This is a genomic window from Wenzhouxiangella sp. 15190 (genome assembly GCF_003417465.1).
Taxonomy (GTDB): domain Bacteria; phylum Pseudomonadota; class Gammaproteobacteria; order Xanthomonadales; family Wenzhouxiangellaceae; genus Wenzhouxiangella.
In genome coordinates this window covers 1-48097 of record NZ_QVMV01000024.1, presented here as the reverse complement: position 1 = coordinate 48097, position 48097 = coordinate 1, and the positions used below count along the sequence as shown (strand labels likewise).

At 56.2% G+C, this 48097-nt stretch carries 50 protein-coding genes, 1 tRNA gene and 2 pseudogenes; 50 read left to right on the top strand and 3 right to left on the bottom strand.

Going from position 1 to position 48097, the window contains the following annotated elements:
* Positions 1-183 (bottom strand): hypothetical protein (locus tag DZK26_RS14420; RefSeq protein ID WP_220337089.1); only part of this gene is annotated, 183 nt, incomplete at its 3' end.
* Positions 184-218: 35 nt separating this feature from the next.
* Here DZK26_RS14420 and DZK26_RS05905 point away from each other — a divergent pair.
* From DZK26_RS05905 to cysD (DZK26_RS05715), 44 genes and pseudogenes are all read left to right on the top strand, one after another.
* Entirely contained in the window at positions 219-2468 is a 2250-nt protein-coding gene (locus DZK26_RS05905) for a M3 family metallopeptidase (RefSeq protein ID WP_220337091.1), read from the top strand.
* Between the two features lie 447 nt (positions 2469-2915).
* Entirely contained in the window at positions 2916-3167 is a 252-nt protein-coding gene (locus DZK26_RS05900) for a type II toxin-antitoxin system Phd/YefM family antitoxin (RefSeq protein ID WP_116897762.1), read from the top strand.
* A complete protein-coding gene (locus DZK26_RS05895) occupies positions 3157-3579 on the top strand; it encodes a putative toxin-antitoxin system toxin component, PIN family (protein ID WP_116897763.1) in 423 nt (140 codons plus the stop codon). Before DZK26_RS05900 ends, DZK26_RS05895 begins: the two co-directional genes overlap by 11 nt.
* 298 nt (positions 3580-3877) lie before the next feature.
* Positions 3878-3962: transfer RNA gene (locus tag DZK26_RS05890), tRNA-Leu, on the top strand.
* Between the two features lie 112 nt (positions 3963-4074).
* Complete coding sequence (locus tag DZK26_RS05885; RefSeq protein ID WP_116897764.1) at positions 4075-5604, top strand: hypothetical protein; 1530 nt, start codon at positions 4075-4077, stop codon at positions 5602-5604.
* Positions 5605-5659: 55 nt separating this feature from the next.
* Positions 5660-7261: a hypothetical protein gene (locus DZK26_RS05880; RefSeq protein ID WP_116897765.1), complete on the top strand. Its 1602-nt coding sequence runs from the start codon at positions 5660-5662 to the stop codon at positions 7259-7261.
* Between the two features lie 25 nt (positions 7262-7286).
* Positions 7287-8060 carry a YdcF family protein gene (locus DZK26_RS05875; protein WP_116897766.1) on the top strand — a complete coding sequence of 258 codons (774 nt, stop codon included), beginning with the start codon at positions 7287-7289 and terminating at the stop codon, positions 8058-8060.
* Positions 8061-8266: 206 nt separating this feature from the next.
* Positions 8267-8620 carry a MarR family EPS-associated transcriptional regulator gene (locus DZK26_RS05870; protein ID WP_181918331.1) on the top strand — a complete coding sequence of 118 codons (354 nt, stop codon included), beginning with the start codon at positions 8267-8269 and terminating at the stop codon, positions 8618-8620.
* Positions 8621-8653: 33 nt separating this feature from the next.
* Positions 8654-9055 (top strand): four helix bundle protein, encoded by a 402-nt coding sequence (locus DZK26_RS14720; protein WP_116897767.1) that lies wholly within the window; start codon positions 8654-8656, stop codon positions 9053-9055.
* A 77-nt stretch (positions 9056-9132) separates the two neighbouring features.
* Positions 9133-9546: a nucleotidyltransferase substrate binding protein gene (locus DZK26_RS05860; RefSeq protein WP_116897768.1), complete on the top strand. Its 414-nt coding sequence runs from the start codon at positions 9133-9135 to the stop codon at positions 9544-9546.
* Positions 9539-9862, top strand: a complete 324-nt coding sequence (locus DZK26_RS05855; protein WP_116897769.1) for a nucleotidyltransferase domain-containing protein — start codon at positions 9539-9541, stop codon at positions 9860-9862. The genes DZK26_RS05860 and DZK26_RS05855 overlap by 8 nt, the downstream gene beginning before the upstream one ends.
* A gap of 110 nt (positions 9863-9972) precedes the next feature.
* Positions 9973-11322 carry a UDP-glucose/GDP-mannose dehydrogenase family protein gene (locus tag DZK26_RS05850; RefSeq protein ID WP_116897803.1) on the top strand — a complete coding sequence of 450 codons (1350 nt, stop codon included), beginning with the start codon at positions 9973-9975 and terminating at the stop codon, positions 11320-11322.
* A 46-nt stretch (positions 11323-11368) separates the two neighbouring features.
* A complete protein-coding gene (locus DZK26_RS05845; protein ID WP_147306622.1) occupies positions 11369-12469 on the top strand; it encodes a bifunctional phosphoglucose/phosphomannose isomerase in 1101 nt (366 codons plus the stop codon).
* Between the two features lie 163 nt (positions 12470-12632).
* Positions 12633-13697 (top strand): annotated as a pseudogene (gene gmd, locus DZK26_RS05840) (GDP-mannose 4,6-dehydratase); the annotation flags it as partial.
* A 240-nt stretch (positions 13698-13937) separates the two neighbouring features.
* A complete protein-coding gene (locus DZK26_RS05835) occupies positions 13938-14906 on the top strand; it encodes an NAD-dependent epimerase/dehydratase family protein (protein ID WP_116897772.1) in 969 nt (322 codons plus the stop codon).
* Positions 14903-16180 carry a glycosyltransferase family 4 protein gene (locus DZK26_RS05830; protein WP_147306623.1) on the top strand — a complete coding sequence of 426 codons (1278 nt, stop codon included), beginning with the start codon at positions 14903-14905 and terminating at the stop codon, positions 16178-16180. The genes DZK26_RS05835 and DZK26_RS05830 overlap by 4 nt, the downstream gene beginning before the upstream one ends.
* Positions 16181-16262: 82 nt before the next feature.
* A complete protein-coding gene (locus DZK26_RS05825) occupies positions 16263-16433 on the top strand; it encodes a GDP-mannose 4,6-dehydratase (RefSeq protein WP_116897774.1) in 171 nt (56 codons plus the stop codon).
* A gap of 2 nt (positions 16434-16435) precedes the next feature.
* Complete coding sequence (locus tag DZK26_RS05820) at positions 16436-17377, top strand: GDP-L-fucose synthase (protein WP_116897804.1); 942 nt, start codon at positions 16436-16438, stop codon at positions 17375-17377.
* A 154-nt stretch (positions 17378-17531) separates the two neighbouring features.
* Complete coding sequence (locus tag DZK26_RS05815; RefSeq protein WP_116897775.1) at positions 17532-18539, top strand: NAD-dependent epimerase/dehydratase family protein; 1008 nt, start codon at positions 17532-17534, stop codon at positions 18537-18539.
* A gap of 53 nt (positions 18540-18592) precedes the next feature.
* The gene (locus tag DZK26_RS05810) at positions 18593-19744 is read left to right on the top strand and encodes an NAD-dependent epimerase/dehydratase family protein (RefSeq protein ID WP_116897776.1); all 1152 of its coding nucleotides are present in this window, start codon (positions 18593-18595) and stop codon (positions 19742-19744) included.
* Entirely contained in the window at positions 19741-20757 is a 1017-nt protein-coding gene (locus tag DZK26_RS05805) for an SDR family NAD(P)-dependent oxidoreductase (protein WP_116897805.1), read from the top strand. Before DZK26_RS05810 ends, DZK26_RS05805 begins: the two co-directional genes overlap by 4 nt.
* Positions 20754-21557, top strand: a complete 804-nt coding sequence (locus DZK26_RS05800; protein WP_116897777.1) for a sulfotransferase domain-containing protein — start codon at positions 20754-20756, stop codon at positions 21555-21557. Before DZK26_RS05805 ends, DZK26_RS05800 begins: the two co-directional genes overlap by 4 nt.
* 33 nt (positions 21558-21590) lie before the next feature.
* A complete protein-coding gene (locus DZK26_RS05795) occupies positions 21591-21920 on the top strand; it encodes a hypothetical protein (protein ID WP_116897778.1) in 330 nt (109 codons plus the stop codon).
* A gap of 442 nt (positions 21921-22362) precedes the next feature.
* Entirely contained in the window at positions 22363-22512 is a 150-nt protein-coding gene (locus DZK26_RS14300) for a hypothetical protein (protein WP_181918332.1), read from the top strand.
* Positions 22513-22654: 142 nt separating this feature from the next.
* Positions 22655-24028 carry a flippase gene (locus DZK26_RS05790; protein WP_116897779.1) on the top strand — a complete coding sequence of 458 codons (1374 nt, stop codon included), beginning with the start codon at positions 22655-22657 and terminating at the stop codon, positions 24026-24028.
* Positions 24029-24104: 76 nt separating this feature from the next.
* Positions 24105-24794, top strand: coding sequence for a class I SAM-dependent methyltransferase (locus tag DZK26_RS14160; RefSeq protein WP_147306624.1), 690 nt, complete (start codon positions 24105-24107; stop codon positions 24792-24794).
* A 25-nt stretch (positions 24795-24819) separates the two neighbouring features.
* Positions 24820-25896 carry a phosphotransferase family protein gene (locus tag DZK26_RS05785; RefSeq protein ID WP_116897780.1) on the top strand — a complete coding sequence of 359 codons (1077 nt, stop codon included), beginning with the start codon at positions 24820-24822 and terminating at the stop codon, positions 25894-25896.
* Positions 25897-26433: 537 nt separating this feature from the next.
* Positions 26434-27521, top strand: a pseudogene (locus DZK26_RS05780) (IS3 family transposase).
* A 157-nt stretch (positions 27522-27678) separates the two neighbouring features.
* Positions 27679-29013 carry an O-antigen ligase gene (locus DZK26_RS14155; protein ID WP_147306625.1) on the top strand — a complete coding sequence of 445 codons (1335 nt, stop codon included), beginning with the start codon at positions 27679-27681 and terminating at the stop codon, positions 29011-29013.
* Positions 29014-29165: 152 nt separating this feature from the next.
* Positions 29166-29594, top strand: a complete 429-nt coding sequence (gene tnpA / locus DZK26_RS05770) for an IS200/IS605 family transposase (RefSeq protein ID WP_116897782.1) — start codon at positions 29166-29168, stop codon at positions 29592-29594.
* Between the two features lie 634 nt (positions 29595-30228).
* Positions 30229-31401: a glycosyltransferase gene (locus DZK26_RS14715; protein WP_116897783.1), complete on the top strand. Its 1173-nt coding sequence runs from the start codon at positions 30229-30231 to the stop codon at positions 31399-31401.
* A 2-nt stretch (positions 31402-31403) separates the two neighbouring features.
* On the top strand, positions 31404-32591 hold the full coding sequence (locus DZK26_RS05760; RefSeq protein ID WP_116897784.1) for a glycosyltransferase family 4 protein: 1188 nt from the start codon (positions 31404-31406) through the stop codon (positions 32589-32591).
* Positions 32584-33288, top strand: coding sequence for a phosphoadenylyl-sulfate reductase (locus DZK26_RS05755; RefSeq protein ID WP_116897785.1), 705 nt, complete (start codon positions 32584-32586; stop codon positions 33286-33288). Before DZK26_RS05760 ends, DZK26_RS05755 begins: the two co-directional genes overlap by 8 nt.
* 4 nt (positions 33289-33292) lie before the next feature.
* Positions 33293-34210: an NAD(P)-dependent oxidoreductase gene (locus DZK26_RS05750; protein WP_181918334.1), complete on the top strand. Its 918-nt coding sequence runs from the start codon at positions 33293-33295 to the stop codon at positions 34208-34210.
* 814 nt (positions 34211-35024) lie between these two features.
* Positions 35025-35783, top strand: a complete 759-nt coding sequence (locus DZK26_RS05745) for a glycosyltransferase family 2 protein (RefSeq protein ID WP_116897787.1) — start codon at positions 35025-35027, stop codon at positions 35781-35783.
* A 547-nt stretch (positions 35784-36330) separates the two neighbouring features.
* Positions 36331-37794 carry a hypothetical protein gene (locus DZK26_RS14150; protein ID WP_147306626.1) on the top strand — a complete coding sequence of 488 codons (1464 nt, stop codon included), beginning with the start codon at positions 36331-36333 and terminating at the stop codon, positions 37792-37794.
* A gap of 392 nt (positions 37795-38186) precedes the next feature.
* Positions 38187-39818: a hypothetical protein gene (locus tag DZK26_RS05740; protein ID WP_147306627.1), complete on the top strand. Its 1632-nt coding sequence runs from the start codon at positions 38187-38189 to the stop codon at positions 39816-39818.
* A 145-nt stretch (positions 39819-39963) separates the two neighbouring features.
* Complete coding sequence (locus DZK26_RS14535) at positions 39964-40137, top strand: phosphoadenosine phosphosulfate reductase family protein (protein WP_258870841.1); 174 nt, start codon at positions 39964-39966, stop codon at positions 40135-40137.
* Entirely contained in the window at positions 40118-40663 is a 546-nt protein-coding gene (gene cysD, locus DZK26_RS05735; RefSeq protein WP_258870843.1) for a sulfate adenylyltransferase subunit CysD, read from the top strand. The genes DZK26_RS14535 and cysD (DZK26_RS05735) overlap by 20 nt, the downstream gene beginning before the upstream one ends.
* Before the next feature lie 3 nt (positions 40664-40666).
* Positions 40667-40990 (top strand): DUF4160 domain-containing protein, encoded by a 324-nt coding sequence (locus tag DZK26_RS05730; protein WP_116897790.1) that lies wholly within the window; start codon positions 40667-40669, stop codon positions 40988-40990.
* Positions 40991-41090: 100 nt separating this feature from the next.
* Entirely contained in the window at positions 41091-41291 is a 201-nt protein-coding gene (locus tag DZK26_RS05725) for a hypothetical protein (RefSeq protein ID WP_147306628.1), read from the top strand.
* Between the two features lie 111 nt (positions 41292-41402).
* Entirely contained in the window at positions 41403-41555 is a 153-nt protein-coding gene (locus DZK26_RS14290; protein ID WP_181918335.1) for a hypothetical protein, read from the top strand.
* Between the two features lie 33 nt (positions 41556-41588).
* Positions 41589-42656 (top strand): MraY family glycosyltransferase, encoded by a 1068-nt coding sequence (locus tag DZK26_RS05720; RefSeq protein ID WP_116897792.1) that lies wholly within the window; start codon positions 41589-41591, stop codon positions 42654-42656.
* Between the two features lie 72 nt (positions 42657-42728).
* Positions 42729-43652: a sulfate adenylyltransferase subunit CysD gene (gene cysD / locus DZK26_RS05715; protein ID WP_116897793.1), complete on the top strand. Its 924-nt coding sequence runs from the start codon at positions 42729-42731 to the stop codon at positions 43650-43652.
* 98 nt (positions 43653-43750) lie between these two features.
* On the opposite strand, the gene DZK26_RS05710 is transcribed toward cysD (DZK26_RS05715), so the two are convergent.
* Together DZK26_RS05710 and DZK26_RS05705 are read right to left on the bottom strand one after the other, a co-directional pair.
* Positions 43751-44191, bottom strand: coding sequence for a PIN domain-containing protein (locus DZK26_RS05710; RefSeq protein WP_116897794.1), 441 nt, complete (start codon positions 44189-44191; stop codon positions 43751-43753).
* Entirely contained in the window at positions 44169-44411 is a 243-nt protein-coding gene (locus DZK26_RS05705; protein ID WP_116897806.1) for a hypothetical protein, read from the bottom strand. The genes DZK26_RS05710 and DZK26_RS05705 overlap by 23 nt, the downstream gene beginning before the upstream one ends.
* A 129-nt stretch (positions 44412-44540) precedes the next feature.
* On the opposite strand from DZK26_RS05705, the gene DZK26_RS05700 reads away from it, so the two are divergent.
* The 6 genes from DZK26_RS05700 to cysN all read left to right on the top strand — a co-directional run bounded on the left by DZK26_RS05700 (position 44541) and on the right by cysN (position 48009).
* A complete protein-coding gene (locus DZK26_RS05700) occupies positions 44541-44774 on the top strand; it encodes a CopG family transcriptional regulator (protein WP_116897795.1) in 234 nt (77 codons plus the stop codon).
* Positions 44761-45021 (top strand): type II toxin-antitoxin system RelE/ParE family toxin, encoded by a 261-nt coding sequence (locus tag DZK26_RS05695; protein WP_116897796.1) that lies wholly within the window; start codon positions 44761-44763, stop codon positions 45019-45021. Before DZK26_RS05700 ends, DZK26_RS05695 begins: the two co-directional genes overlap by 14 nt.
* 93 nt (positions 45022-45114) lie before the next feature.
* Positions 45115-45378 (top strand): BrnT family toxin, encoded by a 264-nt coding sequence (locus DZK26_RS05690; protein WP_116897797.1) that lies wholly within the window; start codon positions 45115-45117, stop codon positions 45376-45378.
* Entirely contained in the window at positions 45368-45631 is a 264-nt protein-coding gene (brnA, locus tag DZK26_RS05685; RefSeq protein WP_116897798.1) for a type II toxin-antitoxin system BrnA family antitoxin, read from the top strand. Before DZK26_RS05690 ends, brnA begins: the two co-directional genes overlap by 11 nt.
* Before the next feature lie 72 nt (positions 45632-45703).
* The gene (locus DZK26_RS14710) at positions 45704-46138 is read left to right on the top strand and encodes a four helix bundle protein (RefSeq protein WP_116897799.1); all 435 of its coding nucleotides are present in this window, start codon (positions 45704-45706) and stop codon (positions 46136-46138) included.
* On the top strand, positions 46138-48009 hold the full coding sequence (gene cysN, locus DZK26_RS05675) for a sulfate adenylyltransferase subunit CysN (RefSeq protein ID WP_116897800.1): 1872 nt from the start codon (positions 46138-46140) through the stop codon (positions 48007-48009). Before DZK26_RS14710 ends, cysN begins: the two co-directional genes overlap by 1 nt.
* The last annotated feature ends 88 nt before the right edge of the window (positions 48010-48097 follow it).

Sequence of the window (48097 nt, the reverse complement as noted above, 5' to 3'; positions counted from 1 at the left end):
CCCGGCAGCCTTCGGAGCCACCCCGTAACGAAAAGTGTCTACGAAAGCGGGGTCAGTCCAGGGACGACACAATAAGCGCCAACCAGCCAACGATAAAACGATAAAACGACAAAACGACAAAACGACGAAACGACAAAACGACAAAACGAGCGGAGGCATCGCCGAGACGATCAGTGCTACCATTTCGGGCTCTGTTGAACTCAAGTACGAGGAAAGACGTGAACAAACCCCTGAATCTTTTGACGCTGGCGGTTGCCGCCAGTCTGCTGATGGCCTGCTCGGAGCAGGCGCCGCCGCCCCCGGAGGCGCCCGAGGCGCCTGAATCCGCCGAGGCCGAAGCCCCGGAAGGCACCGAATCCGACGCTTCGTCCGACGAGGCTTCCTCCGAATCGGAAAGCACCGGCGACAACCCGCTGCTGACCGAAAACGACCTGCCTTACGGCATGCCGCCGTTCGACAAGATCGAGTCCGATCACTTCCTGCCGGCCTTCGAGGCGGCGATGGAAGAGCACATGGCCGAGGTCGAGGAAATCGCCAGCAGCGACGAGGAACCGACCTTCGAGAACACCATCCTGGCGATGGAACGCGCCGGCCGGAAGCTGCAGTACATCGGCCGGGTGTTTTCCAACATGACCAGCACCGTCACCGACGACACGCTGCAGGAAACCCAGCGCAAGATGGCGCCGAAGTTCTCGGCCCACAGCGACGCAATCAACCTCAACCCCGACCTGTTCGCGCGCATCGAAGCGGTCTACGACCAGCGCGACGAGCTGGATCTGAGCCCTGAAGGCCTGCGCCTGGTCGAGGAATACCACAAGGACTTCGTCCGCGCCGGCGCGCAGCTGAGCGACGAAGAAAAGGAAGAGCTCAAGAAGATGAACTCCGAGCTCGCCGAGCTGACCACGCAGTTCAGCCAGAACGTGCTCAAGGAAGTCAACGACTCGGCCGTGGTCTTCGACAGCCGCGAAGCCCTGGAAGGCCTGAGCGACGCGCGCATCGAGGCGGCTGCCGACGAAGCCGCCGATCGCGACCTGGAAGAGGGCAAGTACGTCATCACCCTGGTCAATACCTCGATCCAGCCGCCCATCGCCGAGATGGAAAACCGCGAGTCCCGCGAGAAGGTCAAGAAGGCCTCGCTGGCGCGCGGCTCCAGAGGCAACGAGTACGACAACACCGGTGTCGTGGCCGACATCGTGCGCCTGCGCGCCGAACGGGCAAAGCTGCTGGGCTACGACACCCACGCCGACTACATCCTCGAGGACCGCACCGCGCAAACCGTCGAAGCCGTCAACGGCATGCTCGGCGAACTGGCCCCGATCGCCGTGGCCAACGCCCGCATGGAAGGCGAAGACATCCAGGAAGTGATCAACGAGACCGAGGACGAGCCGTTCGAGCTGAAGTCCTGGGACTGGTTCCACTACGCCGAACAGGTCCGCCAGGAGCGCTACGCCTTCGACGAGGACCAGATCAAGCCCTACTTCGAGATGAACACCGTGCTTGAAGACGGCGTGTTCTTCTCGGCCGAGAAGCTGTTCGGCATCACCTTCGAAAAGCGTCCGGACCTGCCGACCCAGCATGAAGACGCCACCGCCTGGGAAGCCTTCGAGGAAGACGGCACGTCGATGGGCATCGTCATCATGGACTTCTACGCCCGCGGCACCAAGCGCGGCGGGGCCTGGATGAACTCCTACCGCCTCAATTCCGAGCTGCTGGGCGGCCACCCGGTACTGGGCATGCACCTGAACGTGCCCAAGCCGCCCGAGGGCGAGCCGACTCTGCTGACCTGGGACGAGACCACCACCATGTTCCACGAGTTCGGTCACGTGGTGCACGGCCTGTTCTCGGACGTCGAGTACCCGACCTTCGCCGGCACCAGCGTGCCGCGCGACTTCGTCGAGTACCCCTCGCAGGTCTACGAGATCTGGGCCGCCTGGCCGGAAGTGCTGGCCAACTACGCCAAGCACCACGAGACCGGCGAACAGATCCCGCAGGAACTGCTCGACAAGGTGATCGAGGCGCAGAAGTTCAACGAAGGCTTCGCCACCACCGAGTACCTGGCCGCGGCCATCATCGACCAGGCCTTCCATCAGCTCGGCCCGGATGAAACCCCGGCTGCCGAAGAGGTGATGGACTTTGAAGCCAGCGTGCTCGAAGAGCACGACCTGGACTACGAACCGGTACCGCCGCGCTACCGCACGCCGTACTTCTCGCATTCCATGGGCGGCTACGACGCCGGCTATTACTCCTACATCTGGAGTGAGGTGCTGGATGCCGACAGCGCGCTGTGGATCAAGGAAAACGGCGGCCTCGACCGCGAAACCGGCCAGCACTACCGCGACACCATCCTCTCGAAGGGCGGCAGCAAGGCAGCCATGGACCTGTACCTGGACTTCGCCGGCCGCGAACCGAGCATCGAACCGCTGCTAGAACGCCGCGGGCTGGTCATCGACGGCGAGGACGAGGAGTAAAAAACGTGTCGTCCCGGCCCCCGAGCCGGGACCTCACACCTTTAAGCCGGCACGGCCCGACTCACTGCCACCGGCGATCTGCGAGATCCCGGATAGCCGCTCCGCGGCTTCCGGGATGACATAGCGATCTCAGAAGCGGCCTCCAGGCCGCGACCGATCTGCAAAGAGCCCCGGCCACCGCGCCGGGGCTTTTTCGTTACACCCTGCAAATCAAACCTTGTCGTCTTGAACCCCGATCCGGCACCGTATACCCACCTGGAAATGTCGTCCCGGCCGGAGCGCAAGCGAAGAGCCGGGACCTCGCACTCATCAGCTGGCACGGCCCACTGACTGCCCACCGCACCATGCGAGACCCCGGATCACTGCCCCGTTCCAGAAGTGAACCCTCCAATTGATCATTTTGTCCAATTTGTCCATAATCGAGATTATCAAGTCGGGAGCCCTCGTATGAAGCATGTCACATCGACCGAAGCCAAGCAGCGGTTCGCCGCCATACTGGATGCCGCCCAACACGAACCGGTGACCATCAAGCGGCAGAATCGGGAAGTTGCCGTGGTCCTGTCCACACGCGAATACGAGCGTCTGCACGGGCTCAATGTGCAGGAATTCGAGAACTTCTGCGACGCCATGGCCGAAAGCGCCCGAAAGCGTGGCCTGACCGACGCCGACCTGGAAGCATTGCTTGCCGATGATGCGTAGGGAATCCCTGCGGGTCGTCGTCGATACCAACGTCATTATCAGCCGGCTCCTCGCTCCGGGCTCCCTGCCCGGGCGCACCGTTTCCCATGTCGTTCGGCGCGGCCGCCTGCTTGCTTCCAGCGAAACGCTCGAGGAACTCGCCCGGGTACTCGGGCGCGCAAAGTTCGATCGCTACCTCAGCCTGAGCGAGCGCCAGCAGTTCATGCGCCTGTTGGGCCGAATCGTCGAAATCCCACCGATTACTCACCGATTCACGCAATGTCGCGATGCGTCCGACAACAAGTTCCTCGACCTGGCCGTCAGCGGCAATGCCACCGCCATCGTCACCGGCGATCAGGATCTGCTGGAACTTCACCCCTTCCACGACATCCCCATCATCACGCCAGCAACCTATCTTCAATCCCGTTCCTGAACCTTAGAATCCGACGCGATGTGTAGTCCCTGCCGCCGGGCCGGGCTCCAAACGTGTCGTCCCGGCCCCCGGATCTAGTCCGGGGCAGGCTCCGCGAACCGTAGAGCTGGAACCTCCCACCCACTTAGTAATGTCGTCCCGGCCGGAGCGAAGCGTAGAGCCGGGACCTCCCACCCATCTTCCGGCACGGCCTGCCTCACTGCCCGCCGACCCGTGCGAGATCCCGGATAGCCGCTCCGCGGCTTCCGGCACGACCCAACGACAAAACGACAATCAGACCGTTACAATACCCGCCGATGCCGAGGTGGCGGAATTGGTAGACGCGCCAGGTTTAGGTCCTGGTGGGGCAACCCGTGGAGGTTCGAGTCCTCTCCTCGGCACCAGGCTGGCTTGGCTAATGGGCTTCGATTGATCCACGTCGCTTCGAGGGATAGTATGTGGCGCGCGGGTCGATTGATGGAATTTTGCCTGTAGGGGGCATGGATGGGGAGAAATATGGCTGAACAAGAAACGGGGTCCGATACGAGGGAGCGATCGACAAGGGTCATCGACCTGTGGCGTCTGGTCTGGGCGGTTCGTGTTCCGGTCCTGATCGTCCTGCTGGCCTTCACGGTCGTTTTCTGGGCCGTCGCCTTCTTCTACAAGACGCCCGAGCAACCGGTCTATACCTGGCAAAGCCAGATCCAGTTCACCTTCTCGGGTATTGACGACGGCCAGTATCCGGACGGCACACCGTTCACCAGTGCCGACCTGGTTTCGCCGGTGGTGCTCGAGCAGGTACACGCCGAACTCGATCTGGCTGAGCAGGGCATCGAGTTGGACGAGTTTTCCGACATGCTCACGGTGGCTGCTCACGCCCCGCGGCGCGACGAGTTGATGGCCGATTTCCGCCGGCGCCTTGGCAACGACCTCAGCACCGCCGAAACCGCGGAACTGGAAGAGGACTTTCTGGCGCGCCTGGAGCGCATCACGCGCGGCCAGGTCAAGCTCACGCTGACCACCCGCCACGAGGACCTGCCTGCCGGCGACATCCTGGCCGCCATCCCGCGAACCTGGTCCAACTACGTGCGCGATGAATTCGGTGCCTTCGCCGCCGACCTGCCGCTCTATACCGTCGACGTTATCGACGACTCGCGCGCGCTGGAGATGGATTTCCTGCTGACCTACGACGCCCTCAAGGAGACCTTCAGGCGCCTCAACGATAACCTCGAAATGCTCGAAGAGCAGCCCAACAGCGGTCAGGTCGAGGATCCCGAAACCGGCATGGGGCTGGCCGATGTGCGCGCGCTTTCCGGCGAACTCGAGGAATTCGTGCTCGAGAACGCCATATCGCCGAGCCTGGCTTTCGGTCTGTCCAGCCGGCCGGAACTGACCGTGTGGTTCTTTGAAAACCGCATCGAAGCCCTCGAAAGGCAGCGGCAACTCATGACCGCGCGGGGCGAGCGTGTCGGTGAGGTGCTCGACGATTATCTCGAACAGCAATATGCCATGGGTAGCAGCGAAGCCGGCTCGTCGGCGACCATGCAGGCGGCGGGCATCGGCAGCGGCTTCCTGCAGCGCCTGGTCCAGCTCGGCGCCAACCGCGGCGACACCGGTTTCAGGCAGGAGCTCAGCCGCGAACGGCTCGACTACACCATGCAGGCGGCCGAACTGGAAGCCGAAATCCGGCGGGTCCGGGAATTGATCGCGCTGATTGAAAGCCAGGAAGACTCAGATTTTGACTCGCCCGAAAGGGAGGGCGACTCCTTGCAGGAACAGATCGAGGAGATGATCGCCTCGGTGCGCGAACTCTACGAAGTCACCGGCCGCATCGCCCATCGCATGAACACCATGCGATTCGGCGGGGAGCAGGCCATCTACAATGTGGTCGAGACGAGCGATTCGCCGGGCTCGACCAACCTCGTCTTCCACTCGGCCAACCTGGCGCGCTACCTGCTGGGCCTGGTGATCGTGCTGCTGGCCGCAACTCTGGGCCTGGCGGTTCTGCTGGCTGTTCGCCGGCAGGCACGATCCAGCAATTACTGAATGTTCCGAGTGGTAAAATCCGCCTCTTCGCCAACCCTTGCGACCCACTGAATTCATGACTCAGTCACAGGAATACACCCCTGAACACCACTACGCGGACGACGAGATCGACCTGCGCGATCTGGTCCGCGCCATCTGGGACACCCGCGTACCGGTCGTCGCTGCCGTATTGCTGTTCGCAGCCGTATTCTGGATCGGGGTGGGCCTGTTCGGTGCCAAACAGGGCGTGACCTACCACTGGGATGCGCTGGTGCAGTTTTCCTTCACCGGCGTGCAGGATGGCGAATATCCCGACGAGAGCCCGTTTTCCAGCTCGGATCTGCTCTCGCCCGTGGTGCTTCGCCGGGTCTACGAGGCCAACAACGTCGAAGACTATGGGCTTTCCCGGGCGGATTTTTCCGAAGCGCTCAGTATCTCGGCCCATGCACCCAATCGAGAGTTCGTCGTCCAGCGTTTCCGCAACCGGCTCGCTCGTGAGCAACTCAGCTCGGCCGAGATCCAGGAACTGGAAGAACAGTTTCGCGACGCCCTGGACAAGGCCAGCCGCGGCCAGGCCAGACTGTCGCTGACCCTGCGCGCCGGTCCGCTGCCGCGCGGCGGCATGCTGCCCGAAGCAATCGCGCGCAAGGTACTGCTCGATATCCCGCGCGAGTGGGCCCGCTACATGACGGAGGAAGTCGGCGTATTCGCCACCGACATCAGCCTCTACAGCGTCGACGTGCTGGAAAGCTCGGTGCTCAAGAACATGGACTTCCTGGTCGCCTACGACGTGCTCAAGGACAAGTTCTCGCTGCTGTCGCACAACATCGAACAACTCGAGGAACTACCCAACAGCGCCAATGTGAACGACCCGGAAACCGGCTACCGCCTGAGCGATATCCGTGCCCTGGCTTCGGAACTGGAAGAGTTCGTGCTACAGGATACGCTCTCACCCACTTTGGCCACCGGCGTGTCGCGCAATCCGCAGCTGACCATCCGCTTTTTCCGCAATCGCATCGACGAGCTGCGCCGCCAGCGTGATTTGATGCAAACCCGCGCCGAACGGGTTGAACAGACCCTGAGCGACTACAACCGCTCGCCTCAGGTCGTCGGCGGTTCGGCGCAGGGCGGGCTGACCCTGCCGGAAGGGATGCAGGGTGGGGGTGGAACGACCATTCCGCAGTTCGGCAGCGACTTCCTCGACCGCCTGGTCGAGCTGGGCAGTGACTCCGGCGATATCGAGTTTCGCCAGGAACTCAGCCGCGAACGGCTCGACTACACCCTGCAGGCCGCGGAGCTGGAATCCGAAATCGATCGCCTCGCAAGGCTGATCGAGATGATCGAACAGCAGGCCGCCGGCGAAGACGCCGTAGATGATGGGCTTGATCCGGACGAGATGGCCTCGGAACTGTCGACGCGCATGGACGACATCATGGGCTCGCTGCGCGAACTGTTCGCCGCCAGCGGCCGCATCGCAGAGCGTATGAACGAACTGCGCTACGGTAGCCAGGAAGCCATTTACAACATCAGCAAGGCGCCGCAGGAGGCCAGCATGTCGGCCATGATCCTCACCCGCAACAACCTGATGTGGTTCGTGCTGGGCAGCTTCCTGGTGGCCATGGTCACCGTCTTCGGCGTGTTCCTGGTCAATATGGTCAAACAGCGCCGCGAAAGCTGATCCCCAGGCGGTCGGGGAGGGCGCCGTGCTTTATCTGGACAAGGTGCTTGCCCAGCTCGCCTATCCCCTGGGCCTGGCAATCGCGCTGGTGTTGGCCGGGCTAGCCCTGGTCGGATTCAGGCGGGCACGCATGGGCCTTGCGCTGGCCCTGGCCGGCCTGGGCTGGCTGACGCTGTGGTCCCTGCCAGCAGTCTCCGATCACATCCGTGCATCGCTGGAACAGCGCTACGAAAACCTGCCGGCCGAAGCCGCGCCCGAAGTCGACGCCATCGTTCTGCTCGGCGGCGGCGAACGCGGCACGCCAAAAGACTGGCCGTATCCGGATCTGGCACGGGGCGCCGATCGCATCTGGCACGCCGCCCGGCTGTACCACGCCGGCAAGGCTCCGAAAATCATCGTCTCCGGCGGCCGCGTGGGCTGGACCGGCGACCGGCAAACCGGCGCCGAGGCGATGCGCGAACTACTGACGAATCTGGGCGTACCCGGATCGGCCATCCTGATGGAGACCGAAAGCCGCAACACCCGCGAGAATGCCGTCAACACAGCAGCCATCGCGAAACAGAATGATATCGAGCAGGTGCTGCTGGTCACTTCAGCCCTGCACATGCGCCGCAGCCTGGCCACGTTCAATGCAGCGGGCCTCGAAGCCGTCCCTGCCGCGGCCGACTTCGAAGTTATGCCCGAGCCGTCACATGTATTGCGCTGGCTGCCGGATGCCGAAGCGCTGCACGACAGCACCCGGGCCATCAAGGAATACCTGGGTTACTGGGTCTATCGCTGGCGCGGCTGGGCGGAATAGGCGAAAAGAAATCGAAAATACCTGTTGATGCCCCGCTAAACGGGCTATAAACTGGCATCGTTCAATTTTGAACGTGGGGCGACATGGGTCACGGCAACGCCCCAATACTGTAGGTCGGGGCAACGTCCCCAACGAAACTGGGAAACCGCTCCCAAACCAAAATTCAATCAACGAGGCCTTTGGGAGCAACACCCAAGGGCGGTAGCGTGCCCGAAACCTCCCTCGATATCGATACCCGCTTCCAGCTGCTCCGCGCACTGGAAAACGACCCCAACATCTCCCAGCGCGCCCTGTCGCAGGAGTTGGGCCTGAGCCTGGGCAAGACCAACTATTGCATCCGCGCCCTGATCGACAAGGGCTGGGTCAAGGCCGGCAACTTCCGCCGCAGCGAAAAAAAGCACCGCTACCTCTACCAATTAACCCCCGCCGGCATCACCGAAAAAGCAAGAATCACCAACCGCTTCCTCAAGCGCAAGATCGAGGAACACCAGGCGCTGGCGGAGGAAATCGAGCGGCTACGCGAGGAGCTGACTTCGGGGGAAGGGGAGAAGGTGCTGTAGTCAGTGGTCCGTAGTCTGTAGTCTGTGATTGGGATGGATGAATCGGTTGCTGTTGAGGAGGGTTTCGCTAGGTCGGCGAAGGAGCTCAATGTTTACCAGCTGGCCTACGAGCTCTCTATGGAAATCTACAAACTGAGCAAGTGCTTTCCCGCCGAGGAGCGGTACGCACTGACGAGTCAGATTCGGCGATCTTCTCGGTCAATATGCATGAACTTGCGAGAAGCATGGGCCAAGCGACGATATGAAGCGCACTTCATTGCCAAGCTGACAGACTGCGACGGAGAAGCCAGCGAAACGGATACCTCACTGGACTACGCACTGGACTGCGGATACATCACGCAGGAACAGCATCAGGCTCTAACCGGAAAGTGCCGCCACATAGGCGCCATGCTAGGCAAGATGATCAACAACCCAAAGAAATTCCTAACGACCTAACAGACAACGGACAACGGACAACCGTCCACAGACCACAGACCACAGACCACAGACCACAGACCACAGACCACAGACGCATGACCCCACGCTGGATCCAACGCCTCGACAACTACAAGCGAGCCCACGCACAGCTCAAAGGTGCTGTAGATCTCATGCGCCGTCGCGAGCTTTCCGATCTGGAAAAGCAGGGCGTCATCCAGGCTTTTGAATTCACCTGGGAGCTCGCCTGGAATTTGCTCAAGGATTATCTCAACTGGCAAGGCGAAACGGAAATCACCGGTGCGCGTGACGCGATTCGCGAAGCGTTCAGCCGCGAATTGATCGAGAAAGGCCAGGTCTGGATGGCCATGCTGCAGGACCGAAATCGCACCGCTCACACCTACAATGAAAGCACCATGCGGGAAATCCTGACCAGCATCGACGAGCAATACATTGAACAATTGGACGGGCTGAAACGACAGTTTCAGGAGCTGGCTGAAAAGCATGGATGAGCCTGACTGGGGGTTGCGGACGAACGAAGTGAAGCGCATTCGCGGTGTTCTGAGCGCCCACCCCGAGGTCAGTCAGGCCATCGTCTACGGGTCCCGCGCGATGGGCACGCACCGACCGGGATCCGACATCGACCTCACCCTGCGCGGCCCCGTGCAATGGGCCGACCTGCAACGAATCGAAACCGAGCTCGATAGCCTGGATATGCCCTACAAGATCGACCTGTCAATCGAAAGCCAAATAGAAAATCCCGAGTTGCTCAGCCACATAAAACGCCACGGCCAGACCTTCTACGAGCAAAGTGCCGACGCTTCCTGAACACCGAATGCGGCAACTATCCAACAGACCACAGACCACAGACCACAGATAGCGGACCACAGATAACGGACCACAGGTCAGTCCACAGACAACAGACCACAGACAACATGATTAAGGTAACCATCTTCGGCACCGGCTACGTCGGCCTCGTCACCGGCACCTGCCTCGCCGATGTCGGCCACCACGTCACCTGCGTGGACATCGACCAGGACAAGATCAACATGCTCAATGGGGGCAAGATTCCCATCTACGAGCCGGGCCTAGAGGAAATGGTCGAGGAAAACCACGACGCCGGTCGCCTGCAGTTCACCACTGAGGCGGCGGAGGCGGTGGTGGAAGCTGAGGTCCTCTTCATCGCTGTCGGCACGCCGCCGGACGAGGACGGCAGCGCGGACCTGAAATACGTCCTGCAGGTCGCGACCACCATCGGCGATCATCTGAAGCAACCGGCGATCATCGCAACCAAATCCACCGTGCCGGTGGGCACGGCCGATCGGGTGCGCGAGACGGTCCAGTCCCGCTTGGACGAGCGTGGCGAAGCGATCGACTTTGACGTCGTCTCCAACCCGGAATTCCTGAAGGAAGGTGCCGCCGTCGAAGACTGCATGCGCCCCGACCGCATCATCATCGGTACCGCCTCGCAGCAGGCCGCTGAAACGCTGCGCAAGCTCTACGCGCCGTTCAACCGTAACCACGATCGCCTGATCATCATGGACGTGCGCTCGGCCGAACTGACCAAGTACGCTGCCAACGCCATGCTGGCGACAAAGATCAGTTTCATGAATGAAATTGCCAACGTGGCCGAACGCGTGGGGGCGGATGTGGAGATGATCCGCCGCGGTATCGGCTCGGACCCGCGCATCGGCTGGCATTTCATCTATCCGGGCGCCGGATTCGGCGGTTCGTGCTTCCCCAAGGACGTGCGCGCTCTGGCCAGTATCGCCGGCGAGAACGCTGTCGAACCCGAATTGATCCGCGCCGTCGAATCGGTCAACGACCGCCAGAAGCGCCACCTGTTCGAACTGATCTGCCAACACTATGGTGGTCAGGACCAGCTTCGGGAAAAGCAATTCGCCCTGTGGGGCCTGGCCTTCAAGCCCAACACCGACGACATGCGCGAGGCCTCCAGTCAGACCCTGCTGGCCCTGCTGTGGGAGGCCGGCGCCAACGTTAGCGCGTTCGACCCCGAAGCCATGGACGAAGCACACCGGGTCTTCGGCGACCGCGACGACCTGGAATACTGTGAAAGCGCCGAAACCGCCCTGACTGGTGCCGACGCGTTGATCATCATCACTGAGTGGAAGCAATTCCGCAGCCCTGACTTCGAGCTGCTGAACAAACGACTGGTCGACCGCACCATCTTCGACGGCCGAAATCTCTATGAACCCGAAGAAGTCGAGGCGCAAGGCCTGGCCTACTACGCCATAGGCCGCGGCCGCAGCGTGCTCAGAAAGAAGTAGGAGCGGCCTGCAGTCCGCGAGACCAGTACTCCATCGAGGTGATTGAGTGCTGAAGATCGTTCCTATTCACGTTGTGCTATCCAACCGAGAAACAATAAAACGACAAAACCAAAAATTGATGCTAAATCAAATTAACGATTTCCCAAACCAGATCCGCAACGCCTGGCGACTCATCACCAACCAGATTTTCGAGCCAATCGACATCGATCGTATCGAAAATATCATCGTTGCCGGAATGGGCGGCAGTGCAATTGGCGGAGATCTGGTCGCCGGGCTATTGCAGGACGAACTACCCGTATCAATCTTCGTGCACCGCAACGGTGGCCTGCCAGCTTGGGCCGACGAACGCACCCTGGTGATCGCTTCGAGCTACAGCGGCAACACCTGGGAAACACTCAGCGCATGGGAGGCAGCACAGGCCGTCGGTGCTCTGCGGCTGGCCATTACAACCGGCGGAGAACTAGCCGACAGCGCCCGCACTGACAAAGGCGCGGCGTTGCTGGCATTTGAGTATGAAGCCCAACCTCGTGCCGCTCTGGGCTACAGCCTGACCTTGATGCTAGGCACACTGCATGGCCTTGGTCTAATCAACGATCCCACTAGCGAACTCCAGGCCGCCGTTGATGAACTCGAACCGTTTGGTGCTCTTTGGGCCGACACGAATGCGACCGACAATCGCGCCAGAGACTTGGCGGGCTTCTGCGCCGAAGGCATACCATTTATTCTTGGCGCTGAACACCTGTCAACGGTGGCGCGTCGCTGGACCACCCAGATCAACGAAAATGCCAAGAGCTGGGCGTTCTGGAATGAATACCCCGAACTCAACCACAACATCATCGTCGGATTTCAAAAGCCCGAATCAACTGCCAGCGACCATCTCATCCGGCCCATTCTGCTGACATCTGAACATGTCGATAGTACGGTCGCTGTTCAACAGCGTGTTACCGGCCAATTGTTTGACAGACAGGGCATCGAATGGCGGAGTTTGCCCAGTCCGATGGTAGAAACCCGCTTGGCAGAGCTGCTTTGGTTCGCGTGGCTTGGCGATTATGTCAGCTATCACCTGGCCGACTGCTATCAAGTCGATCCAACGCCGGTGGAAGCGATCGACTACCTTAAGTCCCAAATGTCACTAGGGGCTCAATAGCTCCTGTAGAAGGGTTATTTGGGCGGGGAGAACGCTGGCAGCGTTGTGCTCTCGACGCTGATTAGACGCCTACATGAAGCCAAGATTCAGAAGAAGGCATTTAGCGCACTTATGTCAATTTCCTGAACGCAGCAAAAAGAAAAACTGATCAAGGAACAAGAATTTGAGCACCACCCGATCACCTGAAGGTAATGGCAAAGTCGCCCTTATCACTGGCGTCACCGGTCAGGACGGCGCTTATCTTGCTGAACTCCTGCTGAGCAAGGGCTATGTGGTCCACGGCATCAAGCGGCGAGCCTCGCAATTCAACACCCACCGCATCGACCACCTCTACCAGGACCCGCACGAGCGCGATCCGCGCCTGGTGCTGCACTACGGCGACCTGACCGACTCCACCAACCTGATCCGCGTCGTCCAGGAAGTCCAGCCCGACGAAATCTACAACCTGGGTGCCCAGAGCCACGTGGCGGTGTCGTTCGAAAGTCCCGAATACACCGCCAACAGCGACGCCATGGGCACGCTGCGGCTGCTCGAGGCCATCCGCATCCTGGGGCTGGAAGACAAGGTGCGCTTCTACCAGGCCTCCACCTCGGAGATGTTCGGCAAGGTGCAGGAAACGCCCCAGCGCGAGACCACGCCCTTCTACCCGCGCTCGCCCTACGGCGCGGCCAAGCTCTACGGGCACTGGATCACCGTCAACTACCGCGAGTCTTACGGCCTGTACGCCTGCAGCGGCATCCTGTTCAACCACGAATCCCCGCGGCGCGGCGAGACCTTCGCCACCCGCAAGATCACCCGCGCCCTGGCGCGCATCTACTTAGGCCTGGACGACTGCCTGTACCTGGGCAACCTCGACGCCCTGCGCGACTGGGGCCACGCCCGCAACTACGTGGAAGCGCAGTGGCTGATGCTGCAGCAGGACGAGCCCGGGGACTACGTCATCGCCACCGGTGCGCAGCATTCGGTGCGCGATTTCGTCAACGCCGCCGCCGCCCGCCTGGACATGCAGATCGATTGGCACGGCAGCGGCCCGGAAGAACACGGCGTGCTCGCCAGCGCGCCCGAGGACTGCGCCCCCGAACCGGGCACGCGCATCGTCGCGGTGGACCCGCGCTACTTCCGCCCCGCCGAGGTCGACACCCTGCTCGGCGACCCGGGCAAGGCAAGGGAAAAGCTGGGCTGGCAACCGAAGACCACTTTCGACGAACTGATCTGCAATTCAACACGGTGTTGACCATGCCGAGCTCCGCGAGACACTGTCGTCGTCCGGTTTTAGAAGATTCCTGTATCAACCGTTCAAACGTCAATTCCTCGATACAGGCGATGAAATTGTCAGCGAGGGAAACGCGATCTATTTCCACAACCTGAAAGTCATCGCCCCCCGGAATCGCGGCATCTATGGATCGCCGCATCCTAAATCGAGCGAGAAAATAAACTTCACTAAATGTAACTACTGGAGGGTCGGTCAATGACGAAGAAGGTACTAGTATGTGGCGCCGGCGGGTTTATCGGATGCCACCTCGTCAACAGGCTGGTAGCAGAAGGCTGCTGGGTGAGGGGCGTGGATCTTAAGTTTCCGGAATTTTCGGAAACCACGGCGCACGACTTCGTGATCGGCGATCTTCGCAACCAGTCGGTGGTTCAGGCCGTGGTCGATTGTAGGTTCGATGAGGTTTATCAACTTGCCGCGGACATGGGCGGCGCCGGATACATATTCACCGGAGACCACGACGCCGACATCATGCACAACTCCGCGACCATCAACCTGAATATCGCGGACGCCTGCTACAAGCGCAACATCAAGCGGATTTTCTATTCATCGTCGGCGTGCATGTATCCGGCCTACAACCAGGAAGACCCGAACAATCCGAACTGCGCTGAGGACAGCGCGTATCCGGCCAACCCGGACAGCGAATACGGCTGGGAAAAGCTGTTCTCGGAGCGGCTTTACCTGTCATACAACCGCAACCATGGCATGGAGTGCCGGATTGGCCGCTATCACAATATCTTCGGGCCGCAAGGTACCTGGACGGGCGGCAAGGAAAAGGCGCCGGCAGCGCTGTGTCGCAAGGTCGCAGAAGCCGACGATCCCGGCGTGATCGATGTTTGGGGCGATGGCTCGCAGACGCGTTCCTTTTTGTATATCGATGAGTGCGTCGAGGGCACGATTCGAATGCTGCGCTCGGATTGCGAAGTGCCGGTGAATATCGGCTCTGATGAGATGATTTCGATCAACAATCTCGTCCGCATGGTTGCCTCGATTTCCGGCAAGCAGATCGAAATCCGCAACATCCCCGGCCCTGAGGGCGTACGCGGCAGGAACTCGGATAACACACTGATCCGTGAAAAGTTGGGCTGGGCGCCGGAAATGCCGCTGAAGGACGGCATGGCCAGAACCTACTCCTGGATCGCGGAGCAGGTAGCAAACGCCCGTTGACCGAAGACAAAGCGCGGACGCTGGTGAGAGACGTGCAGCTAAACGGCCACAAACCGAAAATTGCGCTGATGTACCACTTCATGTATCCAGATGATGTTGTCAGCGCGCATCATTACCATGACCTGGCGCGCGGGCTGGTCGAACGCGGATGGGAAGTCGAGGCATTGGCCTGCAGTCGCGGCTGTCGCGATGAATCGGTACGGTATGCCCAAAGGGAATACGCGGACGGAGTCCAATACCGTCGAATTTGGCGACCTCGCTTTCGTCAATCCAGTTTCTCGGGACGGCTTCTGAATGCCGCCTGGATGGTGCTCGCTTGGGCGCGGGTGGCGCTGCGCAGAGCGTCGCGTCGGCCGGACGTGGTGCTGATCGGAACCGATCCGGTGTTTGCCGTAACTTCAGCGGTGCCGCTCAAACTGTTCTCAGGCCGAATGAAAATCGCGCACTGGTGTTTCGACCTGCATCCCGAGGCCGCCGCCGCATCCAGCTCTATTGATCCGGCTTCACCGCTATATCGCCTGGCCCGAGCCGGCTGCGCAATGGGGTATCGACGATGCGATCTGGTCGTGGACATCGGGCCCGGAATGCGCGAGCGCCTGCGGCGTTATTCGCACGGCGCCGCCGAAGCCACAATCACGCCATGGGCGCTGGCCGAGCCGTCGACCGAGGCGCCGGTGGATCCGGCAAGCCGTAATGAGCTGTTCGGCGATTGCGCTATGGGCATTCTGTATTCCGGGAATTTCGGCGAGGCGCATGAATTCCAACGATTCTTACTGCTCGCGCGTTCGCTGCGCGACACACCGCAGATTCGATTCTGCTTCGCGGTGCGGGGCAATCGGGCCAACCGGCTGCAGGAGGCTGTAACCGACGGAGATACTAACATCAGCTTCGCCGGATTCGCGCCAGCGGATCAGCTGGAGAATCGACTATCGGCCGCCGATATCCACTTGTGCAGCCTGCGCGCGGAATGGTCCGGGATCGCCGTGCCGTCAAAATTTTTTGGCAGCCTTTCGGCAGGGCGGCCGGTGATTTACGATGGCGATTCCGATTCGGATATCGGCGGCTGGATATCGCGGTTTGACGTGGGCTGGGTGCTTGGCGATGACAACATCCAGGCGGTCGCGGCTTCATTGCGGCAACTGGCCGATGACCCGCGCAAGCTTTCAGGCCTGAAACAAAACGCGCATCAGGTCTATCGTGAGCACTTTGCTAAACAAGCAATGATTGAGGCGTGGGACGATCGACTCCGGTCCACGATTGATGGGAATAGGTGAAGCACTTTTGCAGCAAACAGGCTTATTGAAGGCATTGTGGCGGTGCCATTAAGAAACCTCTTGCGCCGCTAACGGCGAGGCCATGGGCACCCTGCTCGGCGACCCGAGCAAGGCAAAGGAAAAGCTGGGCTGGCAACCAAAAACCACCTTCGACGAGCTGGTCTCGGAAATGGTGGAAAAGGATCTCGAAAGCGCCCGGCACGATGCGCTGATCGAACGCGAAGGCTACCGCGCCTACCGATTCAAGGAATGACCATGGAACAACACAGCCGGATCTTCGTCGCCGGCGGCCGCGGCATGGTCGGCAGCGCCATCTGCCGCGCCCTGGCCGCCAAGGGCTTCAACAAAGTGCTCGTGCCCACCCGCAATGAGCTCGACCTGGGCGACCAGGCCGCCGTGGCCGACTGGTTTGCAGAAAACCGGCCCGAATACGTCCTTCTGGCCGCCGCCAAGGTCGGCGGCATCCACGCCAACGACACCTACCCGGCCGAGTTCATCCACGACAACCTCGTCATCGAGACCAACGTGATCCACTCGGCCTGGCAGAACGACACGAAAAAACTCTGCTTTCTCGGCTCGTCGTGCATCTACCCCAAGCACGCGGAGCAGCCGATGAACGAAGACCAGCTGCTCACCGGCCCCCTGGAGCCGACCAACGAATGGTACGCCATCGCCAAGATCGCCGGCATCAAGCTGTGCCAGGCCTATCGGCGGCAATACGGCTTCGACGCCATCAGCCTGATGCCCACGAACCTGTACGGGCCCGGTGACAATTTCCACCCGGAAAACTCCCACGTCATCCCTGGTATGATCCGGCGGTTTCATGAGGCCAAGGAAGAAGGCCGCGAGGAAGTGGTCATCTGGGGCACCGGCGCGCCGAAAAGAGAATTCCTGTACGTCGACGATCTGGCCGACGCCTGCCTTTACCTCATGCGGCACTACTCCGACGAGCAGTTCGTGAACATCGGCGTCGGTGAGGACATCGCCATCCTGGAACTGGCAAAACTGATTGCAAAGGTCGTCGGCTACGAAGGCAAGATCGAAACCGACCCGAGCAAGCCGGATGGAACACCTCGAAAACTGATGGACGTATCCAGAATGCATGAGCTGGGCTGGCGGGCGGTAACCGGCTTGGAAGAAGGCCTTAAAGAGACCTACGAGTGGTTCCTAGCGAATGGCAAGGCGAAACGGCTTTAGCTCCTTACCGGAGGTTGATTTCTCCGGCGTCGACCTGAGCTGATCCAACACGCGTTCCGATGCGCATTTCTGCCACAGCGATCCACGCGAAAAATATCATTCAGCTTTCCCAAATCGAGAAAGACGGCGCAAATACTATGATGGAGTCAACTCAATGAAATGGCTGGTAACAGGTGGCTGCGGCTTTATCGGCACCAGTTTGATACGTCACTTGATAACAGAAGGCAATCATTCGATAACCGTGCTGGACAACTTAACCACCGGCACACGTGAAGACCTTTCCAACGTATGCGACTTCGATGAGATTCCCCGTGAGGCGCTCCTTTCAGCTTATCGATCCGGAGACAGCTGCAATTTAGCTCTAGATCGCCGTTGCAAACTAATAGCCGGAGACATTCTTGACCAAGAGTTGGCACACGCGGTTTCACGGGATGCAGATATCATAGTACATCTAGCGGCCAACACTGGAGTTGGACGATCTGTAGAAGACCCTCGCCTAGACTGCCACACAAATGTTATCGGCACATTTAATTACCTAGAAGCAGCGAGACAAAACAAAGTTTCACGATTCGTATTTGCCTCCAGCGGCGCTCCAATTGGTGAGGTAGAGCCACCCATTCATGAAGAACTAGCACCTCATCCAGCTTCACCTTACGGCGCAAGCAAGTTGGCAGGAGAGGGATACTGCTCCGCCTACAAACATAGCTTCGGCCTTGATACGGTCATTTTGAGATTTGGAAACGTGTATGGCCCCGGCTCATTACATAAAGGCAGTGTTGTCGCAAAATTTATTCGGCGGGCCATGAACAGTCAGCCATTGGAGATCTTTGGTGACGGCACTCAGACACGTGACTTTATATATATTGAAGATTTGATTGAGGCCGTACTGAAAGCGGCCACTAAGCAAGGAATCGGCGGCGAAATCTTCCAGATTGCCACCAATAGAGAAACCACCGTCGGAGAAATGACAGAATACCTCGTTCGCATAATGCAGTCACGGGGAATTCAAGGCATAAAGCTGCGTAATGCTGAACGACCCCCGGGGGATGTTAGGAGAAACTTTTCCGACACTTCTAAGGCACGACGTTTGCTGAATTGGCAATCCAAGACGCACCTAGAGGCCGGGCTTGAGCGCACGGTTGACTATTTTTTGCAACCCTAACAATTAGAAAACCTTAGTTCCATCACGATTAGACTTGTATTGAGGAGCATTAAATGCGTGTATTGATTCTCGGTGGCGACGGTTACCTTGGTTGGCCAACGGCTATGAATTTCGCCGCGGCCGGACACGAGGTAACAGTGGTCGACAACTACCTTCGGCGTCGCATTGCGGAAGCGACGGACAGTGAGGCATTGATGGCGACACCCAGCCTATCCGAACGAGCTAAAATCTACCACGCCAACTCAGGCCATGAAATATCCGTCCGGATTGGTGATCTTTGCGATCCGGAATTCATGTTCGACGTAGTTCGCGACACTACACCGGATACAATTGTTCATTATGCCGAGCAGCCTTCAGCACCCTATTCCATGCGTGGATTTCGCGAAGCGCGCGAAACACTACAAAACAATCTGGACGTGACCTTCAATTGCATCTGGGCCGTCAAGGAACATGCACCCGATGCCCACATCATCAAACTCGGAACCATGGGTGAGTATGGGACGCCCGACATCGATATAGAGGAAGGCTGGATCGAGATCGAGCACAAGGGCCGGAAGGATACCTTCCTGTATCCACGCGCTGCCGGCTCTCTCTACCACACCACTAAGGTCCTCGATACCGATCTGCTCTGGTTCTACGTGCGTACCTACGGTCTTCGGGTGACCGATTTGATGCAGGGGCCGGTCTACGGCATCTCCACCGACGAGGCCGACCTCGACCCCGGCCTATGTCCGAACTTCCACTACGACGACATCTTCGGCACGGTTGTGAACCGGTTCCTCGTGCAGGCGGTCGCCGGCGTCCCTCTGACTGTCTACGGCGGTGGGGGGCAGACACGAGGCTACCTGAACCTGCGGGACACGCTTCAATGTGTTCGGCTGGCCGCTGAGAAGCCGGCAGACACCGGCGAACTTCGCGTGTTCAATCAGCTTACTGAAACATTCACCGTCAACGAACTGGCGGAGCGCGTCAAGGGTGCGGGCGACAAGCTGGGGCTGAATGTCGAGATCCGGTCGATTGACAACCCCCGAAAGGAAAAGGAGGAGCACTATTATAATCCGGTGTATTCGGGCCTAACTGAACTTGGCCTGCAACCGCACTACATGACCGATGAGGTGCTCATCGAGATGTTGGAGCGGGTGCGTGTGCAAAGCCACCACATCGACACCGACCGTATTATGCCGCGCGTGAGATGGAACGGATGAACAGTCTCCAGCGTTTCAGCGGCAAGAGCGTGCTGATCACCGGTGCATGCGGCACCGTGGGTTCCGAGCTCGTCCGCCAGTTGGTAGACAGCACGGCAGAACGCATCGTTTGTCTAGACAACAACGAGAGCGACCTATTCTTTCTCGTCGAGCAGTATGGCGCGACGGGGCGGGTAACCGGTCATCTTGCGGACATCCGCGATCGCGAAGTCCTGAAGCTGAGGATGCGCGGCGTAGATGTCGTGCTCCACGCCGCCGCGCTCAAGCACGTCGGTCTGTGCGAAGACAGTCCCACTCAAGCCGTACAAACCAATGTACTCGGCACGCAGAACGTCATCGACGCCGCCCTCGAGAACCGGGTTGAGCGGGTGATTTTCACCTCTTCCGATAAGGCAGTGAATCCCACTAACGTGATGGGCACCTCCAAGCTAATGGGTGAACGGCTCATGACTGCCGCCGCCGAGACCTACGGCAACGGCACGACAATATTCGCCTCCACACGCTTCGGCAACGTCCTCGGCTCCCGCGGTTCGGTCGTGCCACTGTTTCGTCGCCAGATCAAGGCCGGCGGACCCATCACGCTAACCGACCGCCGTATGACTCGCTTTATCATGACCCTTGAGGAGGCCGTCGCGCTAGTACTCGAATCGGTCTGGCTCGCCGCGGGTGGCGAGGTCTTGATCACAAAGATGCCCGTTGCCCGAATCGAGGACATTGCCTACGTCATGCGCGACGCGCTTGCGGACCAAGATGACATCGAGATCAAGGAAATCGGCACCAAACCGGGCGAGAAAATGTACGAGGAGCTGATGAATGAAGAAGAGGTACGCCGGACCTGGGAATACGGCAACTTTTTCGTAACATTGTCGGCCTTCGCGGACCCCACGAGCGCCGCCTACGCTCACCTGACCGGCAAACAACAGGCTGATCGTCCCTACAACTCGGCGCATGAACCGGCCCTGTCTAGAGCGAAGCTCACGTCCTATTTCCAGGAAAAAGGCGTTCTGCGATGAGTTCAGTCCGCATCAAGGGGCGTTGGCCCGCGGTGCGGCACAAGGCATTCGTACGCGGTTTCTCAGGTCTTGCCCCTTACTACCTGGTCAACGAGTTTCCCAAATCGGGTGGCACCTGGCTGGCACAAATGCTGTCCGATGCACTGGATATACCCTTCCGACGTAATGCGCCTATCCGATTTGAGCACAGCGTGACGCATGGCCATTTCCTGAGCCCTTTAGGCCTGCGCAACGTGATTGTTCTGTGGCGCGATCCGCGCGATATGCTGGTCTCGTTCTACTATCACTGTTATTTCTTGAACGAAAAATGCAATGCGCCACTGGTTCGGCTGATGAAGGCGCGATGTCCGTTCGAAGACTACACCAACATCCGCGGCAATCTGCCAGACTTCATCCGTTTCATAACGCAAACGCCTGCGAGCCCCCGTTTCACCTGGCCACAATTCGTGCGCGTATGGGCGCACCGCCCAGCTACGGTGCAGACCAGCTACGAGGCGCTACGCACAGATACGACGGGCGAACTGTCGCGAGTCGCCGAGGTGCTGAGCGGCAAGCCATTGCCGGAGGGGCAAGCGGCAGAGGTGGCCGAGCGCCACAGCTTCGCCCGCGCGAAACAAGAAGCAGAGCGAGCTCGGTCGCCCGACGCTGAGATATCCTTCGTTCGCGAAGGGGCCCTGGGAGGGTGGCGCAGGCATTTCACAACCGAAGCAGAAGCGGCATTCCGGCAAAATGGTTACGAGGAGGCTCTTTCACTCATTGGCACGAAGCTTTTCGGAGAGCGTAAGGCCAACTCTTGTTAATGTCTGCCGACAGCAAGCCATTCGAGGACCAGCATGGTCGAGATCGTGCCCGCCGACCAACAAGGCATGTTGTCCTGCAGCGGGTTGTGGGCATTGTTCCAACGATGGCGCATCATTCATCGGAGGATAGGATGCGAGGTAGCCTGTCATTCCAAACCGCTTTTCTCCACACGAGCCGTGATCGGTAGCCCGCAGCTGAACGCGATCAGCAGCACATGGGGTAGCCTGCAGATAATTCCCTTCTCGGCGGAAAAGTTGAGTATCGGACTGTTTGGTAACGGCCTGAGAAAGGCTTTGCTTACTCATATCGTGATCGTCCTGAGTGAGCTTGCATTCGACTACGAGGCGCGACGGACAATTTAGTACGCGGCTCGTAGAGCATTCATGTGGCGTCAAGTAAAGCCAGCTCGTCACTTCACAGCTGTCAGGGAATCGCTCTTGCTGAGCAAGCCGATCATGGTGTCGACCTCCAGCTCCCAGTTGCCGATCTCAACACACTCATTAGTCTCTCTGGGCTGCGCCTCGACCCCGAGCCAGGCGGCGATCCGTCTTCGGTGCTCCCGTAGCCCTTATACTTTTTCTGTTGGATGCGGAAATGGCGGTGCAAGCCATCACCAGGCTGCTTGTCGGTATATGTGAAATGGTAGATCCACTCGTAGCTGATCCGCAATCCGCCTACTATAGGGACCGCGCGGCGATCTGCTCGGAGCGAGTCACGCCACCGCCGGCGCTCAATTACCTGCGAATGGTTGAGCGCAATGCGTCGCTGGCTGCGTGAGGAGCGGCCCTGCTCCGAGGCAAGTCGATGCGCCTGATAGGCGAGAAAGCCGCGCTGATCGCGGTTGTAGCCGCCCGCTCGAGACACCTTACTCAGGCTGCGATTGGGCTCAAGAGCAATTTCCAGTTGGATGCATTCGGCGCCAAGCCGCCCGAAATTTTTTTCCTTACTTGGTGAGGTGCGCGAAGCTCATTCCATCAGATTATACTCGGTCGTTGGGCGCGCCGATGCTACCGCACCTCAGCTTCAACTTTATCCCTGCGGTGTTGCATTTCTCAGTTATACCCAAGGGCTAAATTGAGGTCGTGAAAAAATCAAGATGCCCCCAAAAACAATCCCTTTATACAGCCTATTCCACAAGATTTTTACAGAACCCGATGTAAATGCTCTGCGTGGCCAATTGACAAAGGCCGGGCTTGGATCTGTATTAATCAGGGTAGGCAATCTTACTTTGGGGCTCGGGTTAGCGATTCTTCTAGCTCGGGTCTTGGGTCCAGAGCAATATGGAATATATACTTTTGTGATTGCCCTGGTTTCGATGGTAGTCATTCCGGCACAGTTTGGCTTGCCTCGGCTGGTTGTTCGCGAGACGGCTAAGACACAGGTTTTAGAGAAATGGGGGTTGATGCGCGGCCTCTGGCGCTGGACCGCCATGGTGGGTGGAGCGCTTTCGCTAATGTTTGTTTGTATTGGGTTGGGCACATTGTGGCTATTGGCAGAGAAAATTCCTAAAACCCACTACCTGCCCCTCTTTTTTGGAGTGGCCCTAATACCTTTAATTACGTTTAACTCCTTGATAGGTGCGGCCTTGCAGGGATTGCGTAAAGTCGTTTTGGGTCAGGCGCCGGAACAGATTCTGCGTCCCGCACTCCTTATTTTGTTGATTCCTTTCGCAATTTGGTGGATGGGAGGCGGTACCGTTGAACCCGTCATCATTGTAATTTTACACATTGCGGCAGCCAGCTTGGCATTGCTGATTGGTCTTTTACTGTTTAATTACAAGCGTCCATTCCAAATCAAGACGCTGCCAGCTCCTCAATACGAAATAAGGCTATGGTCTAAAGCCATGCTGCCCCTTGCACTAGTTGCTGGAATGCAACAGATCAATAAATATACTGACATAATCATGTTGGAATATTTTAAGTCTGCTACTGAAGTCGGCTTATACCGAATTTCCGTACAGGGGGCCCTATTGACAAGTTTTGGCTTGCAAGTGATTGGGATGTTTATATCGCCTTATTTTGCCAGGCTATATGAGCAAGGAGACTTGAGGCGTCTTCAGAAACTGGCGACGGCCAGTGCCCGTGCCGCACTCATTATGGCATTACCGCTTTTTACCATAGTCATAGTGTGGGGTGATGAGTTAATACGTATAATGTTTGGAGAGCAATACGTTAACAGTTACCCTGCCCTTGCGATTTTGGCCGGCGGGCAGTTAGCACACAGCTTTTTCGGGTACGTAGGAATTATATTGAATATGTGTGGATTCCAAAAGTCTGTGGCTATTTACGTTTCGATTACAGCAGGGGTTAATATTTTGTTGAACGCCACATTGATCCCGCAACTTGGCATGGAGGGCGCGGCGATGGCAACGACGGTCACCCTTTTCTTGTTTAATCTATTATTGTGGAGAGAAGCCTTTCGACGCATCGGTATAAGTACAACCGCGTTAGGCTTACACGCGAACAATTAGGAGACTAATAACAAGGCCGGATTTGCGCAACCGGAGTTGTCTTAAACTGTTAAAAATATCTATGAGGAATGCTGTAATGCTAAAAGCCACTTATCGAAGACTAAAAAAGTCTATTTGGACGACCGCCTTGCGCGCCTATGTTTCAACCAAGAACTCCTACCAGCCGTTGGGTGAGGATAAGGCAGCGTCCGGCGGTCGCCCGACGGAGGCGTTTCAGTCACGATGGCGGCATGTTAAGTCTGAGATTGAATCCTGCGGTGCACAAAACCTCGTTGATATCGGTTGCGCACAAGGATGGTTCGTGAGGAATGCCTGCATCCAATGTAATCTGTTCTCAATAGGTCTTGACATAGAGAGAAGCAGTTTAAGGCTGGGGAGTGCTTATGCTGAATTGCAGGGAGAGAAGGGCTACGGTTTCGTGGCGGGAGCGTTTACGCCAACTACAATTGAAAGGCTTCCAACATTTGATATCGTAGTTTGTTTTTCCTTGGTTCACCATATAATTAAAGAAGAGGGCCGAATGGGAGGGTTGGAATATCTTAAAGCTTGCCGGAAAATAACAAAGAAACGTTTTTTATTTGATATCGGGGGGCCGGAAGAGCTGAGTCATTGGTGGGTTTCGAAATTGGACTTTCTAAAGGGAGATCTGGAGGCTAATTTGCACGACTATCTTGCTGAAGCAGGCTTTACCGATATAAGGAAGATAGGGGAGTCGCTTGCGCATGAAGATAAAATTATGCGTCCACTATTTGCCTGTTCTCCTTGATAGAGTGAGAATTTGGTAGCCAGGGATGCTTTATTCGAAACTTTTAAGTAAGCTGTTTAAAATACACAAGCAGAAGAAGATTCTAAAAAGAGCCCTAGTTGCCAACGACGCATTAATGTCTCCCGGTTGGTATGGATTTAATGGCAACATTGCATTTCGTATAAAGTCTGGCCAGTTAGATAGCCTAAGAAAGTCCAAAGGTTACAAGATAGATCCTAAGCACAACATTGCAATAAAAAAATTGATACAGATGATGTACCTGGTAATTCCACCTTTTTTGACATGCGTCTCGAAAAAAGGCCATGGAACTGGGACACAACTACTTATCACCGCGTCAAGAAGCGTAAAAATATTTGATTGTTCAAGTCAGGCCGTTCAAACGGTTTTTTTTAACGAGAGCGATAGCCAGGCTCTATTAAAAAACAAAGAGAAGCTATCGGCGATTGTGCCTGTGGTGGATGTGAGGCCCAATCGACTTGGAGACGGTCTTATTGAACCTTTGTTGAGCGGTGTTGCTTTCTGCGACCTAGCGGTGGCTAGTCAGTTAAGAGTATTGAATAGTGTTATTGAAAAGTACGAGCGGTTCGCTAAGTCGAACTTCCCTTCATTCAAGAGTAGACAATTCTTCAGAGGTCTTTTTAAAGAGATTCTCGAGTTGCCGCTTCCGCCGGTCCTTGAGAATGAGCTCCTTGAGCGCAAGAATAGCCTTATTCCAAGGCTGACCAAATGCCCTTTTTATCCTTGTCACGGCGATCTGCACGGAAAAAATATAATTGTTGAAATGGACGGCATTACAATCATTGATTTGGAAACCGTCTGCCACAGACCTATTTTCTATGATCTCGTAAGTTTGCTCCTTCACGAGGAAGATGGAATTCAAGGTAAACTTGTATCCGATCAACTGGCCATTCGTTACCAACATCTAACTAATAAAATTTATGAGTTGGACCGGAATTTAGGCCAGGATGAAATGATCTTGATATATATCATTTTTAAAATTCTGCGCAATCCATCTCGACAATTTAGAAAAATGACGCAAAATGAAGATCTCTATAATATTGCCAAGCCGTATATTAAAAGAATGAATGAACCTCGGCTTTAAAGGTAATTGCCAAAAGAGGTGCTCACGAACAATACACAGTGTACCTTGCCGTTGGTATTGCTTTTAGAAAAGATGTAGCGGTCGGATTTGCGTGTTTCGATTAGGCAATCTGGATCGCGGAGGTTAAGTATTGTCGTAAGAGAACCAAGGTCGGCTAAAGCAGTCGACATGGATAAACCCTGAGTGTAGTCTTTGGCCAGGGTTGTCGATATCGATGCTAAAGCGAAACTCGCTATTTGTCGCGAGTTGACTTAGAGCTCTTATTCACCTCCCAGATCCGACTTTCGGACTTTACAAGATATTGGCTAGGCTCGCGAAAGAACTATAAAGCTGCACTTCATTCGGCCGGACAAGCCGATGCAAAACTCTTTGTCGAGGGCTTCAACGACAGTTTCTGTGACTACTGCTTGGGCGTGTGCTGGCGCAAACATGATAGATTCGCTGATCAACAATCAGTCAGTGGCGCGACGGTCCCCACGGAAATTGGTTACGCTCAGAAGTGGAATATTCTCATAATGGAGCAACAGGAGATTCCACATGCGAAAATCACGCTTTAGCCAGCACCAGTTTCTGAGCATTCTCAAGCAGGCAGAGGCCTTTACGTCGGTGCCGGGCGTTTGACGCGAGCACGGCATTAGCAGCGCTACGTTTTACAAATTGCGAGCCAAATTCGGCGGCATGGATGCCTCCATGATCTGCCGGCTCAAGGAGCTCGGGGCCGAGAACCGCCGGCTGAAGAAGATGTACGCCGAAGAGCGGATCAAGGGCGAGATTCGCCAAGGGGTGATCGAGGGAAAGTTCTAAGGCCATCTCGACGTCGAGAGATTGTCAAGGAAGCGGTTGAGTGCCGCGGCATCAGCATTCGTCTGGCCTGTGATGCGCTATTCATCAGCCAGAACTGCTATCGGTACGAGCCGAAGCTGTTCGGGGAGAATTCCGAGATTGCCGACTGGCTAGTCCGATTGCCCCACAACCAGAAGAACTGGGGCTTCGGGCTGTGCTTTTTGTTTCTGCGTAACGTCAAAGGTTTCCGATGGAATCACAAGCGTGTTTGCCGGATCTACCGGGACTTGGAGCTGAACCTGCGGATCAAACCGAAGAAGCGGATCATTCGGGAAGTACCGGAGCGGCTGGCCGTGCCGACTGCGATGAACGGGACCTGGTCGATGGATTTCTTGCATGACAGCCTAGAATGCGGCCGTCCCTACCGCTTGCTCAACGTGATCGACGACTACAACCGCGAAGAGCTCGGCATCGAGGCCGACTTCTCATTGCCCTCCGAGCGGGTTATTCGGAGCCTGGATCAGATCATCGAATGGCGCGGAAAGCCCATACTGCTTCGTCGTGACAACGGCCCGGAGTACATCAGCGATGCGCTGAGAACCTGGGCCGAGAAGCACCAGATCAGCATCCAGCACATCGAGCCTTGAAAGGCGCAGCAGAACGCCTATGACGAGTGGTACAACCGGATGGATCGATACGATTGGCTCAATCAGTATCTTTTCAGAACGATTGATCAAGTCAGAGAGCATGCAACGCGTTGGCTCTGGACCTCCAATCACGAAAGGCCCAATATGGCCCTGGGTGGCATCACCCCGAAACAGAAGTCGGCCCTTGTGGCCTAGGCTCTACTTCTGAAGCGCACCAATAACGGGGGGATTACCCCACCGCGCTTTGAAAAAGATGACTTCTTAAAATCCCCAAAGATTGCTTAACGGACAAGTTTTAGATATCAAAAGACGCAAAATAAAGTTTTAAAAGCGCCCATAATTTCAGATAGCCTTGATTATTAAAGCCCTATTCTTCAGCATCATCTTCGCAGCTATATCGCCGCTTACAGCCAGGGTATACGGCGTCACGATAACTACTCCGGACGTGCCATTTTCTGTCTTAAGCTTAGTTTTGGCTGGAATCTGGCTTGCACGGCCGAGACGTATTATCAGGCGGAAGGAAGAATACGCATTTCTTCTAGCCCAGATTCTTATTTTGATACTAGCCCTGCGAGGTATAGATCCAACTGAATCGCTATCACGTTCGTTTTACGTTGTCTTTTCAATTGGACTTTATTTGAGTGCAAGATACCTCTTCAAGCTCAATTTTATAAATTATTCAAATTTACTTCTTGCCGCTTTTTTTGTTACATTCATTTTAGTCACCTTAGCAGTCGTTCAGTTTCTGACAGAACAGAACATTGGTGTAGTTGCAACATATTTTGGTGAAAATCTTTCGCAGGGTGTGAATCGGTCCGAGTCCGGAGGTATAAGGGTTACCGGAACGTTTACAAATCCAAATATGTTTGCCCAAGTCCTGATGATTTATTCGTCGATACTTTTGGGGTATGCGCTCTTTTTTAACCCTAAGATTCCCTTTTGGGGTGCGTTTGCCTTCAGTGTAATGTCAATATCTGTTGCTGCGTTATCACTTTCACGTAGTGGTGTAATCGGAATCTGTATCACGCATATGGCGCTGTTTTGGTATTGGATGATGCAGGGAAAGAGGCTTAGGGCGCAGAGATTTGCTGTGGTAACAACTAGCGTAATTCTAGCAGTTGCAAGTGCGAGTTTATTTGTAAGCGTAGATTTTATTCCGGGGTTGAATAGGTTCGTTTATTTTGGGTTAGAGTTTACCGCGATTTCTTCTAGGTTAGAACAGTACTCAGCGTCAATGAATCTGCTGTCAAATGCTGAAATTCTGGCGTTTGGCGTCGGTAGTGGACAGTTTTATGAAGCATTGGCGGACAACAATATTCCCATATCATATAGATCGTGGCTTAGTCCAGAGATGAATTTCGGATCAGTGCACAATTGGGCTTTGCAACTGGTAACGGAGCATGGTGTTGCAGTGTTGGGCCTATATATCTATGCGTTGTACAAATCGATTAGAAAAGGAATATTTTTGGGAAGATCAAATACGCGAAAAGGTAAAATTACTGCTGCCATGGCAATAATTCTCGCCATGCTCTTCTTGGTTCCACTGTCTTTCGGAACGGGGGGCGCTACGCCTTGGCTTTTGACGCCCGTAATTATAATGCTGGCATTCATACATAATGAGTACGATAATTATCTTAAGCATGTATCCAATTGCGTAGCTTTCTCAGCCTGTGAAAAGCGGAGCTGACAGTGTCGGATTCCTATTACCGAAATAGGATGCAATGTGAATCTGAATATCGGTCAGTCTAAGAAAAGGAGCAGCTTGCCGTCCTTTTTAAAGTCCCCGATAGGGGATCCGTAAATCCCTCGCCTTTAGGCGATGGATGGTAATGTGAAGCGATGGAGGACTACAAGCGCGGTAGCCACACGGTTTGGGATTGCAAATACCACCTGCTCTGGACGACCAAGTGCCGCTATCAGGTTCTCGGCAGTGACGTTGGACTGAGGTGCCGTGAACTCCTACGTGGTATTGCGATGAGTAAGGAAATGATCATCTACGCGGGTTCGATCAATCGGGACCACGTGCATATGCCGATCGGTATTCCCCCACAGCTGTCGGTGTCTCGAGCAGTTCAGCATCTCAAGGGTAAGAGTTCCCACAAGCTGTTATCGGAGTTTCGGAGCCTGAAGAAGCGATACTGGGGCCAGCACCTATGGGCTCGGGGCTATTGGGTGGCGACGAGCGGCAACGTGACCGACGACGTGTGGAAGGAGTACATCAAGAATCAACAGCCACCCGAGCCGGATGATGACTTCGAGGTGGTGTAAATCGGCCGAACGGCCGATCGATCCGGCTTTTAGCCGTAACAGCAAGCCACCGGCTTTAGCCGGTGGTCGTTGACAAAACGTTGCAGGGACTTCATCGACTGCTGGCGAAGCAAATACTGTGGGCGTAGTCAAAAGTTCCCTCCGACAGACTGCCGCACCTTCGATCCATGATTCAGACTATCTCCGATGTAGCATTGTCAGCCTCGGTGGCACGACCAGCGTAGTTAAAGCGGGGTTGGCTTGGGCGAAGACCAATGTGCACAACGTAAAGAACGTTATCCATGTCACCTATCAATTCATTGCTGGCAAACTCTTGGGGGTTGCGTCGCCGTGTTCGCCTGTTGGTTCAATTGCCGTTGACTGACTAACGTAGCCTGTCGGATGGTACCGCTGTAAAAAGGCTCGGTACGATGTCTGAGGTACATGGATAGTTCACTTATACCGACGTAGATCTATAAATTTGATGGATCCTATAACTGTTCCATTATCTGAATAAAAATCAAAATTGAGGTCGGTTGGAGAGAGCGCTGAACAAGTTAACATTTGCAGTTTTATTCATGTATTCAGTTATTCCGAGGAGTAATCCAACGATCTTATACGGTAAGCAAGCATCGTGGAGAACTATTTACCGTAAATGAAAACTAGCTGTGGACAGATAATGTATTCTAAGGCCTCTCGCTCTACAATTCTTGTTATTGGTGACGTCAGAAACACTGTAAATCAAATCCGCTATCAGCGTGTTTTGGCGTTGGCGGAGGCGTATCCGCTGTATGTCGTTACGACGAGCCCGCTTCCCGCTGCGCTGCGGGAAAAGGTGTGCGAGGTGCATGTGGTTGGCCGTTGGCTTTCGATGCTGCGGACATGTCTTAGATTGGCTCAGCGACTTGCCGCGGATGGTGATCTTGTAGTTCACACAGTCTATGCGCCGCGGCCAATGGTCGCGGGGTTTTTATGTCGACTTCTGGTTCAATGCCGGTGGATTTATGATCTTTATGACCATCCGTCTTTAACGTGGAGCCGGTCCGGTGGCCTGCGACGGCTCTTGAAATACGGAATGTGGCGCCTAGCCCTATCGCGGATGTTGTATTGGGCTGATGTCTGGGTCATCGGGATGCACCCGGGTATCCTTTCTCACTTGCCGGTGCCGCGCCGGAGGTGTCGGCTTGTTTTAAGCGGAGGGCCGGGCATTCAGGAGCTTCCGGTGCGGGAAACGCGTGAACCGACCAATAGGCAAATGGTTTTTTGCTATGCTGGTCCCTTGGAGGCGCAGCGTGGAAGTAGGCTAATCGCAAGCTGGGCGCGCAGCTATGATGGGCCGCCTGGCTGTCTTCACCTAATGGGTAGTGAAGATTATCGTGCCGTGGACGCTATTGAGTCAGTTCGCGAAGAGGCATTTCGTCGTGGGCTGCGAATCGTCCGGCACGGGTGGATTGAACATGATAAGGTTCTCGAAATTTTGAGGTCCGGTAATATCGGCTTATGCGCAATTGCGCCCCATGTGCTGAACTACCGTTATTCATATCCAATTAAGGTGGTTGAATACATGAGCCAAGGATTGGTCCCCGTTGCGACCGACGGTCAAGGCGTTCGGACACTAATACGCCATGGTGAAACCGGGTTCGTTGCGCGTTATGGCTATGAAAGTTTTAGCCGAGCGATTACCGAAGCCATAAGCGCTTGTCAGGATCGGGACCGGCACAAGACGCTCCTTTCAAATATGCGAAGGAATGTCAAGCACCGCAGCTGGAGCTCGTTGAATCGAAATCTGTTGTTAGACATAGAAACAGCCCTTGGCACAACGATTTGAATATGCGCGTCGCCAACGTAATAGAGGAAGGCAAGCTGGGCGGCCCACAAGTGCGCATGGTTCGGGTGGCTAAGGCGCTCTCCGGACTGGTAACGACTCTTATCGTCATGCCGAATGCGAATGCTGGCAGGTTTCAAGGAATGTGCGAAGGTTTTGGCGTGCGGTATTGCAAATTGCCGCTTACGCGGATCACTAAAGAGTGCCGTGCCGCAATTGCTTTTGTTCTGTTTTCACCAATAGAGGTAGCGCGCCTCGCGCGCCTTTTTCGGCAAGAGGGTATCGACCTCGTGCACGCCTCCGGCGGCAGTTGGCAATACAAGGCAGTGATTGCCGCGAGGCTCGCGGGTGTGCCGGCGGTCTGGCATCTAAACGACACGGCGATGCCCGGCTGGGTGCGTCGACTGTTCCGGCTGGTTCAGCCGCTGGCAAGCGGGTTTATCTTTGCTTCTCACCGTTCCCAGGAGTACTACGGGGATGCGATTGGGACCGAACGCCCACGGGCCGTGATTCCAGCGACAGTGGACTCGGCAGAGTTCGACCCGGGTCAGAGTTATCCGAGTGACCCCGACCTTCCGGTCTCGGACACGGCGCCTATCATCGGAACCGTTGCCAACGTGAGTCCGATCAAGGGCCTCGAGACGCTGATCCGCGCCGCTGCATCCCTGCGGGACCGGGGCCACGAGCCGCATGTGCTCATCGTCGGACCGGTCTACGATCGCCAGCGCGGTTATCATCGCCGCCTAATCGCTTTGGTTCGGGAGCTCGACCTGGAGCGGGTGTCTTTCGTCGGGGCTCGCACGGATGTCCGCCCGCTGCTCGCGCGCCTGGACGTCTATGTCTGTAGCTCGCAGGCGGAGTCGTCGCCTGTTTCGGTCTGGGAGGCGATGGCGATGGGAAGACCTGTGGTGTCGACGGATGTAGGCGACGTGCCCCGGCAGCTTGTCGATGGCGAAAACGGGTTTGTCGTGCCCGTTGGCGATCACGATGGGCTGGCGAAACGCATTGGGACGCTTCTCGAAGACGCGCGGTTGCGTCATCGCTTCGGTGAGCGTGCCAGGGAGGTTGCGATCGAGAACTTCAGTGTCGATCAGGTGGCGAAAGACACGGCGGATTTCTATAAACAGGTACTGACTGACTGGCAGCTGCGCCGGGACCGCAGTACGCGACGCAAGCGGAGTATGGATGAGTGAGTGGAAAGAGCTGGCTTTGAATGCCGCTGAACGGAAGGCGGCGGTGGTTTTGGAGCGCCTGTCGGCGTTTCGTGCCGAGGGAAAGAGAATCTTCGTTAGCTCATCGTTCCAGACTCAGAGTCTGCCATTGCTGCACATCGTCTCGCGGCACGGAGCGGGTATTCCAGTGGTCTTCCTGGATACCGGTTATCTGTTCCCTGAGACGTTGACGTTTCGTGATGCTGTTGCTGAGCAGCTGGGTCTCGAAGTGATAAACGTCCGTCCGTCCGTGCCGAAATCCCAGCAGCGTACGGCTGACGGCCGCCTGTTGTTTGCCGCGGACACCGACAAGTGTTGTGCACTGAATAAAGTGGAGCCACTGGCACCTTACCTGCGAGCCTACGATATCTGGATGAGTGGGGTGCGCGCCGACCAGAGTGCGGTGCGGTCGGGTTTTGCCAAGGAGCAGGAGGGGCCGCATGGGATCGTGCGGTATCACCCCATGCTCGATTGGACCGCACGGGAAATCTATGCGTATCGAGAAGCCCACGACCTCCCGGAGCACCCGCTGCAGCAGCAAGGGTATCTAAGTATTGGCTGTATGCCGTGCACGCGTCCAATCAGTGCCATGGCCGATGATCGTGACGGGCGTTGGAGTGGGCAATCAAAGACCGAGTGCGGCTTGCACACGGACCTGGGCACAGACGAGGAGGATTGAGTCGATGAAAGTCATGATTACCGGTGCGGCGGGCTACGTCGGCTGGAGTGTGCTGAATGTCCTCGCCGGTAGGCCCGAGGTCGATGAAATACTCGTCTACGATAACTTTGCGCGCCGGAATTACGGGCTGTTGCTTGCGGACAAACCGCGCGGGCGCCGCAAGGTCCGGGTCACGGTGGACGAGATCCTGAACGGGCGCGGCATGCAGCGGGCAGTGCAAGGGGCGGACTGCGTGTGTCATCTGGCAGCGCTTGCCCCGTCACCGTTCAACAATGACAATCCTCACGCCTTCGATCAAGTGAATCACTGGGGTACTGCGGAGGCCTGCTACGCCGTCGAGGACGGTGGGGTGCCCCGCATGGTTTACGTAAGCAGTGGGGCCGTCTATGGCTTTCCGGATGGGATCGCGGACGTGACCACCGAGCCGATGCCGGCCAACGCCTACGGCTCCTCGAAGCTCGCGGGTGAGCGCCACGTCCAAAGGCTCTCTGCGCAGCGCGCGACTGTGATACTTCGGGCCGGTACCGTCTACGGGCTCAACCCGGTGGCGCGTTTTGACACGTTCGTGAATCGATTCGTTCTGGACGCGGCGCTTGGGCGAGCGCTGCACGTGCACGGCAGCGGCGAGCAGGCGCGGCCGGTGGTTCACGTGGACGCGCTCGCACACGCGGTGACCAAGGCGATTCTTGGTGAAGTGGAGTCGGGCGTGCACGATGTCGTCGAGACCAACGCCACCGTTAATGAGGCAGTGGGGGTCTTGCGCGAGTACGATGCCACGGTGGAGTTCATCCATACGAATCAGCAGGCACGACTGCGGGATCTCCGCGTAGAGCCGACAGCGGTTCATGGGTTGTTGCCGCCGGGCGACCGGCAATTCAGTGACGTGCTACCGGAGATGCTCGAACAGATTCGGCTTTCCTGAGCCGACGGTTTCTGACCGCCGGGCATATGTCGCGGTGTCCCGCCACGGGCTTGGACACGCCGGTCAGATCGCGCCTGTGATTGCTGGATTGGGTGTTTGGTTGGTTGGACTCCGAGTGGTCCATACGAACGCAGTGTCCTGAGGCATCATCTCGTCGTTGTTTGGCTGCGACGTGCAGAAAATTACGAGCGTACCGAAACCGATGATTCAACCACTAGCTCATGACATGGCAGCCACCTGGCGCGCGTATCCTCGTTATCAAGGGAAACTTCGCAGGAACTTGGAAGAGTGCAAGGCGCATATCCGTGCCACTCGCCCGTATCAGCTGCTAGCTGATATCTCCTATACCCCAACGCAGCGGCGCGAGAATTCTCCGCCCTGCTGTTGCACTCTGTCCGATGAACTGGGTCAACGTGCTCGACCACTATCTGCGGCGGGGGACGCTCGCGTGAAACGGCTGGTCGACGAGTTTTGGACCTGCCATCGCGAGGCGGCGTACTTCATCGCCGCCGTGACGAATTTGTCGGGATTAACCCCACAAGGCCTATTGTCAGGCCTGATCGTAAGGAACCGAAATATCTTTGGATCGCGGGAGTTCCATTCTGCACCTTGCTAACCAAATATCAATTACTATTCGGAAAGGTGATTCCGCGGTCCCGCTTGCCGAAAATCAATTAGTCACCGACAAGCTGGGCTGGGAGCGCTAGAATCGGGATCTGGTCACGATTATTGAATCAGTGTTGCAGTGCCATCGAGCGCCACTATATTACCTAATGCCACCGCATTCGAACCCGACAGGCGTTGCTTTATCTCTGTGAAGATCTCAATCGTTACTGTTACATTCAATGCTCTGGGAACGATCCAGGACTGCTTGAACTCAATCGACGCCCAAGATGGGCCCGATATAGAACGGATTGTGATTGATGGTGCAAGCAAAGACGGTACACTCGATTTACTGCGTCGTCGAGAAAGCCATATCGACACGATCATCAGCGAGCCTGATGAGGGCATCTACGACGCGCTAAACAAGGGCATCAACTTGGCGAGCGGAGATGTTATCGGCTTCCTACATGCGGACGACGTTCTAGCATCAGCGTCAACGCTTTCTCGCATAGCTCGATCTTTCACCAATCCATCAGTCAGCGCTGTGTACGGCGACTTACAGTATGTACACCCTGACGAAACCGATCGCGTAGTCCGTTATTGGCAACCACGCCCGTTTAGCCTTCAGCGTCTCAAGTGGGGCTGGATGCCACCCCATCCTACTCTCTATGTGCGCCGCGAGTGGTACGATCGCATCGGCAGGTTTGATACGAGCTATTCAATTGCCGCCGATTACCACCATATGCTTCGATTGTTTGGACACCCTGATTTTCGTGCCGTTTATATTCCGAAGGTATTAGTGAAGATGCGGGTCGGGGGCGCCAGCAATAAATCCATCGGCAATATCATCAGGAAGTCTCAGGAGGATTTGAGAGCACTGCAGGAAACTGGAGTTGGAGCGCTGGGGGGATACGGAGCATTGGCGTGGAAGAATCTTTCCAAGTTGGGGCAGTTTTGGAATAGAAAGTAGGAGCTCCGGGTTCCAGGTCCTGGATCAACGGGTTTCAGGAAATAGTATTCAGAATTCAAATTTCATGAAATACCTGATCTTCCGAAGCTCGAGGCAAACTGCGACTACGCATTCGCCTAGTTCGGTAAAGCACGGTGGTGAACCGGACTGGATATTTTCCAAGTCTGTGGGTGTCAGGCTTTCTTCGACGTGGAGCTGGCGATCTTTGCCGTCTAGGTCCTTTACGCTCCAATTCGATGATGCGGTGGATGATGTCGGAATGCTGCTCCATTTCCAGAATAAGGTTTCCATGAACGATGGCCTGTAGGTGGCTGAACTCGAGCAGCATGCGTAAGCTTTCCCGTCAAGTCAGCCAACATACCGCGCACGGCTGGCAGAAGTTCATCAAGGATTACGAGCTCGTACGCTCGATAATTCGTAGCAGCCTGGCGTAACTCTAAATATCGAAAAAGGAAAACGGCCGCCTGGAAAACGCTGCGAGGTCCTAGCGCGAGAAGAAGTTATGACGTTAGGTTGAACCTAACCTTTTCACTTTAGTATTAAAGCAATGAATTCATTGATCGCTTCTTTCCCAAGTTTACTGGTAGCGGTTGCGATACCATGGGTCGTAGGCCTGCTCTTCCTGTTTGGGTTTTGGCATATTCGCCATGTTGGCTACTGGCCCGCAATAATAGGCATGGCCTTCCCGATTGGCCTTACATGGATCATGCTTGGATACTATATTTTAGGCTATGCAGGAGAGGGACTGTATCTGTCTAGCAACATTGTTCTGCAGATTTGTCTTATGTTTGTCTTCCTCGCGCTTAGTTTCCACCGGATAAAGAAAGACAGCCGCCCTTTTAATCGTGAGCATTCCAGTTATGGATTGCAGCAGTTCATATCTGCTTTTGATCGTACATGCAAATGGCTAGTGTATCTAATCCTGTCTTTGCTCGCGGTGCGGGCAATAGGCGTTTTATCAGAAGTGCTTTTGCGCCCCCTGTTTCCATGGGACGCTTGGCGGGGGTATGCGATCGAGGCAAAAGTGTGGTTTTCTTTTCCAGATCGGTTTGATGCATTCACTGGGCCGTTCTTCTTGGCGGATGAGATTTATTGGACTGGGGAAACTACACATCCTTCTGGGTTAGGGCTTATTTGGCTTTGGTTTGTTCAGAATATTGGGGATTGGAATGACTCCTTGATGAATGCTGGATGGCCCATTGTATGGATATGTACGGGGCTCCTCTTATTTGGATTCAGTAGGCTTGGGAAAGTCCGTTTGACTATCGCGCTAATGACGACGTATGCGTTTCTGTCAATGCCTTTCGTTTCCACCCACGCGGTACTCGCAGGTTACGCTGATATTTGGATCAGTGTTTTGTTCTTAGTGATTTCAGGATTGATCTATTTAAAATACAAATGGCGTCAGAGTGCAAGCATTTTCGTGCCAGTCATAGCTGGATGCTTGGGCATGTTGATGCTGAAGGAGCATGGCATACTCTGGGTCGGAGTAATTTGTTTGTCTATGGCTATTTCTAATATTTGGTTAAAAATAGATCGAGCTAGAGTGCTTTTGATTGTTGGTGTTATCAGCGTGATTGTTTTGTTAGTCTACTACTATGCCCTTGGGCCCTCCGGGCAATGGCTGGGAAATGAAGGAAGGCTTGGAATTGCTGGAGGCGTGGCGCTCGTATTTCCGCCGAGCTATGAGTCTCTTTTTTCAATTCTCAAGCATTTATACATATATAGTAACTGGCATTTATTTTGGTATTTTTTTACGGTTTTATATATTGCAGGTTTGGCTATCTCCATTTTTTCATATCCAGACGTGGCATATTTTAGAGTAACTATGATTTTGAGCTTGAGTGGTGCAGTCTTCGCTGGCATCTGTGTTTTTACAGATTTTTCCCAAAGCGTTGTTGACGGTACTAGCGTTAATCGAATATTGCTTCATATAACTCCGACTGCGTCGTTCTTTTGCGCACTCACCTTGGAAAAGCTGTTTCAGCTGTCTCGTTGTCGGGGAGCCTGAATTTGTCTGCCGTATGATGACCGTCCTTTAGCTATGCGCACCTTGGGTTCAAGCCTGAATTGCAACACGGCTTGACCGCACCGTGTAATTTGAGAGTAATCGCTCCCAAGATTGGTGTTGCTCAGAAGTGGAGTATTTTTATACTGGAGCAACAGGGGATTCCACATGAGAGGCCGAACGCGGTTCCGGACGGCGTCACTCCGATACAGTTGTTTGCCTCTTGCCTAAACTCTACGTCTGACGCAGACAAAGGGCAGATGGGTTGCCCACCGCTCGCCCTTCGGCTGGAATCATTGGCCCATAGTATTGAGAAATCCCACGGTCCAGAGGGCGCGGTTATAAAGAAGCGGTCAACGTGGTTTTACTGAATTTGGTGCTCCGGAGGAGTATTAGTGAGTCTTCGTTCTATCTTTGAAATTATTTTGATTGCTGGCATATTTAGTGCGCTGGTCTTGTGGGGCGGCTACTGCCTTTTGCTGCTTTCGGGAAAGCATGTTCGCGACATGATGTCTCCTATCGAGATTCCCAACCAAGCGTGGTGGATGGTGAGCGGTGAGGGGGCGCTGACCGGAGATAGATTCCTGATCACGCGGCCGGGCAATAAGGCGCAAACTGTGGCCGCAGCGGCATTGCCCGTATCGCTATCGGCCAAGGAGTTTGGGTTCCTGGAAGTGATATTTAGCCAAAGGGTTAACGCACACTCTCTCAGCCTGGGTGTTGACCAGGCCGAGAACATCACTCAGCCGGAAACGGCGCCGGCTAAGTGGATCGAAGAAGGGGTTGCCCGGGTCTCTGGCCATCAGCTTCGTCTCGGCGGCGGCAAAGTGCGACATGTGGTTGTTGGCGCGCTGGGCGGATTGGGCCCGGGCGTGAGTATAAAGTCCGCTACGGTTCATCTTGCGCGTCCTTCGTTTCTGGAGCTGCAGGGTTTGCTAATGCGCAGCCTAGTCGACCTGGACGGTTGGAAACAGCGCAGCATCAACCTAAACCGGCCGGAATGGACGCCGCTTGAGCTGTCTCCGGTACCGGTGGTGGTAGCTTGGATCCTGCTGATGGCCTTGTTGGCTTGCCTCTGGATGACGTATAGTGGCAAACTGAACCCGCATCGGGCCCTCTTAGGCATAGGCATTGCCTCCGGCCTCGGTTGGTTGCTGCTTGATCTGGGTTGGCAGGTGACGTTGTGGCAGCGGCATTACGGGGCGGTACTGCAATATGGCGGATTGAGCTCTGTTGAAAAAAGGCTGACAGAGGTTGATGGGGATGTCTTTTCTCTTATTGAGGACTTAAAGGTTGAGCTAGATGATCCCGAAAGGCGTTGGGTGATTTTTGCTGACCATGCATTTGATTATTTTCGTGCCCGGTACTTTGCCGTTCCGCAACCCGTAATGATTCGAGGGGACGTGAGTGTGCGTTCGCTGTGGAAAATGGGCCCTGGCTTTCTGGCCGTTTTCGTGCATTTGTCGAACGAGATTGTTACCGAAGCGGTGCAGGTAAGGAGTTCTAGTGCTTCGCCTGATGTAATCGAGCGTCCCATCGAATCTCTGGTCGGGCAGGATGCACGGCTAATTCAGCACCGGGCTGGACCTTCCGGTGCTGTCTTGGAAATGAAGCCCGATCAGCGTCCTTGGCTGATAAATTCGGGGTGGTTCAGGCACCCAGCGGGCCTTTGGCGCTTAAGGGTTCCTGTGGGTACGCGAGGTCAGAAGGGCTGGGTGAGACTTCAGGTGTTTCGCCGTCATCGTGAGGATACTCAGCGAAAGGCAGTGACCATGCGCGAGCTTTTTGTTCAGCCCGATCGGGCGCTCCATGACCTCTCTGTCACTTTTTCTCTGGGGGAGGATCAGGAAATCCTATTTCGCGTGCGGGAACGTCGCTCTCGCGGCACGATAGCTGGCACCCCACAACTTATCTCGGTTGCGTCCGAGGGCGAGTTGATTGAGTTGCGCAAAAAGGGTAGTCCATGGTCCTTCCTGGCCCGCAAGGTGCTGGAAAGCGAGGGCGGTGTAGCCTACGAAATGCTGTGATACCGGGCTTGGCTTAGTGTTATTCTCGTGCGCCTGAATCTTCAACTTCGCTGTGCGGTTGGGGTTATATTCTACGACCGCTCTAACCAATTAAGTCATTGGGGTGCTTTGAGCTATTTGGGTTTCTTTGTAAAAATTCAAGGCGATGTATGAATTCCGCGTTAGCATCGCTGAAGAGCTTGGGATGGGCCTGAATGTGCACGTCAACCAGGAAGGTGTTGAGCAAGGCGTGTGTCCGTTCACGCATGGTTCGAAGGTGCACACCGGCATCATAAAGACGCAAGCTTTTAAAGCAGGCGCTGAATCAGTACAGTTTTGATGCAGCTTTCGGTGGGGCGCGTCGGGACGAGGAAGGTTCGCGCGCAAAGGAGCGCGTGTTTTCGTTCCGTGACCGCAAGCATCGCTGGGATCCTAAGAGCCAGCGTCCCGAGCTGTGGAATGTCTACAACGGTCGTGTACACAAAGGCGAGTCCATTCGCGTCTTTCCGCTGTCAAACTGGACCGAGCTCGATGTCTGGCAGTACATCTATTCCGAAGACATTCCGATGGTGCCGCTTTTCTTTGCCGCTGAGCGGACGGTGGTCGAGCGCGATGGCATGCTCATGATGGTACACGATGAGCAACGATTTCCCGTTCGAGGAAGGCGAAAGGCCCGAGAAGCGGATGGTGCGCTTCAGGACCCTCGGCTGCTGGCCGCTGACCGGGGCGGTGAAGTGAATGCCACGACCTTGCTGGAAGTGATCGAGGAGACGATCGCCGTTCGGCACTCGGAGAGGCATGGTGGGGCAATCGACAAGGATCCCGGGGCATCCATGGAGCAGAAAAAGATTGAAGGATATTTTTAAATCATGAGAAAACTAAATATCGAGTTTTTGACGGTTAGTTTTAGTGATGAGAGGAGAAGTCTCGTAACTGTCAGTATGTATTATGGCGTTATCGTCAAAATGATGCGGAGCGTTGCAAAGGACTCGGTGCCCTTGATTACAGCCTATTACAAAGACAACGAGGCTGCATTCGATTTTCGAAAATGTTGCCTCATCAAAGGGGAGTTGCCGCAAAAGCAGACTAGGCTCGTCATTGCGTGGATGGAGCTTCGCAAGGATGAACTGGAAGCCAATTGGCGATTAATTACTTCAGGCGAGGAGCCGTTCAGGATTTCGCCATTGTACTAACATCTGGTTGTCTGGATATTGCAGATAAAATCTTTCGTTGGAGATTAATTTTGTTTGCATAAAACCCCAGGTTGGTGGGAAGTCCATTCGGCAGGTCATCGTGGCGGTGAACAAGATGGATCTGGTGGATTTCGATCAGGCGCACTTTGCGGCCATCGAGGCCGAGTATCGGGAATTTGCCAACAAGCTGAATTTCGAGAACGTGCAATATGTTCCGATGGCGGCGCTGGGTGGGGACAATGTGACCGCGCAGAGTGAGAATGTCGGGTGGTTCGATGTGCCGCGGGGGTATGGCGGTTGAGTGTACCCGCCGAAAGGAGGACCGGGACGGTTGGGTGCGCGTGCAGGTATTTCGGCGCGGCCGTGACGAAGGCCAGCGAATAAAAGTGACGTTGCGGGAGGTTTTGTTCGGTTGGGGAAAGATCTGCGTCATCTTGTCGCAACCTTTACCTTGGGCGAGAACCAGCAAGTGCTTTTCCGGGTGCGGGAACTGGATGCCAAGGGTGCAGTGGCCGGCATGCCCCGGATCGAGCCGGGTCTCGGTGTTATGATTGTCGTCATCTGACCTGAGTGACCGTGGGGTAATCGGGAGAAAGTCATGTTGGGGCCTTTGAGTTACCAATCCACGGCGGCCATGTTGGCCGCTTTTTTTCTGGCGCTGTTTCTGGTGCCGGTGTTGCGGCGGCCGGCAGAACACATTGGGCTGGTCGACCGGCCCGGTGGGCGCAAGCGCCATGCCTGTGTGGTGCCGCTGATCGGCGGGCTGGCCATGTTCGGCGGCTTTGCCGCCGGCCTGATGATGGTCGACGAGGGCCTGCGGCCTTATGCCAGCCTTTTGGTGGGCATGGGGCTGATGCTGATGATCGGGGTGATCGACGACCTGATCGATATTTCGGCCAGCGCCAAACTCTTCGCCCAGGTGGTGGCGGCGGTGCTGATGGTTTCCTGGGGCGAGGTTCAGATCCACTCTTTGGGTAACCTGGTGGCCGTCAAGCCGATCGAGGTGGGCGAGTGGGCCATCCCGTTTACGGTGTTGTGCACGCTGATCCTGATCAACGGGATCAACATGGCTGACGGTACCGACGGCCTGGCCGGGGGTTTGAGCGCAGTGGCGCTGCTGATGCTGCTGATCGCCGGCATTCTGGGTGAGGCCAGTCGTTCCTTCGTGGGCGTAACCGGGGTGCTGCTGGCGTCAGTGGTTGCTTTTCTGTGTTTCAATTTGCGTGTGCCGGGACGGCGCTATGCGACCGTGTTCATGGGGGACTCGGGCAGCATGATGCTGGGTTTTGCCCTGGCCTGGCTGGCGGTGTATCTCAGCCAGCTCGAGCAGGTGTCGATTTACCCCGTGACGATTGCCTGGATTCTGGTGCTGCCGGTGCTGGATGTGCTCACGCTCTATATCCGGCGAATCGCCAAGGGGCGCAGCCCGTTTTCGGCCGACCGTGAGCATTTGCACCATGTGCTGTTGCGCTCGGGGTTTTCGGTGACCTGGACGGTGTGGTCGCTGATGGGCGTGATGGCGGTATTGGGTGGAATCGGGCTTTATGGCTGGCGGCAGGGGTGGCCGGAGTACTGGCTGTTCGTGGGGCTGATTCCGTTGTTCGTGTTGCAGTATTTGTGTTCGGTGCGGGCCTGGCGGGTTATGCGGTTTTTGAAGAGGGGGTGAAGTGTGAAGTGTGAAGTGTGAAGTGTGAAGGCTACGACGTCCTTCGTGGTTGTGGGAAATTGGATTGAGGTGATGGAAGCTAAGCAAAAAGACTCTGTTCCTGAGTTGTCGCATCTTGATGCTTTGGAGGCTGAGGCGATACATATCATTCGTGAGGTGGCGGCGCAGTTTCAGCATCCGGTGATGCTGTATTCGGTGGGCAAGGATTCTTCGGTGCTGCTGCACTTGCTGGTCAAGGCGTTTTATCCGGCGCCGCCACCGATTGCCTTGCTGCATGTGGATACCGGCTGGAAGTTTCGCGAGATGATCGAGTTTCGCAATCAGCGGGCCAAGGAGACCGGCTGCCGGCTGATCGCCTACACCAATCCCGAGGGCCTGGAGCAGGGCATCGGGCCGGTGACCCACGGCGCTTCGGTTCACACCGACGTGATGAAGACCCAGGCGCTGAAACAGGCGCTGAAAAAGTACCAGGTGGATGCCGCCATCGGCGGGGCCCGGCGCGACGAGGAGAAGTCGCGCGCCAAGGAGCGGGTGTTTTCCTTCCGTAACCATCGCCACCAGTGGGATCCAAAGAATCAGCGCCCGGAGCTGTGGAACCACTACAACGGCCGCATCGAGCGCGGCGAGAGTGTGCGGGTGTTCCCGCTGTCGAACTGGACCGAGCTCGATATCTGGCTCTACATCTATCGCGAGGGCATCGAGGTGCCGTCGCTGTACTTCGCCAAGCCCCGTCCTGTGGTCGAACGCGACGGCGCGCTGATCATGGTCGACGACGACCGCCTGCCGGTCGAGCCCGGTGAAGTTCAAACACGAACCGTGCGCTTCCGTACCCTCGGCTGCTACCCGCTGACCGGCGCCATTGAATCGCAGGCCGATACCCTGGAGGCGATCATCAGCGAGATGCTTGTCGCCACTACCTCCGAACGGCAGGGGCGGGTGATCGACAAGGATCCGGCGGATTCGATGGAGAAGAAGAAGATTGAGGGATACTTCTGAGTGTGAAGTGTTCAGTGTGAAGTGGGAAGTGTTAAGTGTGAAGTGTGAAGTGTGAAGTGTGAAGTGTGAAGGGGCGTTGCGGAGTTGTGGCGGTGATTTCAGGTTTGGTCGTTGATTGTTGTGGTGAAGGGGTTGAGGATTTTGAGGTTGTCGATGGTTTGGTCGTTTTGGAGGTCTTCGGATAGAACGTAGATGCAGTTGCTTCTCTGGGCGGCGGCGAGGATCAGGAGATCCCACCAGTTGTAGTTGAGGCGGTCTTCCAGAGACCAGGCCTGTTCGAAGACTTCTTGGTCGGTTTCCACGGGTTCCCAGGTCCACAGGTCGTGGATGTCTGCGCGGGCCTGTTCTCTGGGCAGGCCTGGCTTCAGGCGTCGGGTGACGACCTGGTAGTACTCCTTCAACACCTGGGTACTGATTCGCCCGGTGCGAGTTTTCCAGAGGTGCTCGAGCCAGTTTCGGGCCTGGGAGTGTTTGGCGGGATGCGCGGTGTCCCGGGCATAGACCAGGATGTTGGTGTCAACGAAGTACAGGTCGGTCATACAGGCTTGCTCGATCGGGATAGGATTCGCCTTGGCCAGATATGCGCGCAGCTGGCCGGCTGAAGAAGCGCTGGGCGGCCTGTTTGCTTCGGGATTCCCGCTGGCGGTACTCGGCCAGCATTTCACCGACCAGGCGCGAGACGCTGGTATTGCGCCGGGCGGCTTCCATGCGGGCCCAGCGGGCGGTTTCCGGGTCGAGGGTGATGGTGACGTTTTTCATGGCACGGAGTTCGTGGGACACGAGGTTAGTGTAAAGTGTGAAGTGTGAAGTGTGAAGGGGCTCGCGCCCGACATTCTGGTGTTTTGACGCTTTAACGTTTTGATGCTAGGTTGAGGCTGGAGGTGGGTTATGAGTGACGCATTGAAGCGGTCTACGGTTTATTTTGATCCCCAGTTGCATGCGGCGTTGCGGTTGAAGGCGGCCCAGACCGATCGCAGCCTTTCGGATTTGGTGAACGAGGCGGTACGGGAAGCGCTGGCGGAGGACCAGGAGGACCTGGCAGCGTTCGAGGAGCGGGTTTCGGAGCCGTCCATGACCTATGAGACCTTGCTGAATGACCTCAAGGCGCATGGCAAATTATAGTCTGGTCTTCAAGGGATCGGTTGCCAAGGATCTTCGCCCAATTCCCCGAAAAGACGTTGCACGCATCCTCAAGAGGATCGAGTCACTTCGGGATGATCCCCGTCCAGTCGGTTGCGAAAAGCTTTCGGGGCAGGAGCGGTATCGGCTAAGGCAGGGGCAATACCGGATTCTCTATGAGATAGGCGACAAGGAGTTGGTGGTGACTGTCGTGAAGGTGGGGCACAGGAAGGGGGTTTATAGGGGGTGAAGAGGGAAGTGTTCAGTGTGAAGTGTGAAGTGTGAAGGGAAAACGCACTTTACGGGGTGACAAAATTGAGTAGAAAGTATATAATTTACACTCATGCACGAGTTTGAGTTTGACGAGGATAAGAGCCGCGCCAATCTGCAGAAGCACGGCATTGACTTTCAGTCTGCTCAGGAACTCTGGCAAGACCCGCATTTGCTTGAAATTCGTGCAAGGTCGGCGGCTGAAGACAGGTTCCTTCTTATAGGTCGGATTGGCAGGAAGCACTGGTCGGCCGTCGTGACGTATAGAAATGACCGCATTCGACTGATTTCTGTCAGGCGTTCTCGTGCGCTGGAGGTGAAATTGTATGAAAGCTGAAGAATTCGATAGAAAGTTCGATGAGGCTAAGGAGGACATCCTCGAAGATTTGGATCTGTCCACTGCTCGTCGGGTGAATCAGGAGCACAAGCGCATCAATGTTGACTTTCCGGCGTGGGTCGTGGAATCCCTGGATCGTGAAGCTACGCGAATTGGCGTTACACGTCAGTCAATTATCAAAGTCTGGCTCGTAGAGCGGCTCCAAAAAGAGGCAGCTAACAGACCTTTGGAAGATGATATTGCTGAAGGGTGAATAATTAAGTGTGAAGTGTGAAATGGAAAGTGTGAAGTGTTCAGTGTGAAGTGTGAAGTGTAAAGGCTGGGTATGAGTTACTTTTCGTTTGAGGATCTTGATGTTTGGAAGCGGGGGTGTCGGGTGGCTGTGGAGATTTGCTCGTTGCTTCGCGACTCGCGAGAGTGGGGGTTGCGGGATCAGATGATTCGGGCTGCTATTTCTATCTCGTCGAACATTGCCGAAGGGGCTGAGCGAAGTACACCTCGGGACTTTGCACGATTTCTGGATGTTGCGCGCGGCTCGGCGGCTGAATTACGAACGCAGTTGTATATCGCGGTCCGAGCCGAGATGGTGTCCGACCAGGCCGCGAATTCTTTGATTATGGAGTTAAAGGAAATATCATCCATGCTGTACAGCCTGTCCCAACAGCAACGCGCAAAGGTGAAGGAAGAGGATCCTTCACACTTCACACTGAACACTTCACACTCTCCTGACACTTCACACTCAGCTGCGGAGCCGCGGTAATGGCCGTAGCAGACATCAAGACCTACCTGGCCTCACATGAGACCAAGCCGCTGCTTCGCTTCATCACCTGCGGGTCCGTCGACGACGGCAAATCGACGCTGATCGGGCGGTTGCTGCATGACTCCAAGCTGCTGTTCGACGACCAGCTCTCGGCACTGCAGGCCGACAGCCGCCGGCACGGGACGCAGGGCGAGAAGATCGATTTTGCGCTGCTGGTCGACGGGCTGTCGGCCGAGCGGGAGCAGGGCATCACGATCGATGTGGCCTACCGATTTTTCGATACCGACCGGGCCAAGTTCATCGTGGCCGATTGCCCGGGGCACGAGCAGTACACGCGCAACATGGCAACCGGTGCATCCACGTCGCGGCTGGCGGTGGTGTTGATCGATGCGCGCAAGGGGGTTCTGACACAGACGCGGCGCCACTCCTGGATCTGTCGCCTGATGGGCATCGAGCATGTCGTACTGGCCATCAACAAGATGGACCTGGTCGACTACGACCGCGATGTGTACGAGTCGATAGCCTCGGATTACCGGGCACTGGCTGCCGAGCTGGGCATCGAGCGGGTGAGCTGCATTCCGGTATCGGCGCTGGAGGGCGACAACATGATTTCGCGCTCCGATCGCATGCCCTGGTACGAGGGGCCGGTGCTGCTCGAGGCGCTGGAGGGGGCCGCTGAACAGGAGGACGTGCCGGCCGAAGGCGCGTTTCGGCTGCCGGTGCAGTGGGTGTGCCGGCCCGACCAGAACTTTCGCGGTTTTGCCGGCACGCTGCTGGGCGGGCCGGTGGCGGTGGGAGACGAGGTGACTGTTGTTCCCTCGGGCAAGCGATCGCGGGTGGCCTCCCTGCATGTGGGTACGGAACAGGTTGATGGGGCGCGTGCCGGCCAGCCGGTGGTGCTGGCGCTGGAAGACGAAGTCGACGTCAGCCGCGGCGACGTGCTGGTGGCATCGAACGATCCGCTGGAAGTGGCCGATCAGTTCAGCGCGCACTTGCTGTGGATGGGCGAGCATCCGCTGATGCCGCATCGTTCGTACCGGGTTCGTATCGGCACTCTGGAATGCAGCGGACAGGTCGGCGAGATCAAGTACCAGGTCGACGTCAACAACCAGGACCATATCGCCGCGCGTAAGCTCGAGCTCAACGCGGTGGCGCGCGTGGATCTGGACCTGGACCGCAACGTCGCGTTCGCACCCTACGAGAAGAGCCGTGAATTGGGCAGCTTTGTGCTGATCGATCGCCAGACCAACGCCACGGTGGGCGCCGGAGTAATCGACTACGCGCTGCGTCGGGCGCAGAACGTGCACTGGCAGTCGCTGGAAGTCGACAAGGCCGCACGTTCACGCATCAAGGTGCAGCAGCCGAAATGTGTGTGGCTGACCGGTCTTTCGGGTTCGGGCAAGTCGACCATCGCCAACGAGGTGGAACGCAAGCTGATGGCGCTGGGCCATCACACTTACCTGCTCGACGGCGACAACGTGCGTCACGGCCTCAACCGCGATCTCGGCTTCACCGAGGCCGACCGCGTGGAAAACATCCGACGCGTCGGCGAGGTGGCGCGTTTGATGACGGATGCCGGGCTGATCGTGCTGGTGAGTTTCATCTCCCCGTTCCGCTCCGAACGTCGAATGGTGCGCGAGCGCTTCGACGACGACGAGTTCATGGAGGTATTCGTGGATACGCCGCTGGAAGTCTGCGAGGAGCGTGACGTGAAGGGCTTGTATGCCAAGGCCCGCGCCGGCGAGATTCCGAATTTCACTGGCATCAGTTCCCCGTACGAGGCGCCGGAAAATGCGGAGTTGGTGTTGAAGACGGTGGGGCGGAATGTCGAGGAACTGGCCGATGAGGTGATCGAGTTGTTGGGGGTTTAATCGTTTGGTTATTTTGTCGTCCCGGTGGACTGACCCCGCTTTCGTAGACACTTTTCGTTACGGGGTGGCTCCGAAGGCTGCCGGGGTT

Bases quoted from the DNA above. Each gene is read 5' to 3' on its own strand.
- DZK26_RS05900 (WP_116897762.1), top strand. From the start codon at position 2,916: ATGAAGCATGTCACATCGACCGAAGCCAAGCAGCGGTTCGCCGCCATA.
- DZK26_RS05895 (WP_116897763.1), top strand. From the start codon at position 3,157: ATGATGCGTAGGGAATCCCTGCGGGTCGTCGTCGATACCAACGTCATT.
- DZK26_RS05885 (WP_116897764.1), top strand. From the start codon at position 4,075: ATGGCTGAACAAGAAACGGGGTCCGATACGAGGGAGCGATCGACAAGG.
- DZK26_RS05880 (WP_116897765.1), top strand. From the start codon at position 5,660: ATGACTCAGTCACAGGAATACACCCCTGAACACCACTACGCGGACGAC.
- DZK26_RS14720 (WP_116897767.1), top strand. From the start codon at position 8,654: ATGGATGAATCGGTTGCTGTTGAGGAGGGTTTCGCTAGGTCGGCGAAG.
- DZK26_RS05860 (WP_116897768.1), top strand. From the start codon at position 9,133: ATGACCCCACGCTGGATCCAACGCCTCGACAACTACAAGCGAGCCCAC.
- DZK26_RS05855 (WP_116897769.1), top strand. From the start codon at position 9,539: ATGGATGAGCCTGACTGGGGGTTGCGGACGAACGAAGTGAAGCGCATT.
- DZK26_RS05835 (WP_116897772.1), top strand. From the start codon at position 13,938: ATGACGAAGAAGGTACTAGTATGTGGCGCCGGCGGGTTTATCGGATGC.
- DZK26_RS05825 (WP_116897774.1), top strand. From the start codon at position 16,263: ATGGGCACCCTGCTCGGCGACCCGAGCAAGGCAAAGGAAAAGCTGGGC.
- DZK26_RS05820 (WP_116897804.1), top strand. From the start codon at position 16,436: ATGGAACAACACAGCCGGATCTTCGTCGCCGGCGGCCGCGGCATGGTC.
- DZK26_RS05815 (WP_116897775.1), top strand. From the start codon at position 17,532: ATGAAATGGCTGGTAACAGGTGGCTGCGGCTTTATCGGCACCAGTTTG.
- DZK26_RS05810 (WP_116897776.1), top strand. From the start codon at position 18,593: ATGCGTGTATTGATTCTCGGTGGCGACGGTTACCTTGGTTGGCCAACG.
- DZK26_RS05805 (WP_116897805.1), top strand. From the start codon at position 19,741: ATGAACAGTCTCCAGCGTTTCAGCGGCAAGAGCGTGCTGATCACCGGT.
- DZK26_RS05800 (WP_116897777.1), top strand. From the start codon at position 20,754: ATGAGTTCAGTCCGCATCAAGGGGCGTTGGCCCGCGGTGCGGCACAAG.
- DZK26_RS05795 (WP_116897778.1), top strand. From the start codon at position 21,591: ATGGTCGAGATCGTGCCCGCCGACCAACAAGGCATGTTGTCCTGCAGC.
- DZK26_RS14300 (WP_181918332.1), top strand. From the start codon at position 22,363: ATGCGCCTGATAGGCGAGAAAGCCGCGCTGATCGCGGTTGTAGCCGCC.
- DZK26_RS05790 (WP_116897779.1), top strand. From the start codon at position 22,655: ATGCCCCCAAAAACAATCCCTTTATACAGCCTATTCCACAAGATTTTT.
- DZK26_RS14160 (WP_147306624.1), top strand. From the start codon at position 24,105: ATGCTAAAAGCCACTTATCGAAGACTAAAAAAGTCTATTTGGACGACC.
- DZK26_RS05785 (WP_116897780.1), top strand. From the start codon at position 24,820: ATGCTTTATTCGAAACTTTTAAGTAAGCTGTTTAAAATACACAAGCAG.
- tnpA (WP_116897782.1), top strand. From the start codon at position 29,166: ATGGAGGACTACAAGCGCGGTAGCCACACGGTTTGGGATTGCAAATAC.
- DZK26_RS14715 (WP_116897783.1), top strand. From the start codon at position 30,229: ATGAAAACTAGCTGTGGACAGATAATGTATTCTAAGGCCTCTCGCTCT.
- DZK26_RS05760 (WP_116897784.1), top strand. From the start codon at position 31,404: ATGCGCGTCGCCAACGTAATAGAGGAAGGCAAGCTGGGCGGCCCACAA.
- DZK26_RS05755 (WP_116897785.1), top strand. From the start codon at position 32,584: ATGAGTGAGTGGAAAGAGCTGGCTTTGAATGCCGCTGAACGGAAGGCG.
- DZK26_RS05750 (WP_181918334.1), top strand. From the start codon at position 33,293: ATGAAAGTCATGATTACCGGTGCGGCGGGCTACGTCGGCTGGAGTGTG.
- DZK26_RS14150 (WP_147306626.1), top strand. From the start codon at position 36,331: ATGAATTCATTGATCGCTTCTTTCCCAAGTTTACTGGTAGCGGTTGCG.
- DZK26_RS14535 (WP_258870841.1), top strand. From the start codon at position 39,964: ATGTATGAATTCCGCGTTAGCATCGCTGAAGAGCTTGGGATGGGCCTG.
- DZK26_RS05730 (WP_116897790.1), top strand. From the start codon at position 40,667: ATGAGAAAACTAAATATCGAGTTTTTGACGGTTAGTTTTAGTGATGAG.
- DZK26_RS05720 (WP_116897792.1), top strand. From the start codon at position 41,589: ATGTTGGGGCCTTTGAGTTACCAATCCACGGCGGCCATGTTGGCCGCT.
- cysD (WP_116897793.1), top strand. From the start codon at position 42,729: ATGGAAGCTAAGCAAAAAGACTCTGTTCCTGAGTTGTCGCATCTTGAT.
- DZK26_RS05710 (WP_116897794.1), bottom strand. From the start codon at position 44,191: ATGACCGACCTGTACTTCGTTGACACCAACATCCTGGTCTATGCCCGG.
- DZK26_RS05705 (WP_116897806.1), bottom strand. From the start codon at position 44,411: ATGAAAAACGTCACCATCACCCTCGACCCGGAAACCGCCCGCTGGGCC.
- DZK26_RS05700 (WP_116897795.1), top strand. From the start codon at position 44,541: ATGAGTGACGCATTGAAGCGGTCTACGGTTTATTTTGATCCCCAGTTG.
- DZK26_RS05695 (WP_116897796.1), top strand. From the start codon at position 44,761: ATGGCAAATTATAGTCTGGTCTTCAAGGGATCGGTTGCCAAGGATCTT.
- DZK26_RS05690 (WP_116897797.1), top strand. From the start codon at position 45,115: ATGCACGAGTTTGAGTTTGACGAGGATAAGAGCCGCGCCAATCTGCAG.
- brnA (WP_116897798.1), top strand. From the start codon at position 45,368: ATGAAAGCTGAAGAATTCGATAGAAAGTTCGATGAGGCTAAGGAGGAC.
- DZK26_RS14710 (WP_116897799.1), top strand. From the start codon at position 45,704: ATGAGTTACTTTTCGTTTGAGGATCTTGATGTTTGGAAGCGGGGGTGT.
- cysN (WP_116897800.1), top strand. From the start codon at position 46,138: ATGGCCGTAGCAGACATCAAGACCTACCTGGCCTCACATGAGACCAAG.